This is a genomic window from Paenibacillus vini, from assembly GCF_018403325.1.
In the GTDB taxonomy this organism is placed as follows: Bacteria; Bacillota; Bacilli; order Paenibacillales; family Paenibacillaceae; genus Fontibacillus; species Fontibacillus vini.
Genome location: NZ_BOSL01000007.1, coordinates 173,015 through 230,685, shown reverse-complemented (window position 1 = coordinate 230,685; position 57,671 = coordinate 173,015). Strand labels below are relative to the sequence as shown.

Sequence of the window (57,671 nt, the reverse complement as noted above, 5' to 3'; positions counted from 1 at the left end):
ATTTCTCATAAACCTTTAATGCCCTAGTGTTCCAGGCTTGAGGATCCATGACTACAATCTGTGCCTTTTTGACATTTATAAGATATTTGACGGTTTCTTTAATTAGTTGTGTTCCGATTCCCTGGTTCCAAAAAGAAGGCTCCCCAATAAACTGATCCATCCCATAAATCTTTCCGCTGAAATCAGTGTACCCGTACTTCTTAATCTCTTCCTCATCTATCACATAAAACTGAAGGTACCCTATGTCAATGGATCGATATTGGATGATACATTGGGTAATTCCATCCCTATCTTCGTAAAAATGCTTTTGAACTAACTCCTCATCATGAGCGCGATCGCGGCCTTCATAATATTGGAGTACTGTGGGATTAGAGAGCCACTTTACAAGTAAATCAGCATCTTCGAATTCAAGACTTCTTAGACATAATTCCTGATTTTGAAAAATGATCATGATTACCTCTCCTATTTGTTAATCCCGATTACTTGCTTCAGCTTCTAATAGTCTATACTGAACATCGAATTGCTCACCCTTGTTCAACTAATCGATTAATTTGATAAGACCGGAGCTTCCTACAATTGTGTACCAGCGTGAAATTTCGTAACATGCCAAATTATAATTAGTCCAAGCCTCGGCGTTTCCATAATGAAATGCTTGATGTGAGTCAAGCAGGCTATAATCAACAGGTATCTCGCCATTATTCGAATACTGCATCCATACCTTTTCGTAGTTGGAATATCTGCCGTCAACCATGGTTGCTAGACCTTCATCAAACCACACGGGGACTTTATTCTTATTATGTAATCTTTCTCTTAACTCTGCATGAGTAAATTCATGTGATATTACGCTTACATTTAACCCCTTTGGTCCAACAACGATATAATTCTTCCATGGATAGTAATAAGTTTGCCCCGTCGGATTTTCCGCATATTTCTTCAATGCTTGTTGACTAAGAGTGACTATTAAATAGGGAGAAGAAACTCTTTCACCAAAAACATCTGCCACTTTATCTTGTGAGGACATTACATATTCCAACAATCCGTTCTTTCATCGCTCTTCAAAACAGGTTCCACATAAACATCTTTATCGATTTGCTCCATATTTGAATAATCAACGAACATAGCGTTAACTGGCTTTGCATAAACCGTTAGAGAGACAACAACAATTGAAAAAATGAACAGTCCTAAAATCAATCCGATAATTTTGCTTTTACTCTTTAAAAGCTTCACGCATTTTTCCCCTTTATGAGATTTTATTGTAATGCATACTTATTTTCTCCAGTCATCAAAATGCTTCTCAAGAAATATGATTTCCTTCTCATAGTGAGCTAAATGGCCATCCTCCACCAGCTTAATAAATGCAGAATCTCCAGCCTCAGCGCGATCTGATAGAGTCGTACACATGAACTTAATACGAGTAATAACCCAATCTTTAAGATCAGCAGGAACTTCCATCCCGTACGAACTGAAAAATAATCCTATACGTCTCTTTCGCTCTGATGCATGACTTTCCCTATCATAGCTGACAATTGCTCTATTATGATGATCCGGTGAAAACTCAGCAAGCGGAACAGATGTATACAATGTATAGGCAATATCCCACAAACGCGGACCTGGGCCAGCCATGTCAAAATCAATAATTCCTGCAGGCATCTTATTATTAAATACAATATTATACAATGCAGCATCGTTATGGCAAATGACTTCATGTAGGCTTTCATCAGGATAGTTGTTTATGAAAGAATCTCCCTTCCTTGATCATCTTGCCCCAAATATCTTGGTGAATAGGTGAATTGCATCTTTTCAAGATGTTCAAGCAACTCATGTACGAAAGGATTAGGTTTCGCTTCTCGTCGTACGGTTTCTCCTACCCTTACAACCTTATTTATATTTCCACCATTCATTGCTTCCTCATGTTCTGACAAATGGATCTCCTCCCCGAGCACTGATTACTATAACGTTCTTGTATTCAAGAAACGACCCCAGCCATTAGATAGCTTTTATCTCAGGCTGGGGTGTTCAAAGCTCTTCATATAGTCGGTTACATCCTTTGGCTTTCTAAAAATAACAATATTCTTGCTCTGCTTGTACTTATCCAATATATTAATGATTTGCATTCTTTGTCTTTTCCTGAAATTCCATACGGACTTGATAAACTCATAATCGATTCTTTCCCGGCAATCTTTCCCCATGTATTCTCCGGTTTTACCATGATTCAAAATTCTCCTTTTGATTACCCGATAAAGACATAGGAATCGTGAAAAATCAAAAAGGTAAACCGTATCCGCGAAAGATATCCTATAATCTATAGTCCTTGAATAGTTCCCATCCATAATATAAGTTTCTTGATGTAATAAATTCCTAAGAATTTCATCAAACTCTTGAGTACTACAACTGATCCATCCTGGCTTCCAGTAAAATAAGTCTAAATGAATTACGGGAATGTCAGATTTTTTGCCCAGTGTTGAAGAAAAAGTTGACTTGCCAGATCCGGGACATCCAATGACCAACGCTTTTTTCATTTTATCCTCCAAAATAGCTTACATCATCTTTTCTAATTATTCTTTGAATGTTAATCCTATCTCCTGCAAAGCAGTTCTTAGTTTAGGTAAAGACGCTGGCCCCATACCGTGGAATTTCAAAATCTCCTTTTCGCTATATGTGGAGAGAATTTGCAATGAGTTTATTCCATGATGTTCCAACGCCCGTCTTGCCGGTCCGGAGAGCATTGAAAGGAATCCGTCAGCCGGTTTGCTGTCTTGCTCACAGATCGGGCAAGTGGGACAATCGCTGCTTTTATAATATTTATGACCTTGGCTGCACGTTCTTAAATCTTTATTTGAAGTATCCATTCTAACCATCACCTTCTCCTCAAATCTCACAAATTCATTTTCACTTTTAGTTCTTTAAGAGCGTTAGGTTGATTTGTAATAATAAAATCCTTAATCATATTTGCGCATTCAGTTATCGAGTTATCACTTGTGTTCACTTCGAAATCATATTTGCTATGCTTATGAACCATTTCAAATTGGGCTTTGGCCAACCCTATCGGTCTGTCTCCTCTTTCTCGTTCTCTTCGTTCAAGTTCTTCTAGCGGACAATGGACACCAATATAAAATGTTTGTGTATTATGTAGCAGTTTAATGCATTCCTCTAACCACGATCGATCGATTAACACATGATCAACTATTACATTCTTTCCGATCCTGGAAAAAGCCATAATATAATGATGAAAGAGGGATATCACTGGATTTTCTATCATTTCTTCATGTTCGATAGTTCTAATTTCATCCCTAGTTATCTGTTTACCAAACATGTTCATCAACATATCATTTACGCCGGCAATGGCATTATCGACAGAGAGGTATATAAAATCTTCATTCAGTATTTGCATTAACTCATTAGAAATACTGGTTTTGCCTGCACTCGAAGTGCCATTCAGGAAAATCACTGTCCCCGTATTCATCATAGTAATCTCCCTTTTGGTTTCCCATTTAACCATCACTTAGTATTTCTTTTATTAACTTTATTTGTTCAGCCGGCAATCCCACTGGCCAATGATCTACTTCACAATAACAAATTTCGGATATTTCCGAACTCGGTTTAAAGGTTCCCTCGAGGATCTTCCCTTTAAATAATAGATCGACTCGATTCGGTCTTGTCCCATATATCGCTTTTGCTAGTCCAGTAATTTGTACTTTAAGTCCTGTTTCCTCACTGATTTCTCTCTCCAAACCATCTTCAGGACTTTCTAATTCCATCCAGCCACCAGGGATTCCCCATGGTTGTTCTCTATATTCATGTTTAAGCAGTAGAATTTGTCCTTTTTCATTTGTAATTATCGCCAATACTGCAACTAAAAACTTATGCTGCGCACGATAAACAATCCAATTCTTTAAACCGGTAAACGGCATGTGTTTATACATAGTAACAAGCCAATCTCTTGGGATCAGGTTAATCAATTTTGAAAACATAGTATACCTCTTTCGAATTTTTGGCGCCTAGTACTTATAACGATTCGATTAATCTGATGGTTGCTGCCCCTGCTTATCATTAAAAAACTCCCAGCAGACTATAGTTGCGCTGTCTCTCGCACCCTGATTTTTCAATTGATCCAGGATTGTTCTTAAACCCTTTTGCAGATGATCCGCTTGGACAATAGTGTCGTATAAATTATGAGGATCAGTAAACAATTCATCCGTGGTATCCATTACTCCATCTGTCAGAAGTAAAATATAGTTTGTTCCCTTTCTCAATTGCCTTCTCCCAACCGTATAACAAGGAACGGATAGATCAAAAGTATTCACTTGTCCGATCCACTCAAAAAACTGCCTCTGATTTAGTCCGTACTGTTTGAATTTTACTAAATCAGGATGAAACAAAAATGCCATACAATCCCCGATAGAAAACCACCATAAAAACTCTCCGCGCTGAAAACAAAACAAGCACGATGTCTCCCCGGTTACGTTTTTACACTTTTTTTTAAAATCAGAATCTGTAAATAATTTAAGAAAAAAGGGTTCTAACTCTAGGAAGGCACTATCGGAACTACATACGTTGATTAAATCATTTTTGTTCGTTTTAAGTAGCTCGATAATTAGTTCAGCACTTTGTGAACTGTTGTGAGCATCTAACAAAGCCGAAAAAGTCCACGATTCACCTTCATCTTGTAATACAAATAGCGCATCTTCATTATTATTTGCACCACTGCTAGTACTGCCGCCAAATGCACCTATATGTATGTTACCGATCGTTTCTATATTGGCTTCATCAAGATATGGCTGGTGACTCCCTAACCATTCATACTGCATTGGAAATTCCTCCAATTATAGATCAATGCGACTTCACTTCTCTTCGATCCATAAAGTCCATCTATCTCTTTCATTTATATGTTGCAAGTGACCTATTTTAGTTTCTATGAATTTAACCAGATCCATTAATTCATCATCTGTCAATTCATGCAATATGGACCGTCCGGTTCTGTTTAATAAATCATCTCTTAGTTGGTCAAAATCATTGTAAGTTTTTCTTGTTTCCCAGTATTGTAATTCTATTATCCTATGGAACCCTGTTTGTTCTAATACTGTTTTAACTTTATGACTGGAGTAGCGCCTAATGCTCTCTTTTTCAATTAATTTAGGATGCTTTTCAAAAAAGTAACCTCTGATATGCGTCTCACTTCCTGGAAGGGCACAATCTTCCGGTGTGCGATCTTGAATAATAAATCTTCCATTTGGTTTAAGCACTCTGTTGGCTTCTTGGAAACATGCCGTAAGATCAGCAATGTGATGAATTAATGCTCGTTCTAACAAAATGTCAAATTGCTGCTCCTTTAAATTTGTATCTAGGGCACTCCCTTGTATAAAACTGATATTATTTACATCTTTACAATTTTCTTTCGCACCTTTTAACATTTCCACGGAAAAATCCATTGCTGTAACATGCGCTGCGCCTGACAAAGCAAATGCTTTGGAGTAAATACCTCCGCCACAACCAACGTCAAGTACATGTTTTCCTTTGAAATCAACATATTCTTCAATGGTCCGCAGCCATTGTTCTTCGGCTACACGAGTTGTATACGTTGATTGATTTCTACTGTCATGAAAATCGATCGGCATCTATTAACCACCCTTCATGCAACAAAACACACCTACCCTTGATAGCTATTATCTTAGGCAGGTGCGCTTGTTGTCTGAGCCTCTTCCATGATTATACAACTGATAATCACGGTGTTACAGCCTTGAAGCATGAATTAAATTTTTATTAAACCATTAAAGCTCCTTAGACAGTATCACTTCCTAGGGATCATTCTTTTGTAACAAACAGCCTATATCTTTGTACCCCAGTTTCCTATAAAAATGTTGAGAACCCTCGTATGCTGAGTAACGTGCCTATCTCTATTAATGATAAATTCATAATCAGAATCCAATGCCACATCTATCCTCATTCATTATTCTTCCAATAAAAAAATCAAACTATCACCCTGCTCTATTTGTCTACACCGATTCTTAGAAACTGCAATATGCTATATCAACCTTTGAAAAGGAGTGATATATTTGGCAAACAGTGATGTGCGTCTTGCTTTATGGTCAGGTACCAATTTTACGGGTCGTCGGATTCTCTTTAGACGCGGTGGGGTCGCAGTTCGTGATCTTGGAGCGTTCCGGTTTAACAACGCGCTGTCAAGCTTCAGGCTCAGAAACAATGTGCAAAGTTCCCAAGTAACACTGGTACTGTTTTCGGGTACTAACTTTCAAGGGTCCTTCCGCGTGTTCCGGGGCAGTCAAAATGTAGCTAACTTAGGCAATTTCAACTTCAATAACGTCACATCTTCGTTCATATTAGTTGGCCGCAATCTTACTAACTCGGAGATCGCTGAAATCCAAAGCACAGGTAGACCACCTAGAGACATTCTTGTTATAAGACAATAATTTCAAACGATTGGTACCCCAGCCTTGATAGCTCCTATCATAGGCTGGGGTATTTGTTTATCGCTTATATTCAGGCTGTTCCATAGCAATAGGATTCGGATTGCTGAGTACCCAACTTACCGCCAGTTTGCACAGTCTCGCAGGTTCATCATTACCATTTCCGTTATGTAGCTCTTTAGCTAATGTTGCTGCCTCCTGAAGTAAAGCAGGTTTTAATGGTGTACCCAAACTAAAGTAATGTATCAAACTATTGAGCATTTTACGAAATTGGTTATCCCAATTAATACCGCCATTATCCAAAATTTCATATGACACTTTACCGGTGATCCGGATAACTTCACCCTGGACGGTTTTTGCATGTCCTTTTGAAGGAATAAGTAAATTCCAGAGTTCATTATGTTGTGCCTGCCATCCCGTTGTTGACACTGTTATTGGGGAGGCCCCGTCGTGAGTCTTCCGCTTTTCGACTGGTGGAACATCAAATAGCTCATATAGCCGTAAAAGTGCCTCATCGGTTTGTTTTAAATATTCCTTATTAAAGCCTTCTCTGTGAAACTCAAAGTCGTTTCCGATTCGTTTTACAGAGTCTTTCATTTCCTGTGTAATGGTTGTTCCAGCTTTAAGCAAAATATCGGCAACTTCCGCCACATTGACAATATCAGCGTTCCTGCACATTGCCAAAGCTTTTTCTAATGGAGTTTTGCCCATCTTATTTTTTGCGCCAATATTTGCTCCTTTAGTAACCAAGGTGAGAACCGCTTTTGGTTTAAAAGAACCTGCTGCGGCAAATAGGGGGGTCTCGTTTTGATAATCAACGGCTTCTATATCCGCACCCAAATCAAGCAGCAGCTCCGTATTACCACACCAACTCATTGCATGTTTGTGCAAAGGCGTTGCTCCGTAATTATCTCTCGCATTTATATCTGCACCCTGTTCCACGAGCCAGCTAACCAATTCATTCGGTACTTGGTAAAAGCTCAAGGCTGTTGATTTACTATAACCGCCACGGGCATCCAGTTCGCATTTGGTAAATACCTCTTTTAATGCTGATATATCGCCTGCATCAATAAGCTCATCAAAATTTTTCGGTAAGGTTTTTTTCTTTTTGCCCATATGTGCTCTCTCTCCTCTAGTTGAGTGTTGTTTCCCTGCTTTCTTAAACGCAGTAGCGCCTTTCTAAGAAATCGCCCTCAATCGATCCTTTATTAAGGTTAATAATCCGTCTTGTTCATCTTTAGGGATCCACTCTACTAATCTTGCTGCAGCTATAGGTAAAACCCATTTATCAATTTCAGAGAAATCTTTTCCCGTAATATTGAGGTATTTCTTTATGTATTCAGACTTCATCCTATTCCTTAGAAAATTAACGATAGTTTTAATTATACCGGGAGTACCATCTGGCATCGAACCAAGGCTGAAAAGAAGAACAGTCCTAGCTACATCACCAGCGGGATTACCTGACATTCCAGTCATCCAATCAACAATCCAATGATCACCGTCAAATAGCACATTATCCGGATGAAAATCACCATGACAAAGCTTATTATCGTCAGGTAGACTTTCTAAATAATTGATTATTTTCTCTTTCTCTTCTTCTGCAAGGAGTGGAGTAGCTTTTATGTTTCCACTAAGTACTAACTTCTGTTTTCTAAGTGCTCCAGCCGCATCATGAGTATGCAATTCAGAATGTAATGTCGCTAATGTCCTGGAAAGTTTATTGATGGACCAAGGCCTAATAGTCATCATTTTTAGTAAAGTTAAACCAGATATACGTTGAAAAATAATACCCTGCCTACCGTTGATGTCCTTTAATTCGAACGGTTGGGGAGTATGAATACCAAGAGAATAAGCGAAGTTACTGATAAGAAATTCTTGATTTATGGCATCCTCTGGAAAATCCTTCTTATAAAGCTTTATGATTTTATCATCTTTATATTCGAAAATATCAGCCGTCCTACCCTGTCCAATATGGTTCAAGTTGATCCTCCTCGAGCAATCTGTTATTTACTATCATCACTTCTTCTCATATAAATTAATTTTCCACCCGTTACTCCAATTTAAGAGTTTTATATGTTTATATCCGAGATCAAGATAATATTGGTTCAATCTAGCATTCTCAGCCATACAATCAAGTCTAATGCCCTTACCTGAACCCCTAATATAATCTTCAGCCCAAGTAATTAATTGTCTTCCTATTCCCCTCGAGATATGGTTTCTATTTACCGCAAATCTATGTATATATCCTGATTCGTTATTATCAAGTTCTCCCCATAAAACAGGATTCGACCAACAAATATATATTGTTCCTACGACTTCTTCATTCAATCGAGCTAAATAAAACTCATACCCTTTGCTGAAGCATTCATGAACTTGATTAATATTAAAATCATCCGGATTCCATTGATTAATTCCTTTTAATTGTAACCATTCAGCAGATCCTCTCCAAAGATCAAGGATGACCTGACTATCCTCTTCTGTTGCCCGGTGAACTTCGATCTGAATATTTGAATTTTTAATTTCCATCGAATCCCCCTAAAATTAAGCATCGTATCTTCTATCCATCTCTGATTACGACGTCCGGCTGACTTAAGGATGCTTCAGCACGTGTCGTGTGACTTACTCTCAAAAGTATTATATCTTCCTAAGATTCGCACTTCATGATCTAAAGTTTCTAAAATTTTGATTGCTTTGTTAATACTTGTTTCATTACAAAAATTATTCGCTTCTAAAAAAAATCTATAAGCCCCAAGTTTTCTTGCCGTTGGTCGCGATTCAATCCATGACAAATTTATAGATAGTGCTGTAAATATATTCAATATTGAAGATAAAACACCCGGTTGATCTTGTCCTGGCGTTATTACAAACATTGTCTTTTTCAAATTGGATTCGTTATTCATATTATTACTAATAATAATAAATCTTGTTTGATTGTCAGAATTGTCTTGGATATTCCAATCTATTATTTTGAGATTCAAAATATCTGCTAATGACCTTGAACCGATCACTGCCACATCCATTCTTCCGCTATTCTTTAATGTTAAAGCAGCTGATGCCGAACTATCATACTGTAAACTCTTAACATTACGCTTTTTAATGTATTTCCTACATTGAGTTAATATTGGGGAGATTGACCAAACTTCTTTTATTTCAGAGAGATTCGTTTCCATATTGGATAGCAACTGTAAGGAGACGGGTAATGTGAATTCTCCTTCGATATACAAATTATTAAATGATAATAAGGAGTCAATTGTCATATTTATTGTTCCTTCTATTGTATTCTCGAGAGGAACGATTGCTTTATCTACCCCATGTTCTCCAACCGCATCTATTACATCTGGTATTGTATCGTACATATAGAATTTCACATCTTCTTCGAAATACTGTTTGGCCGCTTCTTCAGAAAATGTTCCCTTCGGCCCAAGATAAGCAACTTTCATATAGTTCAATCTCCTTGGCATTTTATTTTTTCATACGATTTCTGATAACTTTGGCGTATGTACGAACCCAAAAAAGCTTAAGGAAAATCGGAACCGGATCCGGCGGTTTACCTCGCACGTTGTTTGCTGCTTCAACGTCCATGCATTTTCTTTTTTACGCATTCTTTTACTTTTTCTTATTCCGGATTTCCGATAACGGTTGCTTATGCACGACATCCGACGAAGTCGGATGTGCCTAACTGCATTTCCAGTGTTCTGAAAAAGCCCACAGAATTTTATGATTTCTATGTCTATTCCTGACTCTTCTTTTGTTTCTCTGATTGCTGCCTGTGTAAGGGATTCCCCAATTTCAACTTGTCCTTCAGGCATTTCCCAACCTCTTCTTGGTCCTTTAATAAGCAGCAATTCATTCTTATCATTAATTACAACGGCAGCTGCAGAAACGATATGTTTTGGAGGATTCATCATTTACTCCTTTAAAAGTTTTTTATTTTTAATTTTTATATGCTATCCTCAGGTTTCATCTTACGCCTTTGTATGCACGAAAAGACCCAGCCGTTAGATAGCTCTTATCGTAGGCTGGGTCATTTGTTGTCTGAGCTGCTTCCATGATTATATAACGTAAATACGCTTAATACTCACCATTGTATTCAACAAAACTTGTTTTTTTAAATCTTTCTATATGATAGGGCATATATTTATTCTTTGAATCAGGAGATAAATTGTCAATGAAACTGATTGCAGCATCAACTATTTCATCGGTACTAAATACATCCTCATCTAAAAAGCCACTTAACAGAGCTGAGTGTTCGCCCTTATTTTTAATAAGCAGATATCCATAACCAGGATCTACAAAAACCAAATTAATAATATCACTCTCTTCTTGCTCCCTGGTTCTATCATAAAATCTAATTAGAATATCTTGATTATGATAAAAAGTATCTACATCACACGCAAAACCTTCGTGGATAAACTTCATTTTTCAAATCTCTTCTTTTTGTTTTTCTCTTATTCTTGCTAATGCTCTTTTGGCTGCTAATTTCCCATTATGCATCCCATTTTTGGAAACCTCTAATAACTTTTCTCTGGCTGGAATGTATCTATGATAACCAATCATCTCACATGCTCTCTCTTGAACATACATATCTTCATCATCTAAATATTTTATTAATGATTCAAGATGTTTTATTGGTGTCAAAGCCATGATTGAAAATATATACTGACAACGAATATCATCATTTTCGAGTTGGTTAGAACTTATCAAATTGTTTAACTCATCAATACAACTGAGGTCTTCATCCATCTCAGTACTACTAATTTCAATTTCTGAAGGATAGTCTTTCTCCAATTCATCCCAATCAAAATTAGGATGCAGTTCTAGTTTAGTTATAAATGAACTTATACTTCTAAAACCTGGCGATAAATCCGTTTCTTCATGATTGATATAACATATCCTGTATTTGCATGCACCCTGAATATATAAGCCTATATAGTTCGAATTATCATCTGTCCATAAAGGAATTATTTCTTGATAAACCTCAATTTCAGACATAAACTCTGCTACTTCAATTATTTCGTCATTTTCCATTAATCTTAAAAAGAAAATTTGATCCTTCTGTTTCTTCTTCTGAGTTTCTAACTCCTCAACTAATGCAACAGGTAAAGTGATGTTGAGTTTTTTAAAAAGATCTATAAACATATCTCCACTCCTTAAAAAAATGCCTTTTCCACATTTCACATTTTCGCCGGCCGATTACCTATTATAGATACAACCTATCGGTTTTATCGGTTACATATATTGGTTATTGATTTAGTTTTACTATACCATGAAGTTAAAATAAGTAAGGGGCTGATTATATGAAGAATGACAAGTTCGATATAAAACAGCAATTTAATAATATATCCTCAAAGTACGACGAACAAAGAAAAAAACTGATCCCTTGCTTTGAAGATCTTTATGCGACTGCTACTGCATTAGCTGTTACAAAGAATGATTCTCCAACCGTCCTGGATTTAGGTGCAGGAACTGGACTCCTATCCAGTTTTATTCTTCAAAAATACCCCAAGTCAAAACTGACACTGATTGATCTATCTGAGGGTATGCTTGAAATTGCTAAAACAAGATTCAGTGTTCACTCGAACATTAAGTATTTCGCAAGTGACTACATGCAATTCGAATACAGTGAAAAATTTGATTTGGTAATATCGTCACTCTCTATACACCACTTGACCGATAATGAAAAACAAGAATTATTTCAGAAGTTGTATTCCATTATGAACCCAGGCAGCATATTCATAAATGTTGATCAAGTGCTCGGAACCACCGAGTACTTAGATAACCTATACAAAGCGGATTGGCTAAATTACATTCATAATTCTGGACTTGACCAAACCGAGATCTCATCTGCCATTGAGAGAACAAAACTTGATAGAATGTCTACACTTGATCAACAGTTACAATGGCTAACTGACGCTGGGTTCTCAGATGCGGATTGTATTTACAAATACAATAATTTTGTGGTAATGTTCGCTAGAAAAATGGATTAAGTAAAAAGGTAGCTATATATCGTTTTCCGAAAATGACCCAGCCTTAGATAATTCCGATCTTAGGCAGGGTCATTTGTTGCCTGAGCTTCTTCATGATTTATACATCTACAAACTATGTTTCTCTTCCTTGAGGTATCCTTCTCATAAAACGTTCTGAATCTCTCTCAAAACCATATTGCTCATATAATCCATGGGCATCTAGGGTCCCCAGTATTCCTGTCATCCATTCATATTCTTCTGACTTAGTAATAATTTCAATCAGTTTCTTTCCGATGCCTTGCCCCTGATACTCTTTTATTACAAATACATCACATAAGTAATAAACTGTTGCCTCGTCTGTGACCACCCGTGCAAATCCTATCTGCTTTTCATTATGGTACACTCCATAGCAATGTGAGTTGTCAATAGATTTTAATATACGCTCTGGTGTTCTTCTGTTAGCCCAGTAACTTTGGGCCAAGTAGTCCAGAACTACTTGCCTATTTATTTTCTCTTTGTCATCCGTTATTTGATATTCTTTGAAAAAGACCTCCACGAGAATCCCCCTAAACAATTGTATTAAAATTCTTACACAGAATCCGTGAATCGTTGTTAATCTTCGAAATCCAGTTTAATTATTGAATACAAATAGGAGTCGTACCATCTATTTCTGGTATAGAAATGATCTCTGATATGTCCTTCCTTCTTCATTCCGATTTTCTCCATAACCCTTGCAGATCTCAAATTTTCTGGTCTGCATGTAGCATAAATACGTTGTATCCCTAATTCTTTAAATCCATAAGATAAAAGCGCTTTGGAAACCTCTGTCGCATACCCACAACCCCAATAATTTTTAGAAATACAATATCCAATCTCTGCATTAGATCCGTCCACGTTAATACAGCAGTTTCCAATTAGTTCGTTATTAGATTTATCTATTACTGCCAATTCATAATTCGTTCTCGGGACAATACGTTGGCTTCCAATATTCTTATTTATAAATTCCCTTGTTTGATCTTCAGAATTGGGTCCCCAATAAGTATATTTAGTGACTTCTTCATCAGAACAATAATGATGAACTTTTATCCAATCCTCTTTATAGAAATCCCTTAAAATAAGTCTCTTGGTTTCAAGGATCAATGGGACACCTAGTTTCCATCATTTTTTTAATCATTGTAATAGAATGTCTCAGTCTTTGAACTTATCCTTAATACTATTTGTTTACATGGGCATCAGGAGCTTTATCCATGACTAGGTTAAGTATGATTTTATGCTCTAAGTAAGCTTTTAGTCCACACAGTACTATCGTATATCCTCCCATTGAGTCAATACATTGGTTTAAGACCTCCTCAGTATTTCCTGCGAATCCGTAGTTTTCAATAGAAACAAAAGTCTCATGATTATTTCTCGAGGTAAAAAGCCATTCGATCTTAGTTCCATCCGACGATTCAACAAGAATCCGTTTGTTTTTCTCGATATCGATCACGTAGATTTCATCCGAGACGCCATATATCTCCCATTCCCAAAGAATACGCTTTCCAATTTCTAACCGATCACTACTTTTAGTGAACCAAAATTTCGTTGTAATCTCTGGGTTTATAAAGGCTTCAAATACTACTTCGACTGGTTTTCTAATAAGCATTTCAGATTTTACAACCGCTTCTTGGTTAAAGGATTCCATGTAATCTTCCTTTCGCGATGTTTGTTTAGGTTTTTCACTTGGTGTTGCTGAGGTGAATACGGTGTTATGCAATGCCCCTATTTACGTTTGTAAATATGTTTACTATATTTCCATCCAAATCTTGAATCCAAAACGATCTCCTTCCCCAAGGATAAGTACTGGGGAGTTTAATAAATTTGATGTTTTGATTCTTAAGTCTTTCATATTCTTCATCAACATTATCAACTTCAAATTCAAGAGTACATCCACCATGACCAATTTCACTTGTACTGCCTGGTGCCAAATTCTCCATCCCTTGTCTGGAACAAATATCAATATGATAGCTCCCCTCGACACCTAAGCGTGCTGTAACTTCATCCCCTACAGCCTCAACTTGTAATATATTCTTATAAAAATCCATTAGGCTGATTACATCATCCGTAATTAAACACACTCCAGTAAATTTCAAAATTTCCAACGTCCTTTCTTTTATGATTTTTCCGGGGTTTCATAAATCGTCATTGTATTCACAAAACGCCCAAGCCTTAGATAGCTCTCTTATCTTAGGCTGGGGCGTTTGTTGTCTGAGCTTCTTCCATGATTATACATCCGGCAACCAAGGGGCGGTAGCCATGACAGCGTGAATATTGTTGTTAGGTGATGTTATTGCCTTCTTCGTCTTACTTTAAAATCTTATATGTTTTATCTTTGTTATTAATTGATCCATGTTCTTTTTTATGAAGCTTCTATTATCGGGATGCAAATCAATGTTAGATTCCTTTGCAATCTGATTTATTATTTCGTCAACTTTTAGATTATCCGTATAAATATGTTTTTTAAATACATCCTGAGATAAGTTAGAGATGCATCTGTCAATTTGTTTTGCAGGCCATGAATTCTTCTTATCTCCACGATTTCTCAATCGCTTCAATAATGTTTCGCGGCTTGCAAGTAATGTATAATGGTAAACTTCAATTCCATTCGTTCTTAACTTAACAATAATCTCATCAAAATATTGAGGATTTACTATAGTCATTGGAACAATAATTATTCCAGGAAATTCATTACTTATAGTTTTAAGAAGTGAGTAGTTAATCTCCCTCCATATAACATGATCCTGAAAGTCTTCTTTCAGGATTTGTTTTGGTGCATTTTTTCTTATAAAATAACCCGCGTTTTCGGGATCATAAACAAACGAATTCGGTATTCTTCTATGCAATTCGAAAGAAATTGTAGTCTTACCCGATCCAAATGCGCCGTTAATCCATAAGATCAATTGCTTCACCTCTCGTTTGATGTACGCGGTGCCTCTATATAGGGCGTATCTCTATCTTCTACACAACCCTATTCCGATACACCTACCTATTACACCAACTAATTTATTGGTTCCTTTTCCTGATTGTACCACACGCCAATTCGACTAGGCACATTATTACTTTCTTATTGCTTCTTCGCTTGCTCATTTTACTTAGCCCATATCGTCTAAATAATTTCCTGAATGTTCTAATAAAGCATTCAACTAAAAGGACACTGACTTCAGTTCAGTGTCCTTTCTCGTCCTCTATAACTCAATTTATAAATTATTTAACCCTTAGTTCTATCAATACGCCAAATAACGTTCCTTTATAATATTCAAATGGTGCAGTTCATGCCCCGCAATTATAAATGCTATCGAACGAGCTGTAACCAGCTTATCATTAGTGACTCCAACTCTCTCCGACGCTTCCTCAGCTAATCCGTTTATTAACGACAGGGTCGCTCTTCTCACCGACACGAATTCATCGAGCAGATTAGCCAGATTGCGCTGATCATAATAGGCGTTCTCTACATAGGCATTCACTTCGAATCCGGCAAGTGGTGTTTTGTCGCCTCTGGCGATTCGGAGAAGCTTGTAGCTCATAATCCGTTCCGTGTCGATGATATGCCCAAATACTTCCTTCAAGCTCCATTTTCCTGGAGCATAACGGAAATCCACCTTGGAATCCGGTATCGTTGGAATGAAATCTTCTACAGCCTTCTGTTGTTCTGCGAGAATATTTTGAATATTCCCTTCAGGCACCAATTTTATATAAGCATCATAAAAATCCGGATACTCTCCCTGTACAGGTCTTTTCATCAACAATTACCTCCTCCTAGTCGATATTCTCTGATCTCTCACTTTCATAGTATATTGCTTTATTTTCATGAAATAAATAGTAGTCTCTAATCTGCCTATGCATCTCCGAATCCTCATCTAATTCCTGCCGGATTGAGGGCCAATGTCTAAATCGTGAATATGGTGTTAGCTGAAGTCATGTTCTTCACTGAACAACTCACTCGCTTATCATTATCTTTAGTTTCTTTCCACCTGTAATTGAAAATCCATTCTTCTTGTAGAACCTTAATGTTCTTTCAAACTCTGGTATAGGTGGCGTGCATACCTCAAGTCGTTTCCATTCTTTCTCCTGGCCATAATCTACTGCAAACTTTAATAATTCTCCACCGACATTCATTGAACGATAATCTTCAAGTACGTATAGTTCTTGTATAATTCCAAATCTACCGTCAGTGTATAGAGAAAAACTTTCGCACATTGAAATAAAACCTACTGTTTGACCACCAGTTATCGCCATAAACACCGAGTAAATTCCTTGTTCCAAGCCTTGATTAAATGCCTCTCTTGTATCAGACAAACTAAACAGACTCGGATCTCCTGTTGTCTTAATAATAATTTCATTAATCAGTCTCTTAAATAAATTTTCAACGATATCATAATCATCAAGAGTGCATTTCTTTATTTGAATCATCCCTGTCCACCACTTTCTAAAGTAAATCTATCGATTTAACATGATTTCAGCTAACGTTCTAGTATTCACGAAACGACCCAGCCTTAGATAGCTCCTATCTTATGCTGGGTCGTTTGTTGTCTGAGCTTCTTCCATGATGATGCATCTGACAACCAAGGGGCGATAGTCCCACAGGGAGAATTCGGTGTTATATGACGTGGGCTCTACAAAGCGCTACTTACAATGTATTACGTATCTATTCATCTTTAATAAGTCTTTGTTGTATTTATACAAGAAGTTCTTTCAATTCATAAATATATGTTTTTCCATCATTCCTTAACCACATTAATTTATTGCATACTGGGCATTCATAGACTCTTTCTGTAATATTCATAATTTTTGCATCTGCACCTATTAGTTTCTCCCATTCTTTGGTTCCTTCTTCTGGGTTTTCGGCACTTAAATTTGTTCTTAGATTCTCCGTTTCTATTAAATCTTCATATTCTCTATCATGAACAATAATAAAACCATCATCAGGAATGGCACTTAAATTATGTATATAATTTCCACAAGCACAAACTAATTTGGGCATGTATTTTATCCCTTTCATGTTTAGATTTTTCAATTATTTCTGTTTCTATTTTTATCGTGTTTAGCCCATGTCATATAACGTTGTTGCATTCACGACGTCTCACCGACTTAAGGCAGCTTGCTGCCGACCGCAATGCGGTTAGTCGGTGCGGATGTGTCCCGGCCATCGCTTCCTTGCTCCTCACTTCTGGGACCAAGGGGCGTTAGCCCCGATGCGTGAATGTGGTGTTAGCCGATGCTTCCTCTTCTTTCGAGTTACCCAACGAATATGTCTTGATCTCCTTATCCCTTATCCGATCTTGACCTTAGAAGCTTCTGGCTTTGAATTTTTACCCATATGTTCTGAACTTAGGAATTTCGGCTAACGTTTTGCGTCATGGCCCTTTAGAGCCGCTGCTTATAGTTGTAGTGCTTGCCGAAGCTTTAATGCAGTGACGTCCCGACAGGCTTGGGGGACTGGATAGGGTCACTCGCTTCTCAGAGTGTCCCCGAGAGTCAACGTGGTGTTAGCCGAAGGAAGTTCTGGAAGCAGCCATTGTATTTAAGGCGTTCTCAAAATAGCTATATACTTCATCTGCAATTCCCAGAAACTCTTCAACAAGTACATTACTATCCAAGTAACAAGCATACAGATAATCAACTAAAGCGGGGTTAATCTCGCAATAGTTTAATATGGCATTCTTCATCTTAAAAATGTCATCTTGCCATACACCTGTATCTTCTAAAACCAAAGAGTATAATGCACGAATTAATCTCTTAGAATAACCTTTAATATATCTAGTTTTCATTGTGTTATCACTAGCATTAGAAAGTAAACTATGTATACGATCTACTTCCTCCTTGGTCTCTGTATTTAAGTCTAAAATGAACTCTGGAGAAATAATTATCGGTGGTACTTTTTCACCAACGTCATGACCATATATGCAAACACAAATTATCTTAACCCAAAAACCCCACTCATTCGGTTTACTTAATACGTCGTCAATCGAGCAAATTATCGTATCAATCTTAGTTACTACTGGATATTCTTCCAAAAGCCTGTCTTTAATATTTGACAATCTTTCGTAATCAATATCTTTGGGATTTACACATACAATAGTAAAGTCTGCATCTGACTTAAAAGGCTTAGCAGTTCCCTTTGGAATCGAGCCACACATATAAATGCTATGAATCTTACCTTTAAATTCGGTAAGTATACTATCTATATACTTATCAACAAAATCCTTATATTCACTTTGTATTACAATTCTATTTATAACTTTTTCTAATATCATATAGACTCCTCCTAAACTAAGAACTTCTTTCGGCTAACGTTTTTGATTCTCTACGTCCGACGTAGTAGGATGATCCCGCTGAATCTACAACCTGGCTTATCAACTTCGTACCTTCATATGCCCTTATCTGATCTCGACCTTAGATGCTTCTGGCTTTGAGGGTTTATCTATATGTTCTTGACCTAGGAAGTTTCGGCTAACGTTGTTGTATTCACGAAACGACCCAGCCCTAGATAGCTCTTATCTTGGGCTGGGTCGTTTGTTGTCTGAGCTTCTTCCATGATTATACATCTGACAATCAAGGGGCGTAAGCCCCGCTGCGTGAATATGGTGTTATATGAAGTCTGTGACCCCATTGAGTTACATTCAGGAATCTATTCTATATATCATTTGTTCGTATAATTAATTATTTCTTCAATATCATTTGTACTTAATATTACTTCTCTCGATTTCATCTTCATCAAAATATAGGTTTGATTTGTTTTAAATTCGTTCTGTTCTTCATCCCATATTCCATTACTAATTCCATCAACCTTTATTTTCTTAATCTCTTCTGTTGAGAGACTCATTGGCCCATTAACAAATAACAACACTTTTTGCTCTTGAAAGATATTTTCGATTGAAGTAACTGTTATGAAAAATACAATGAATATAAAGAATGTAATTAAAAAAAGGGATCTAATCTTCTTGTATATATTCATCTTTCACCCCTCACAGATTTCATATAACGTCCCTTCCCCGAATTCACCAATTCCCCTCACATGCCTTAATCTACGATTTCATAATAATCTACAAATATGTATATTAGACGAACAGCTGCTAAATCCTCCGAATTGAGAAGGCCCGTTATATAGGACCTGGTTGCTTTAAATTTCACAGTACAGGTTTCAATTCCCACAGGATCACTCTGCTTCCCCTTCATGCTTGCTACTTAAGTCCATCAACCTTATTTAGTCCCAACAGATCATTCGTCTGACTGCATTTTTGTGATAATGTGGTCTTTGTGTATAGGAGTAACATATTTTTATAAAAGAAATGGAGTAGAACAACTGATGAGAAACAAGGCACCCATCCTTTTTTTAGCGTTCTGTCTTATGGTAATGAACCTGTTCCCTTCGCTGGCTAGAGCGGACAATGGCCATTCTAAAGCTTTATGGGCCTGGGACTTTTATGAAGCGGCATCCGATTCGGATAAGATCAGCCAATTGCTCAATTTTTTGAATGAACATGAGATTAACTTGTTGTTTATTGGGACGAGAAAAACGCTGCCGGATCAACCGGCAACGTATGATGAACTAATCCAAAGGGCGCATGCAGAAGGAATTAGGGTGTTTGCTGTAGTAGGAAGAGCGAATTGGGCGCTGGAAGGCAAACATCGCGAAGCATTGGAAGAAGTTCGTCAAGTTCTTTCCTTCAATGCATCTCATCCTAATAACACATTTGACGGAATCCAATATGATGTTGAGCCGCACACCCTGCCTGAATTCAAGACCAAGAGAGGCTCGGTAAGCTATCAATATCTGCAGCTATTGAAACGGATCGCGAAGGAAATTGCCGAAAGCAAGGATCCACTGGAGTTTAATGCAGCCATTCCGAGCTGGTATGCAAATGGGGAAAACCCGGTTATTGTGGAGACCGGCGGACAACGAAAGCCGCTGAGTTATTTCGTATTAGACATCGTAGATACCGCAACTGTCATGGCATATCGTGACACGGGCGAAAGACAGATTCGTGCTGCCCAGGCGGAAGCCGATTACGCCGCAAGCATAGGCAAGAGCATCTATATCGGTGCAGAGACCAGCCCACCCAACGGCGGCAGTATCCCTAATGAAATTACGTACTATGATAAAGGTATACATTATATGAACCAGCAATTAAATACGATCATCGATTATTATCTGGAACACAGCGGCTTCAACGGAATTGCAATTCACAATTATCCAATTTTCAAAAAAATGACGGAAAACCAATAGCAAGATAAACAATATCAGTCGTCATGTAATGATATGGCATAAAAAAACCCTTGAAGCCCAAAGGGGGTCAGTCCCACTTTAGTCCAGGTAACTATTTTCACTTTCAAAATTTAATTATATATTTCATCCAGAAATAAAAGATTAGCAAACATCCTGCCGAAGCAACAAAGCCGGCCGATTTTTTGCTAAGAGAAAGTTGTTTAGCTACACCAGCACATAACAATGCCCAGATTAATAAAACACCAAACAAACCAAGAATTTTGTCTCCTTGCAATGTATTCCACAAATCTACTTGCGTAAGTCTCATATATTCATCCTCCCGACATCACTATTCGACATCAAGTGGTATTTCCCTGCAAAATATCCGCCTATTAGCGACCAAGTATAGATTTCGAATAATTCCACACTTCAATTACACAGTAAACAATGACAACATCAACAGGAATAAACCAGAGTTTATGATACCAAGGCATTTGATTAAGCAACTCGTGTTCCAACCCCATAAGCACCAGCTCCTATCGAGACAGTTTTAGTGACTCAATGTAACATTTTCTGTACGACACTGCCGACCATACTAAACACGCGCCAGTTACCACCAATATAGCCGCTGGAAGATAGTAATTACATAGCGCCAGGATTAGCGCTGATGCCGAATGAATGCAGCCAAATACGAAGAATCCTTTGTAAATCCTCCTCAAATCCATCCAATCAACTCCTTATTTTATGTACACCCATTTACTAAGGCAGCGGCAGCCTTCCCGATCCACACCTTGAGCCGCTGGGATCACGGTTGCCCAGGGGGAGGGTATGAGCGGTACGCTTGAATGTCAACTTCGCGTACAACTAGATGTGGAGTATTCGGTTAAATGAAAGTAATATATGTTATGACTTTCGGCTATACATCATTAAAAATGCCTTCCCATAAGGGACGGCTATGGAGGAAGGTTGTGAATTACCTCTTTTAATTTGATATGGGCAAGGGAATATTGCACATTTTTCGGCCTTCTCGGCTCCCTTGGCCTTAGTGACCGCCACCACATCATTTTCAAAAGTTACATAATACCTATGGTTGGCTTGATTAAATTGTAAAATATTTATACAACGGTTAAACTACGGATTTAAGCCCACGAAACTATAGGTTCCGTGGGCTTTTTTAATTTATACTTTTCTCCTTAGCCAGCAGCGATTATCTCTAATCACGTTTATTTATAATGAAACAGATACCATATGATATTATCGATACTCCTAACAATAAAAATAAGCATTTTATAATAAAATACGTTATATAAAAAGCGCCTTCATAAGGAGAATCATACATGGTTTCGGCGACATAATTAGGAATGAACAGAACAAAAAAACCTGTTAAAATTCCTACGATACATGTTAGTAATTTATTTTTCACGACTACCATCCTATAGTTGATTATTTCATTTTATCTATTTCTTAAATTACCAGTTTTATATACATATCCAAAATGGTTGTTTTGACTTTCAATAGAGAAACTCAACGTGGCATAATCACTTGCTGAAACTCCTCCACTAAATGATTGTTTTGTAGTGCCATTATTATAAAAATCACCATTTATGACCCAATAAATACTTTTGACATCTTCGACCTTTGCCTGCAACTTTCCGGTAAATTGTTTGGATATATAATTATATGATCTAATGAGATTAAGATCTTCAACTTTGATGAAGTCCCTATATATTCCTTCACATTTAATATAAAAGTCTATTTGCGGGAACCAACCAGTATCACCAACCTCAAACTGTTGATAGAAGTGTGTATAATAGTAATTTGGCTCAGAAGATCTTTCGCTTAATAAGCTCCTAACATATTTTTCAGATACGTTTCTATTTTTAGCTATTTGTTGAGCCATTTCCTCATATGTTAATTCTTCAGCCCATAACCCATCCCCTAAATATACAGGTCCATCACTTTCAAATATCTTATCAAAGTCGCTTCTTTCTAGTTCAATTATTCCAGAATAAGTGATGTTATTCTCATTATTACCAATTACTTTTGCTGAGGTATCAATACTTTCAGCTGACGCCCCCATTACTGTGCTCATCATAAAAATAAGCGCCAAACTTAGTGAAATAAATAACTTGTGCTTCCTCATAAAAACATCCCCTCCATATTTTAGTATAATTTCTATTAAAAAATAACACTACAACCATATTATTGTAAAGATAAAAGCTGTGAAAGTCTTGTGAATAATTAATAGGAAAAGAGCGGTAGACTTGGATGGTCCCAAAGCGGAGAGAAACGTAAAGTTCTAACTTTACGTTTCTGACTTTTTCTCTTACATATTAGGATTGCAGATGCGTTGTGGTATCCCAAAAGAACTACACCATCTTTACTAACTTTTACTTGCGCTTTCACCGCCGCAAGGCGTTTTCACATACCCAAGTAACAGAACGTATGTTCTTACTAAGGAGGGAATTATGGCTAATTACAAAAAACACTCTACCGGATGGAAATACCGTCTTAAGTACAAAGACCATTTTACAAAAAAGCCTAGAGAGAAGTCTGAACGTGGTTTTCGGACAAAGCCAGAGGCGGAGATGGCTGCTGCGGAATTTTTGCGAAAGCTTAGCAAGGTATGGTCTAAGCGAAGATCAGCGCCTGGCTGACTATCTGGACGTTTGGCTGAATGAGTATAAGCGCGGCACCGTTCAAAAAACACAATTATACTGCACGAAAACAACGTCAACAACCACATTAAGTCATATTTTAAGAATCTAATGCTCAGCGAGTTAAACCCGGAGATGTACCAGAAGTTTCTGAACCACCTATCAGGCGCGTTGAGTAAGCGAACCGTTGAGATCATCCATACCACGATGACGAACGCCATGAAAAAAGCTGTCACACTTCTGAAGATACAGAATAATCCTTGTATTGGTGTAGAAATCAAAGGCGAGGATAGCCGGAACGAAATCAAATTTATTGCGTATAGTGCCATTCCTGCTTTCTTGCAAGCTTCACACAAGTATGGCTATATCTATTGGATGTTTTTTATAGTTATGATCGAAACGGGAATTAGAAAAGGCGAAGCAGCAGCGCTAAAATGGACCGACATTGACTTAAAAAAGCGGACGATCCGAATTGGCGAGACTCTCGACTTCACAGCCAAAGACAATTCCGAGCTATTCGGAAATACGAAGACATACCGGTCTACCCGTACAATTCGAATTAGCCAGTCGCTGATAAATGATTTGAAGTTTCATGCAAATTGGCAGAACCAGAACAAGCTCAACCTTCCCGATCTTTATCGGCACGACCTGAACTTGGTCCTTTGCCGCGAAGACGGAAACTTCATGCCAAAGTCCAGCCTGTTTAATGCCTTTGAACGTATTTGTAAACGAGCAAGTCTGCCAAAGCTTCCTATCCACTCTCTCCGCCATACCTGCGCTGTCCTGTTACTCGAAGCTGGAGCTGACATGAGATATGTTCAGGAGCAGCTAGGTCATGGTAGCATCCAAATCACCTCGGACGTTTACTCTCACATCTCTATAAAAATTGAGGAACGGAACATCGAGAGATTTGAGGAGTATACAAAAAACATTTTAAGTCCTTCTTCTGAAATAGAGGGGCATTATGGGGGCAATCACTAGTCATCACCCCATCCTTTTAAAACGCCCCCAAACAAAGAAACCCCCCACGCCTTACGGCGCAAGGGATTCCTCTATTAATAAAGCGTCATATATTGGTCGCGTTCCCATTGGTGAACTTGCGTGCGGAACATGTCCCACTCGATTTCTTTCAATTCGAAGAAGTGAGTCAAAGCATGGTCACCTAGAGCTTCGCAAATGACTTCATTGCGGATCAGCTCATCGAGGGCTTCCTTCAGGTTGGCAGGCAAACTTGGGATGCCTTCTTCCACGCGTTCCTCATCAGACATCACGTAGATATTGCGGTCAATCGGTTTTGCGAGCGGCAATTCGTTCTTAATGCCGTCGAGGCCTGCTTTAAGCATAACAGCCAAGGCAAGATAAGGATTGGCTGCAGGGTCCGGATTCCGGGCTTCGATACGTGTGCTAAGACCGCGGGAAGCTGGAATACGGATCATCGGACTGCGGTTACTGGAAGACCAAGCGACGTAACAAGGAGCTTCGTAACCTGGAACCAGACGTTTGTAAGAATTTACGGTCGGGTTTGTTACCGCAGTAAAGGCTCTTGCGTGCTTCAGAATCCCTGCCATGTAATGGCGAGCTTCTTTGCTCAAACCAAGCGGATCACTCTCATCCACGAAGGCGTTAGTCTTGTCTCTGAACAAGGATTGGTTACAGTGCATTCCCGATCCGCTGACACCATACAACGGTTTAGGCATGAATGTCGCATGCAAACCATGCTGACGGGCAATCGTTTTAACGACAAGTTTAAAAGTTTGAATTTGGTCGGCTGCTTTGATTGCATTTGCATACTTAAAATCAATTTCATGCTGACCAGGCGCTACTTCATGGTGGGAGGCTTCAATGGAAAATCCCATCTCTTCCAGCGTCAAAACGATTTCGCGGCGGCAGTTTTCTCCAAGATCCGTAGGCGAAAGGTCGAAATAACCACCCTGGTCATTCAACTCCATGGTCGGATTGCCTTTTTCATCGGTTTTGAAAAGGAAGAATTCCGGTTCGGGACCTACATTCATGGATGTGAATCCAAGCTCTTCCGCTTCTTTCAAAGCTCTCTTCAAAATATAACGCGGATCGCCTTCGAACGGTGTGCCGTCAGGCATATAAATATCGCAAATCAAGCGGGCAACGCGGTCTTCCGTAACCCAAGGGAAGATTACCCAGGTATCCAGGTCAGGGAAAAGATACATGTCGGATTCTTCGATACGAACGTATCCTTCGATCGAGGAACCGTCGAACATCATTTTGTTATCAAGCGCTTTTTCCAATTGACTGACGGGAATTTCCACGTTCTTGATCGTCCCGAGCAAGTCTGTAAACTGCAATCGGATAAAGCGAACATTTTCTTCTTTGGCAATGCGTAAAATGTCTTCTTTTGAATAACTCAATATAACCTCTCCCAACGTTTATATTTTGAAAAAGCGGGACAATTCTCCCTGAATCAGAGAAACATGACCCGGCTTTTGCCCGGTAACCAGCTGCTGCTTAAGCATGCGGTAAAGCTGTGAATCCGTCATTTCTTTGCGTTTCTCTTCGGTGTCTTTCGTCATGACCGTGGCTTCCTGCGAATCCTTTGCCATCGGGTCCATGACCTGCTTGATCCCGGCAATATTAACGCCCTTGTCGATCAAACCCTTGATCTCAAGCAAGCGCTCGACATCATTAAAGGAAAATAACCGCTGGTTGCCCGAAGTGCGAGCCGGCACGATCAGTTGATGCTGTTCATAATAACGAATTTGCCTAGCCGTTAAATCCGTAAGCTTCATTACGATACCAATCGGAAACAAGGCCATATTTCTGCGAATATCGTCACTCATCGCTCTCAACCTTCCAGTTAAATAATCATGTTTCTATTCTATGTCAACTAACCTGACATGTCAACAAGAATGTCAGGATAACTTACAAGGAAGAGAAGATAAAGCCGTTAAATTAAAGAAGATTACGATCTTTCATCGTCTGCAAGGCTGTCAGAACGCCAAATTTAACGTGGGAGTAGGTTAAACCGCCCTGCATGTAAGCGATAAATGGCTCCCGGACCGGTGCATCCGCCGACAGCTCCAGACTTCCGCCTTGGATGAAAGTGCCCGCTGCCATAATAACGGGGTGCTCGTACCCAGGCATGTCCCAAGCTTCAGGCACCACATGGCCGTCCACGGCGGCCGCTCGCTGAATGCCTTGCACGAAGGCGATGAGCTGTTCAGGCCCGCTGAACGCAATCGCTTGGATCAAATCCGTCCGCTTGGCATCCCAGCGCGGGCGGCTCTCAAACCCGGCGCGCTCAAACACAGCCGCCGCCAGGACGCTTCCTTTGACCGCTTGTCCCACCGTCGTTGGAGCCAGGAACAGCCCTTGATAAATCCCGCGTGTCGTACCCAGCATCGCGCCGACCTCTCCCCCGATTCCCGGAGCCGTCAAACGATACGACGCCAGTTCGACCAGTTCCGCCCGGCCGCAAATATATCCTCCCGTTTCGGCCAGTCCGCCGCCGGGATTTTTGATAAGTGAACCTGCAAGGAGGTCAACTCCTACTTGAGTAGGTTCTTGTTCTTCGGTGAACTCTCCGTAGCAGTTGTCGACGAACACGATACAATCCGGATTCAACGCCTTCACCCTGGCGACCATGTCACCGATTTGTTCTACCGTAAAGGAATCTCTCCAGTCATAACCGCGAGAACGCTGGATTCCGATCACCTTGGTCTTTTCCGTTATTTTGGAAGCTACGGTATCCCAATCTACCGAGCCGCCTTCCAACAAAGCCGCTTCGTCATAGTGTATGCCGAAATCCTGCAGTGAACCGGTACCGTCTCCCGGCTTGCCGATCACTTTATGTAACGTATCGTAAGGCCGTCCTGTAATATACAGCAATCCGTCACCCGGGCGCAGCACTCCGAATAGCGCCGTTGCAATCGTATGCGTACCCGACGCAAAATGCGGACGCACCAGCGCCGCCTCGGCGCCGAATACTTCGGCGTACACAAGGTCGAGCACTTCGCGTCCGCGATCATTGTATGCATAACCCGTAGAACCCGCAAAATGAAAGTCGCTTACCTGATACTTCTGAAACGCTTCGATCACTTTCCATTGGTTACGATCGACAATCCGGTCAATTGCACGAAACTGATCTCCAACCTGCTGCTCCGCTTGCTCCATCCACTCAACAATTTCTTCTGAAAAAACCGCCATTTTGTCCTTACCTCTCCCCTGCAGCAACTCAATTCTGCGTTTATCTAGTGACTCTTATAGTTCAACTTTTAGAGTGTCTATCCAGCTTATAAATCGCTTCGTCCCTTATGGATTCAACGGGTTCTCGTGACCCGGAATCGAAAAAGGAGCCAGCATGTATCCATACTTCTCAAAATCCCCCTGATTCACGTCCACCGAATAAATAATATTGTCCTCATCGTACTGCTGCCCTACAACGTCGCCGATCCGGTATAGGAAAGGCGTCAAATCGCCGCGATCGGCCGGAATCCGGAACGTTCGCATCCCGCCCGACAACTCCTGTTGAACCGCCTGCCGGATGCGCTCCAAATCGTCTTCATCGAACGCGCTGATCTTCATCGAGCCTTTTACGGAAGGCAGCATCTCGAGCTGTTCGGGATCACATAAGTCGATTTTGTTGTACAACACGAGCTGTGGCTTCCCTCCGGCTCCCAGGTCATCCAGGATCCGTTCCACAACCTCCATCTGCTCCTTGCGCATGGGTGAAGAAGCATCCACCACATGAAGAATCAGGTCAGCTTCATTCGCCTCTTCAAGCGTTGCACGGAAGGAGGCGACCAGATCATGGGGCAGGTTTTGGATAAAACCGACCGTATCGGTCAATACAACCTCTTTGCCGCCAGGGAGCTCCATGATTCGGGTAGTCGGGTCCAGCGTGGCAAACAGCCGGTTCTCCACCAGCACGTCGGCCTCGGTGAGCGCCTTCAGCAGCGTGGATTTCCCGGCGTTCGTATAGCCCACGAGCGCGAGCTGAACCACGCCGGTTTCCTGGCGGCGCGAGCGGTGCAGCTTGCGGTGCCGGGTTACCTCTTCAAGCTGGCGCTTCAATTCGCCGATCCGCCGGCGGATATGGCGGCGGTCGGTTTCCAACTTGCTCTCGCCCGGCCCCCGCGTCCCGATACCGCCTCCGAGCCGGGACAGGTTTTTGCCATGCCCGGCCAAGCGCGGCAGCAAGTAGGTGAGCTGTGCCAGCTCCACCTGAATAATCCCTTCCCGCGTTTTGGCCCGCTGGGCAAAAATATCGAGGATGAGCTGGGTGCGGTCAATGATTTTCGCATCCAGCATCTCTTCGAGATTTCGAACCTGCGCCCCTGACAATTCCTGATCAAAAATAGCCGTATTGGCTCCATGCCGCTCCATGAGTTCCTTTAGCTCAAACACTTTTCCTTTACCGATCAAATAACGCGGATCCCGGTTTTCCCGATTCTGCGTCATCCGGTCCGCTACCTCCACGCCAGCGGTTTCCGCAAGCTGCACCAATTCGTCCAGCGAGTATTCAGGATGAAGCCCGCTTTGCTTGGCTTCCGTAGTAATCAGACTAACCAGCACTGCCTTGTCGGGTAATATCGTCTTGGTTTCGTACGGCGATTTTGACAATGGTTCACGACTCCTTATTTCTTATCCAGCTTCAAATCCTCGGTTCGGATGGTCATCAGTTCCAGCTTTCCCGGCGATCCCCCGCTATATTGATTCAACAGACGGACCGCCTGCTGGCGGACGGAACGCTCAATAATATTGCGTACATGCCTCGCGTTGCTGAACAGATGCTCGCTTTCGCATTTTTCCCGCAGCAAATGCTGCTTTAATTTGAGTATCGCCTGTGGCATCAGAATATAATCGCGTTCCTTCACCATTCCTTCAGCAATCTGAATGAGCTGGTCGATGCTATAGTCCGGAAAATCCATCTGAATCGGAAACCGTGAAGGCAATCCCGGATTGGTAGCAAGAAAATATTCCATCTCATCGGAATAGCCCGCTAAAATTAGAATGAACTGATTCTTCTGATCTTCCATCGCCTTTACCAGCGTATCGATCGCTTCCTTGCCGAAGTCCTTTTCTCCGCCCCGCGCCAGACTGTATGCCTCATCTATGAAAAGAATGCCGCCGAGCGCCTTCTTAACCAGGTCACGTGTCTTCTGCGCGGTATGACCGATGTACTCTCCGACCAAGTCGGCCCGTTCCACTTCAATCAAATGTCCTTTGCTTAATACGCCCATTCTCTGAAACATCTTGGCGACAATTCGGGCAACGGTCGTCTTGCCGGTTCCCGGATTTCCTTTGAACACCATATGATAGACTTGGGTTCCGGACAACAGTCCAGCCTCGGAACGCATCGCCGCTATTTGCAGCAGAGCAAAAATCTCAAACATCAGCTCTTTGATATGATCGAGTCCGACCAGACCGTCCATTTCCTTTTGCAAATCCGCGAACAAGCCTTGCTGAGGGATGCTCTTGGCTCCTGCCGTAGATTCGACATCCGGAACGCTTTGCGAAACGACCGGGGGCTCGGTGTTGCGGAGAATGACATTGATCTGTCTGGAAGGTCTCTCCTCGGAAGATCCGCTTCTAGCCATGACAGGCCCTGACATCTATGAATCACCTCTTTATGGAGTTGTTCAAAAGTGCTGTGAAGTTTCAAAGAAACGACTTTTGAACCTGTATGTTGCCGGGAGGGCTTAAACTTCTTTTAAAATGTATTCTCTCTCCCGCTCCGTTATTAGAAGTTTTCTCATTTCCAGCCAAAAGCGATGGCGATATGGTCGAGTTTCCACTTGGTATAGGCCAGAACTTCGCGAACCGTGGCCTGCATCGGCTTTATGACCCGGGTCTTCGTCACTGACAGTCCCGGGTTGTCGTAGCCTAAAGCTTTGGCGATTTCATATGCCCGATTGCCATGATAAGTATGGGTAATGATAATGACCGATTTCAGTCCCTTTTCTTTCATGATCTCCTGACTGAATTTTAAATTCTCATAGGTACTTGTAGCGTTGTTCTCCAGCAGCATGGCCGAACGCGGCACACCCTTGGATTCCAGATAATTGGCCATGCCCTCTGCTTCGGTAAACCGGTAATCGGCCCGGTCCAATCCACCTGACAAAATAAAGAGGCGGAACTTCCCCTCCTTATAATCCTGTAGAGCAAGCTCCAGTCTTTCCTGGAGCCCGGGGCTGGGCTGGTCTCCCCACATTGAAGCGCCAAGTACGATCCCGACATCTGCCGGCTGTGCATATTCCCTAGACGCAGCCGGATTGCTATCGATGCTGCCAATTTGGGCCAGCACATAAAGCAACCAACTGATCCCCGCAGCCAGAATACAGGCCAATATCCAAATCCACAGGCGACGGGGCTTTCGCTGCCGTGTTCCAACCGCATATGATCCGTTTCTTCTACTCCGTACCATGCTCCCCTCCCTGACGCTGAGCATCCTTAAGCACAAACCCGTTACGGTAATGGTCTAGAGACATCGTAAAATAAGGAAAATGCTGCTCACGGATACTTCGCATAACTTCCCTCGCCGTTTCCGTGGCCATGTCATAATCCCGGACGGTGATATGACCGCGTGAGAGCGCGTCATCCAACTCGTCCTCGTCCAACAGGAATACTTCGCCGTTCTTCAGCACGACAATGTCCAGGTACAAATCATCAAACCAAGGGACACCTTGGTCCGTCACTCCCTGGGTTTTGCACACATCGATATACCACTCGACAATGTCTCCCTTGTCGTCAAACATGGCGGTTACCACATAGTGCTCTCCTTTTGGATAGTACTGCAACCAGGTAAATCCTTTGTCGGCAATACGGAATGTATTCCCTCCATAAGTTTTCCAGAGCGGATCTCGTAAAGCTTGAATACTATACGATGTCACATAACCTCTGAATATGTCGCTATCCACGTACTTGGATTTGAACTGACGCTGCGTCACGCGGCGCCAATTCGCACGGTCTCCGAATTTTCGTTTCATAAGACTGATCCCTTTCAACACAATGTACTTTCAGCTTATCACATTTAAAAGTCAGTCTCAAAAACGAAATTTTAATATTATATAAACTTGTCATCAAATGTCATCGAAATGGAACGTTGATTCTCCAAGCCGGATCCGTCAAAAAAATAAAAAAAGTGCCCCCAAGCAATCAATTGCTTGAGGGCACCCCTTGTATAACCGAAATTGTTTAGCCTCCGGAATTCAAGCCGCCGGTTCCCGTCGGGTCGGCAATCGTGCCGTCGGTCGGTGTTCCGCTTCCGTCATCCACCGGTAACCCGGTCTCTGAATCGCCTCCGGATTCGCCTCCGGAAGGCGGGGTTCCCCCCGTATCTCCTCCGGTGCCCGGATCGGTTCCGGTGCCTCCGCTGTTACCGGAGCCATTACCAGCTCCATTGCCATTGCCTTGGCCATTACCGTTGCCTTGACCGTGGCCGTTTCCTTGGCCGTTGCCATTCCCTTGCCCGTTTCCGTTATTGCCCGGCGGATTTGTGCCCTGGCCGCCTTCCTGACCGGAATTACCGCTGCCGTTACCAGGATCGCCGATCCAGTCGCCATTGCCGTTCTCATCCGGATCAACCTCATCCATCGGAGGATCATCCGCCACAAGCATCACCTGAGCAACGTTCGAAGGTTCGCTCTCAACATCATTCACCGCATCGTATGCCGTAACATAGTACTCATAACCAGTTCCGACTGCAACGCTGATATCCTCAGCCGTTGTTGCAGGCGAATCCATATAGTGGGAGAAGTCCGCTTCAGAGGCTTCCTTCCGGTAAACCTTGTAAATTGCCCCTTCTGTAGTTACACCCGTCCAGTTCAGAGTAACGACTCCCGAGTCCTGATTATAAGAAGCAGAGAGCCCGGTTGGAGTTTCCGCCACTTCTTGTTCCGGAGGTTCCGGAGCCTGTAAATTACCCGGAACCGGGAAGTCCTTCACCGGTACGCCTTGAAGCGCTTCGGTCATGACGGCTGAGAACAAGGCCGCGGCCTGACCGCTGCTGCCGTTCAGCAGATGGTTCTTATCCGGTTTATCGTAGCCCATCCAGATGGATGCGGTCCATTCCGGGGTGTAACCTACGAACCAAACATCCCGGTTCTTGCTGCTGTTCAACCCTTTAATACCATGCTGCGTAGTTCCTGTCTTGCCCGCAACCGGACGATTCAGCTTCGCGCGTTTCCCCGTCCCGTCATTGACGACATTTTGCATCATTTGGGTCATGTAGTACGCGGTTTGCTCGCTGAGCACCCGTTTTGGCTTCGGCGCATTGTACTTGTATTTCTCTACGCCGTCATGATCCTTAATCATTTTAATAGTGTATGGCTGGTTGTATTCACCGCCATTGGCGAAGACGCTAAACGCGCCAGCCATTTCCAAAGTATTCGTGCCGTGGGTCAAGCCCCCCAGCGCGATGGCCAGGTTCCGGTCGTCTTTGTCCATCTTAATGCCCATGTTCTGCGCATATTTCACACCGGTTCCAACGCCAACCTCATTTAGCAACCAAACGGCAGGAATATTCTCCGATTTTGTTAGCGCCGTGGTCATGTCAATGGTTTTAGAGTAGCCGTGCAAGTTACGCGGACAGTAATCCCCGAAGCACTGCTTCTCATTGCTTAACGGTGAATTAATATCAAACTTGTCGGTATCTAGTGCCGGTGCATAGGATACGATCGGCTTGAAAGCCGAACCCGGCTGCCGGCGGCTGTTCAGTCGGCTGAAGCCTTTGCGTTCGTAATCACGCCCGCCAAGCAAAGCTACCAGACTGCCATTTTCATGGTTCTGGATGACGATCGAAGCCTGAACCTGCTGGTCATCCTTGCTCTTCTCGAAAAAGTCGTCGTTGGCGAACGCCTTTTCTACAGCTTTTTGTGCCTGAGCATCCATCGTCGTATAAATTTTGTAGCCGCCACGGTTCAGTTGGTCTTCCGAAAGCCCGAACTTTTCCTCGGCTTCTTTGATTACATAATCCTTAAACGCCTGATAGCTGTCATTCTTGGTCGGTGGCACATAATCGTAATCCACCGCCTTCGCTTCATCCCGTTCCTCAGCGGTAATGTACCCCTCTTGGAACATCAGATCTAACACGACGGAACGCCGCTGCTTCGACAGATCCGGATTCGCAACCGGATTGTACTTGGACGGTCCTTTCGGAATTGCCGCCAAGGTTGCGACTTCCCACAGATCCAACTCGTTCAGATCGCTTTTTCCAAAATAACGCTGGGATGCCGCTTTAATGCCATACGCCTTCTGACCGAAGAAGATCCGGTTCAGGTATAGCGTAATAATCTCATCCTTCGTGTTGTGGCGCTCCAACGCCATTGCGATCGACATTTCGGTCGCTTTACGGAAGAACGTCTTGTCAAAATCGAGGAACATATTCTTGGCCAGCTGCTGGGTGATCGTACTGCCGCCCTCCACCAGGGAACGCGCCATGATGTCCTTCACCGCCGCCCGGCCGATCGACCACAGATCGACCCCGTTATGCTCGTTGAATCTCCGGTCCTCGGTTGCGATAAAAGCTTCCTTGACCAGTTTCGGAATCTGGTCCTCTTCCACCGGTTCGCTCCGGTCCACGGACAATTCGCCCATCAGCTTGCCGGTCCGGTCATAGACCTTGGACGTTTCATAAATGAACAGCTTGTCCCTGTTCTCGTTCAATATTTTTTCGCCGCTTACGGTGATGTACATGTATCCCGCAATCCCGCAAAATATAGCAAATGCAATTGTGAAAAATGAAGTCCACAGCACCCGTTTTGCCGTCAGCCTTTTCTTTTTAGGTCCTTTCGGCGCATTCGGTTTGCGAGTCGGCTTACTGTTCCTTTCCAGTCTGGATGGTCTTTTGGTAGGCATAGATTCTTCTGACTCCCTTCATACCAGTTTCATCATGTTTGTGTGTGGATTCTACTGGTCCAATACCCAATTTAGCCCGGAAAGAAAAGAACAACCTCTTATCAGGTTGCTCCGCTCCTTTTCCTATACCATTAAACGTACTGATTTTAAAAAAGTTTCAATATTCGGATTAACCTTCGTTCTGGGACTCCTGCATCAGCGAAACATTGCGCTGCGGCTGGAATGTGGAGATGGCGTGCTTGTACACCATTTGCTGGCGTCCGTCGCTGTCGATTACGATAATGTAGTTGTCAAAAGCCTTAATCGTTCCTCTGATCTGAAAACCGTTCGTCAAAAATACGGTGACAGGGATGCTCTCTTTGCGCATTTGATTCAGGAATGTATCTTGGATGTTAATGGACTTGTTCATTTGCCGTACCCCCAATAGGAATCAATTAGTGTTTAGAATTATATTCAAGATCAGTTGGAAACTTTCCTGCTATTATAGCACGTACGGCTTCGAAATTCGCGGAGAAATTTCTGCCGTCGCCCACATCGACCCAGGAGATGTCATTCATGTGGCGGAACCAGGAAAGCTGCCGCTTGGCGAATCTTCGGGTATCTCGCTTCAGCTTCTCCACCGCGAGCTCCAGCGGTAAGCCATCTACCAGATGCTCCGCGATCTCTTTGTACCCGAGTCCCTGCATGGACACGAGATCCCTGGAGAAGCCGCGGTCCAGCAGTCGCTGAACCTCGCCGATCAGACCGGCGGCAATCATCCCGTCGATACGCTGTTCAATACGGTTATAAAGCATTTGACGGTCCATTGTCAAACCGATGAAGCAAAGATCGTACGGCGACTGCTTGTTTTGCCGCTCCAGACTGGAAGATAATGTTTCTCCGGTCAAGTGAAATACCTCCAACGCCCGGATCACTCTGCGGACATCGTTGGGATGCAGCCGATTCGCTGACTTAGGATCAATTTCGGCCAGTTTGGCATGCAGCACCTCCGCTCCCTCTTGATCGGCAATCCGCTGCTGCTCGGCCCGAAATTCTTCATCCGCGCCCGCTTCGGTAAATTGGAATTCATAACACACGGATTCAATATAAAGCCCCGTTCCGCCCACAATAAAAGGCAGTTTGCCTTTCCCGTGAATTTCGGGGATAAGCTCACGGCACCATTCCTGAAAACGGGCCACAGAAAACGGCTCATCCGGCTCCAAAACATCTATCAAATGATGCGGAACCCCGTCCATCTCCTCCGGCGTGATTTTGGCGGTTCCGATATCCATCCCCCGGTATACCTGCATGGAATCTCCGGAAATGATTTCGCAGGAAAACTTCTTGGCGATCTCGATGCTCAGACTGGTTTTGCCGACGGCGGTTGGGCCGAGGAGCACCAGCAGTTTCGGTTTTGCATTATTGGTCAAGCGAAATCACTCCGTACACTATTTTGGTATGGGAACGGGACTGCGTCGTAAATCCGAGCCGTTCGAATTCTCCGCTCCCTTTTTTTTCTTTCAGCACCACCGTCTTTCGCGCTACCCGGCAAGCTTCCGCAATCGCTTCGGGGTCAAGCTGATTGTTGTTCGCATAAGAACGAAGCGGAGAGATGGCGGACGACTCCTGAATCGGATCGCGGAACATCGGGTCGAAGTATACGACATCCGCGCTCTTGTCGGGCAGTCCGCGCAGCAACTCCAGATGCTCCGCACGCTTCACGGTGATCCGGCGCAAAGCCTCGTCAAACTCTTTTACCCCAGATACATAGTAAGCAAAACCTTCCCGCATCAAACTCCATAGTGAAAGCGAATCTTCCAGGGCCAGAACGCGGCCTTCCGGGCCTGCGCCCAAGGCGAAGACCGCCGCATCCGAGCCGAGACCCGCCGTGCAGTCGATGATGGAATCGCCCGGCTGAACCCGGGCGGCTTCAAGCATCGGATCGCTCTCACCTTTTTTAATCAGCCGCTTGGCCCGGACAAACGCCATGCTGGGATGAAACAGCATCGCTTCTCCATCCGGTCGGTAGAGCCTTGCTCCGCCTTCCAGAATGACCAGAATGTCCGTACCTCCATGTTGCGCCGACAGCTTGGGAAGCGATGTGCGGTTTCTTGGGACGTATTTTACCCCCGCCTCTTTGGAGAGGGCCGACGCTCTACGTACGGCTTCCTGAACGGCGTGGTCCCCCGTTGTAATAATCACTTAGCAATTTCCTCCGTTCACATAACCCGTTTAAACAGTTTCTCCAAATCGTAATTGGAAAAAGAAATGACGATCGGCCGGCCGTGCGGACAGGTATATGGCTGCTTGCATGCGCCTAGTCGCTGAAGCAGGGTGTCTGCTTCTTCCTTGGTCAGCTTCTGGTTTGCCTTAATCGAAGCTTTACAGGAGACGAGGATCGACGATTTCTCGCGCAGCTTGGCCAAATCGATCGCCCGCTCGCTAAGCACCCATTCGGCCATCTCCTGGATCACGGCCGCTTCGTCTCCTTGCGGAAACCAATAAGGGCAGGACACGACTCGGAAGGTTCCGCCTCCGAAATGCTCCAGAATGACCCCCGCCCGTTCAAACCAGGACAACCGCTCTTTGAGCTTCTCGCTCTCGCCCGGCGTAAATTCCAGAGTGATCGGCAGCAGCAGTTCCTGGGAAGCATCCGCCGGATTGCCGAATTTCTCGTAATAATATTCATAATTCACCCGCTCATGAGCGGCGTGTTGATCGATCAGATACAACCCGTTCTCATTTTGGGCGATCAGGTAAGTGCCGTGATGCTGTCCGATCAGGGACAGCTCAGGAAAGGCCGGCAGCTCCGGCGCCTTGCCGGGCGCGCCATAGAGCGCCTCCTGCGCAGCCGGAGGCACGGGCTGCGGCGCAGCGGCGTAGCCGCCTTGCTGCGCACGGCCGGGCTGGCCCGGCGCCTGCGATTGGCGCGGCGGCTGAGCCGAAGGCGCATAGGCGCCCGCGGCCGGGCCGGCGCCGTAGGCTGCGCCTGGCGCGGCCTGCTCGCGCAGCGCGAAGCCGCTGCCGTCGGTGCGCGCCGCCGGTGCGCCGCCGTAGGCGCTGGCGCTGCCGTGGGCTGCGCCGGAGGGCGCGCTAGCAGCGCTGCCTGGGGCAGCCGCCGAAGCGGCTCCCGGGCGCCCGCCGCTTCCGCTGGCCGGCGCAGCCGGGCCGGACGCGCTCATGCTAGGCGCCGCGCTCGTAGGCGCAGCCTCAAGCCGGGCAGCCGGGAAGTGAAACTGTTCCTGGATCAAGGATCCGGAACCCGACTTCCCGAGCTGCTGCTTGACGACCTGCGGAATGAGCACCTGCTCGGACAGTACCGACCTTAAACTAGTCTCAACGAAGGCGTTCAACTCGGTTTCCTTGCTGAACCGCACCTCCAGCTTCGCCGGATGCACATTGACGTCGACCAAAGAAGGATGCATGTCCAGCGACAACACGACCAAAGGATATCGATTGATCGGCAAAAGCGTATGATAGGCCCGAAGAATCGCCTGCTGCAGCCCCTGGTTGCGGATAAATCTGCCGTTTACCATCGTGGACATACCTCCGCGATTGGAACGCGTCATCTCAGGCAGCCCGATGTAACCGGAAATTTTGTAGTCCAGGTTTTCGGCCGAGATTGGAATCATCCCTTTGGAGGTATTGATCCCGTAGATCGAAGCGATAACCTGCAGCAGATTGCCGCCCCCCTGGCTTTGCAGCAGCGAATTGCCATTATGCTTAAGGCTGAAGGCGATCTCCGGATGCGCCAGCGCCTGGCGATACATCACATCGGAAATATGTCCGAGCTCGGTCTGGATCGTTTTCATATACTTCAGCCTTGCCGGCGTATTGTAAAATAATTCTTTTACCGTAATGTCCGTCCCCTGAGGTGCGGCTGTTTCCTCATTCTCTTTCAGAGTGCCGCCTTCAATCGCAACTACCCGGCCAAGTCCGGTATCATCGCTGGACGACACCAGCCGGACCTTGGCGACGGCCGAAATACTCGGCAAGGCCTCGCCGCGGAATCCGAGGCTGCGGATCTGAAACAGATCGCGTCCGGATACGATTTTACTCGTAGCATGGCGGTAAAAAGCAGTTTCGCAGTCTTCGGGCTCGATCCCCGAACCGTTGTCGGTTACCCGGATCAATTCCAGTCCGCCTTCCTCCACCAGCACCTCGATTTTCGTCGCCCCGGCATCAACCGCGTTTTCCACAAGCTCCTTAACCACGGAAGCGGGCCGCTCCACCACTTCACCCGCCGCAATCTGGTTGGCAATATGCTCGTCCAGTACTGTTATTTTTGCCACGATGATTCCCTCCCTGCTCACCTGCTCGGTGATTTGAAAGCAATTGTCATAAATTGCAAACGATAATCCGAGATGATTAACGACTCGTACCGAAATCAATTAGTTGAGTTACTAACCCGGTATAATAATGGACTATTTGGGCCTTATTTCTCCAAATTCAGATCCGAGTTCAAAATTAAGATCCTTTTGGGGCCTTATTTGTCTTCATAACGCTTTAAAATCGACTATTGAGCGCCCGATCAGAAAAATAAGCCCCTTAAAATCCTTTATTTTTACTATTTCGTTGAAAATCACGCAAATAGCGCCCATAAACTCCCTTATATCTCGTTCAGCGAATCGGCAACAACACCATACGAATTATAAGCTCTTTGCCTTTTGCTTCAGGTCATTAATTAGCTGCATAGCCTCCAGCGGCGTCATATTCATCAAGTCCGCTTCTTTCACCATATTGACGATTAGCCGGAGTCCCGGATCTTCCTGAGAAGATTTCGCCTTCTTAACCGGAGTCTCGTCCGCAAAGATCGAAAGTTGAACTACTTCCTGTTTCTCCCCTTCAGCCAATTTCTGGTCTTGCTCAAACAACGACTCCGATTCATTCTCTTTAACTGTAAAGCCCGAGGTATCTCCTCCGGCTGTTGCTTTATTCATTTCGCCTGCTTTTGCTCCAAACTTACCGGCAACCTGCTTGTCCGACAGTTCGAGGTCATTGGCACTTGCGGTCGGTGCTGCTTCCGCTTCTCCATGAACCCCGGCGGTTACCGCGGCAGCCGCCTGCTCAAAACCTTGCAGCAATCCGTAGGCTCGTTCGATAATTCCTCCGGGAAGTCCGGCAAGCCGCGCGCAATAAATGCCATAACTCGTATCGGCTGCGCCAGGGACCAGCTTACGGAGAAAATGTACCTTATCCCCGCTTTCCTGGACAGCCATCCGGTAGTTTCTCAACCCGGACAAACTGCTCTCCAAATGGGCCAGTTCATGAAAATGCGTCGAAACGAGCGCCTTGCAGCCGATATGATCATGCACATATTCAATCACCGCCTGAGCGATCGCCATGCCTTCGCTGGTCGATGTGCCCCGGCCCAGCTCGTCGATGATGATCAGGCTCCGGGCGGTTGCCTTTTCCGTCATGACCTGAATATCGGCCATCTCCACCATAAAGGTGCTCTGGCCTCCGATCAGGTCATCCGCTGCCCCAATCCGGGTAAAGATGCGGTCAACCAGCGGGATCTCCGCCTTGGCGGCCGGAACGAAGCTGCCGATCTGCGCCAGAATGGAGATCAGAGCCACCTGCCGCATATAAGTGCTTTTTCCCGCCATATTGGGACCGGTGATGAGCAGGATACCCGCCTCATTCTTTTGCAACTTGGTGCCGTTGGAAATAAAGGCGGTATCCTTCATCACGGATTCAACCACCGGATGGCGGCCCTGTTCGACGACCAGATCATATCCGTCCGTCAGGACCGGCTTCACAAACCCGCCCTCGGAAGCAACGGCCGCCAAAGACCGGAGCACGTCGATTTCCGCGATCCGCTCGGCAAGGCGCTGCAACCGCTCAATATCACTTGCAATACGTTCACGGAGCTCGTTAAACAGCCTGTATTCGAGATCGGCCATTTGCTCCTCCGCTTCCAGGATGAGCGTCTCCTTCTCTTTTAGCTCAGGAGTCACGAAACGCTCGGCATTCGCCAATGTCTGCTTCCGCTCGTAACGGCCTTCCGGCAGTGCGGATAAATTGGATTTCGTAACTTCGATGTAATAGCCGAACACTTTGTTGTAACCGATCTTCAGTGACTTAATGCCTGTCGCCTGGCGCTCCGAAGCCTCCAGCTCCGCGATCCAGCGTTTGCCGTTGCTTCCGGCTTCACGCAGCTCATCGAGCCGGGAATGGAACCCGGACTTGATCACATTGCCATCCCGGACCGAGACCGGAGGCTCGTCCGCAATCGCCGATTCGATCATATCGGCTATATCGGTACAAGCATCCATGCCTTCCGCAATTCCCCGTAACGTACTCGATGAGGAAGCGGCGCACAGCTCCTTAATCGCAGGCACCTGGCGTAATGATGACTTCAAGGCGATCAAATCCCGGCCGTTCGCGCTGCCGTAGGCAATTCTTCCCGTAAGCCGCTCCAAGTCATAAATTTCGAGCAGCGCCTGACGGAGGTCCTCCCGTAAAATAAACCCGCCATGCAGGGCCTCCACCGCTTCCAACCGCTCCTCGATCCGGCTTCGCTGCAGGAGAGGCTTATCGATCCAGCGCCGCAGCAAGCGCGCGCCCATCGACGTTTCGGTGCGATCCAGGAGCCACAATAACGTGCCCTTCTTGGACCGTTCCCTAACGGTCTCAACTAGCTCCAGATTCCGCCGGGTAAACGGATCGAGAATCATGTACTGCTCGGGCTCGTAGGACGAAATTTTAGTGAGCTGTCCAAGCGAACGTTTTTGAGTTTCTCCGAGGTATCCGACGAGTAGAGCGATGCAGTCCCTGCGTTCACTCTCCAGCCTGATCCACTGCGCCTCTCCAAATTGCGCCCGGCTGTCTTCTTCCCTCGTCTTGACCCAAGGGGTATATACGACCGTCTTGCCGAGCGGGGCGGCTTGTTCCGCGATCCAATCCAGCAGAGCCTCATCCCCGATCACTTCCGATGGATCGTACAAACCGACTTCGTCGCGCAGCCATTCTTTACTGGCCGGAGCCGAAGTGACGTACAGTTCACCGGTCGACAAATCGCAGGTCGCCAGCGCCATCAAGCCGTTCCGCTCCGTCACGCACAATATGTAATTATTCGCACGCTCACCAAGGGTTTTGCCTTCCATCACCGTACCGGGCGTTACCACGCGCACGATTTCGCGACGGACGACGCCTTTGGCCGAGGCCGGGTCTTCTACCTGCTCGCAAATGGCGACTTTGTAGCCTTTCTCGATCAACCGGTGAATATAGTTGTCCGCCGAATGATAGGGCACGCCGCACATCGGAATTTTATCCGCAGCGCCGCCTTCCCGGCCGGTCAGCGTGATTTCCAATTCTTTTGACGCCAACAAGGCGTCATCAAAAAACATCTCATAAAAGTCGCCCAGCCGGAAAAAGAGAAACGCATCCTGAGCCTGGGCCTTTACACTCAAATATTGCTGGATCATCGGCGTATAAGTAGCCATGTGCAACCTCCAAATAACCATTCATAGATCTCTATTATAACAGAAAGGCAAGGAGGCTTACGAGTAAATATCCCTTATGACAACGTCGATATGGAATCGGAATGCAACTTCCACGACCGCCGGATGTCGGCGGATTCGTCCCAACTTCGGCCGGACCGCACGGCCGCCAGGAATGGAGCGATATATTCTTCGTATCTGGAAAAGGATGGCGCCCCGGTAATATCCGCGGCCAGCCGCCCCCATTTCTGTTTCAATATCTCTTTGTTACCGGCGTAAAAGGCGTGGAACACCCGATTTTCCTGCAGCGGCCGCGCCTTGAAGGCCGCCATGTCCTCGGTTATTAACCGGGCCAAAGCAACGACTCCCTTGGTCACCATCGGGGAAACCAGAAAACTGGGAAGGGTTCGGTATTCGAACCCGCTCAGGTTCTCGTCGTAGCTCTGGAGCCGAAAGTCACCCAGGAAGCCATACAACGGACGACGCCGGGTGCTTCCGCTATCCTCCATCAGGGCTACCGGCAGCGCGAGATAGTTATCTAGCGTACGCAGCAACTCAGCGGTGAGCGGTACGCCGCTGAAATGAAGATGCCCGCCGAGCGGAAAACCTCGCTGCGGCATGCTCCCGGCTTGCCAAAGCAGCTCGCTGTCGGGAATCGCCGCCTGTGCAGAGCGAAACGCCCGCATCAAATGGCTCAGGCATTCCCGCGGCTCGCTTCCCGGCTCGGGGCGCAGCTCGGCCAACGGAAACAAGCGGCGGCCCCGGTAACGCAGCACATCGCAGCCGGCAATCCCCTGACGGCCCAAATACCGCGAAGCCGGGATGACCTTCCGGGTTCTGCTGTCAAAGAGCAGGAATTCAGGGTCCATGCCGATCAACCGCTCCCGGCCGTAGCCGGCGTCTTGCCCATTTCCTAGTCCTTGTTCATGTCGTTGCGGCCCCAGTCGTTGAACCTGTGGCCCCGGTCGTTGCCCCCCTCCTCGCCCTTTACCTTGCTCAATCCCTTGTCCTTGGAGCGAGGACTTTTCAAACTCCCCGAGCATCCGTGTCATAGCCTCCGCTACCAGCAAGGCTGTGCGGTTCCCTCCATAAATCACGGAAGGATGAATTTCTTCCACCGTAAACCTTCCCTCTTCTCCCGCATGGATGACGACTTCACCCAGGTCAAGGCCGAACGCGTATAACGCTCTAACGGCCGTTCTCGCCAATCTTTTCCATAGCGTGGATTCCCGGTCCAGGTCAGACCCCGCCCCGTTTCCGTGGAGCGGCATTACGGTTCCTCCGGGCTGAATAGGCGTCGCGTTTAAGGCTTGCAAATGGAAGACACTGACGGCAAACCGTCTTTGAAATCCTCCCCCGACAGTCTCTTTACGGCCGGACAATGAGGCGGGGATTCCTGCCGCACCAAGTCGTTTTTGCCTTTTCGGAACTTGTAAAGCCAGAAAATCCGCCAAATTGCCGTTGATGATCCATTCTCTTACTCCTTGCCCAAAGTAGGCTTCCGGTGTCCCAAAGCAAATTTCATCTCCTCGGGAGCCGGATTTAACGCCGTTTGAAGAAACAGGATCACGAAGTATTCCATAAGGTCCGCCCTGGCCCTCGATCGCCCGAAGCAGCCTGTTCCGGAATACGCCTCGCTCCAGATAGACCTTCAACACATGATTCACTGTCATGAACAATAAGCCTCCCCCGGTTGGCCGATCTGACCCATTGCCGCTCCAACAATTTTGTATAACGAAAAATAAACAAAAAGAGGGCAGCCGCCCTCGACGACGACGCCCCTGCCGCATATAGTAGACCATAACTACGTATTCAATATTGCCGGGAAGGTAAAAACAGCCACAGTCCCTTAGAGTTCGTCGTCGAGGAGGTCCGGATCCAGATCTTCGTAATCGCCGAGCTCGGATCCAAAATCAAAATCTTTATCCCCGTCCTCGCCGCCAGGTACGACAAGAACATTCAACTTGGTTTCGGCCACCAGTTCAACAGCGAATTCCCGCTCCACGCGAATCGCCACACGGCCGTCTCCTGATACGCTCGCTTCAACGGTACTTGGTTCCTGCGTTGCATCCGCAGTAACCTCGACCGTTGAGGCACGATGTCTGGAATCCAGATAACTCAGCGGCACATTCTCAACATAGGATACCGTCTCTTTGGCTACTTCTGTCTGCGAGTTTTTGTCGTAGGAATACCAGATGTTGATATCGTAAGTACCAATAACTTCAATTCCGTCTCCGGCTGCAACCGCTTCGTACTGGTGGTTGATAATCCACGCTCCCAGTATGCTCGACGGTCTGTGTGGCGGAGTCACGGTATGTGTTACGGTAGAGAACTTACGACCTTTTCCGCAGATCGCTTTCGTGATGATCTCTCTACTTTGATATTTCGATGACATGATTTAAACCTCCTCCATACATCATTCATTACATATGTATGCAAGAACTGGGCGAATGTTGAATAGCCCATGATAAATAAATATGTACGAGTGGAAAAAACGTAAAGAAATAACGTTTCCTGCTCAAAAAAAGAATAAGCCCGGAGCGTTCTCCGGGCTTATTTCTACGCTATCTAATTCAACTTCACTTCCACATTCTTCTGAGAATCATAATAGTTATAAAATCCGGGATTCCATAAAATATTTTCGAATCCGGAGCCGCCTTTATAACGCTCCACCTTTTTGCCGGTATAATTTGGGCCATTGGATACCATCTCCGGATAAACTTCATTTCCATTGACGCTCAACATGCTTTGGCTGATGCCGCCGAATCCCGGACTATCCGACCAGGATTCCACCACCAAATCCTTGCCGTCCAAATAATAGGTGAAATGAATCAAGAATTTATCAACCGTCACTTCCAGAGACTGCTTTAATTCGGTCGGTTGTTTTAACGGGGTCCAGTTTTGGGTCGTATCCCGTTTTGTCACCCTTGCACCCCCTAGAATCAGTTTCATTGGAACGGTTGACCAATCCTCATACCAGACCGAAGATTCAAACTGATAAGCATGTTGGTAACGCTTCGGATCACTGCCGATCAGATCGAAACCTCCTTGGATTTCTTTGTCTCCGACGGCGAGTGTAACCGAGTTGTACCAGACCACCCCATGCTTATACTGCTCCATGCTATTATCTTCCTCGATGTTCAACGTTATTTTTTGCGGCGAAACGATAAGCTTCTCAAGCCGGATGCCGGCCATTTCCTGCAATTGTTCCCCGGAGTTCAGATTTTTCGTATATACTGCTTTGCTTGCTTTTTTGCCATCGCCTTTAAAAGTAAACGACCACTTGCCGTTCTTGGTTTCGGTCTGATCCAGATAACTCAGACGGAAGCTTTCCGTTTCGTTTTGATTTACTTCCGCAGTTTGGAAAATTTGCTGAATTAGCAAACCCTCTCCATCATAAGGAAGTACGGTCAATTCACCGCGGCTGCCATTACCGCTCCCATAAATCAAATGGGGATCCAGACGCACGGGATCGGGAGAGGTTGCGGATACAATATACCTGACAATTAGCCGGTCATCTTCCTTTGTCAATGATTCGATGTGCATTTTCGGGTAGTCCGGGGACCCCGTTGTAATGTTAGCACCCGTCTGAAGGGCCGTTTTTAGCGGAATTTCTTTATAGTTATACAATATAAGCTGCTGTGCGGTGATCGTCAGTTTTTTTTCGGATTTCTGCAGTATATCATTCGATTCAATCATGCCGAGCAGCTTGCCGCTTTTTTGATCGAAATATAGATTACTGCTGGCTGGCACCGTGTTTCCCGACTCGTCGGCTATACCGATGCTTCCGATTTGATAGGCGTCATACTGGTCCATGCCATCGTTCGGATCAAAAGAGACCAATGCTTTCAATTTCTCCCCGTCCGTAACGACCCCGTTCAAATTCATAGCGATTCCGGCGCTGGTCGCGCTCTGTTGTAATCGTTGTCCATATCCGTTGTTCAAAGCATTGTCTATGCCTACGAAACCCATGATATAGTTCCAATTCATGGCCACACCCGCAAAGGCTGGCACCGCCATAAACATAAAGCATGCTAACACTAGTGCTGGGACCAGCTTTCTTTTGCTGTTGGCGGGTTTCAGCGTCCCTTGAGGAACCGATTTCCGATAGGAAACTTCACGTTCAATGGCGAGCCACATGGCATCGAAATCCGTGTTAGCGGAGGGAGCCTGAAGGCCTTCTCTTACTTTACTTTCAAAAACCCTTTCCATTTCCACTCATCTCCTTTGTTTGACATCCTGTTTTTTAATTCATGCTCATTCCGATCCCTCAGTAGCCGCATCCCTTTGTTCAACCTGGACTTCACGGTTCCTTCCGGCACCTCGATTACACCGGCTATTTCCGGCACCGTCATTTCATGAACGAAACGCAATGTGACCACAATCCTTATTTTTTCGGGCAACCGGCTAATCATTTCATTGAACTCATTCGCTATTTCCTTCCGGTCATAATCTTCCTCTACCGGATTGACGACCTGCGGACGGTTCATCAAATAGGCGAACATCTCCTTGGTCCATCCACTATTTCTTCTCTTTAAAACCTTACTGCACTCGTTCGAAGCTATTTTTAGCAGCCACGGTTTCAGGTCCCTGATTTGCGTTCTGTCTGCAAGTATGGCTTTCACGAACACTTCCTGACAAATATCTTCCGCATCGGATCGGTTTTGCATCATGTAATAACATAATTGGAACACTTGCTCCTTGTAGGTTTCGAACATTTCCCGGTCGTTCACTCCGTTCACCTCCTCTTTGTGGGCTTTCACCTATAAGACCAACAAGAACGGAAAATCGTTCATTTTAAAAAAAGCATCCCGAAGGATGCTTAAATTGTTTCAGTGTTTTGACGCCTCACCTTTACCGGAGGATTTGAGCGATGCCGGTGCCTTATCCTTTTTCGCAATATTCAGGTAATTGGCCAGCTCGCGGCAGAGCTGAAGAATCGCGGAACGCATTTCAAACTCCTCCCGGGTTGAAGGAAGCTCCATCTGTTTAAACTCCTGCTCCAGTTCGTTCAGCATGACTTCTGTCTGCCCTGTGTACTCTTCGCTGCTTACGTCCCGGCTGAGCCGGTCGAACAGGTTGGCCGTAATTTCACCCTGAGGCATTCGTTGGTACACCCGGGATATCAGCTCCAGCATGCTTTCAATTCGGCCGAGCTGCTCTTTTCGCATGTAAAAATAAACGGACCATGTATCGCTCGGGGAGATAAGCTGGTTCTCCAGAGCACGTTTGGCCGAGGTTAGACCGTTATCCACGAGTTTTCCCGCTTCTATCAGTTCTTTGCCGTCCCAGAGATGGTACGGGTCCCGGAGTGTCTCGGCGATATGGCTGAAAATGATCGAAAACAGCCCGTCCACCTTCCTGCGGATCTCCAGCAACTTGTCCTCCGCTTTAGGCATATACGCCAGATTCACCACCATGGCGGCCCCCAGGCCGATCACCAGCAACTCGATTTGTGTCAGCATGACGGCAAAGCTGAGCTCTTCCCCGCCAAACACGCGGAATACGACGACGGAGCTGGTCACAATCCCCTCTTTGAAATGCGCTCTTGTGATCAGGGGGAAGGCGATCAGAATATATACGACGAGCACCCAGAGATGGAAACCAAATAGATAGAAAAGTACAAAAGCAAGAATCAAACCCAGCACCGAAGCGAAAAACCGTGAAGATACCGTGGCAATACTCCGTTTTCGGGTTACGTCCACGCCAAGGATCGCCAGCAATCCCGCGGACAGCGCGCCCTGAATGCCAACCGCATCCGCTATAATAATCGCCAGTAAAGTAGCGATCGCTGTTTTGATGACCCTGAACCCCATAAAACCACCCTGTCCTTTACGTCCTAAGTTAAAAAGTCTTAATGTTAATCGTACTTGATTTCACGTTCCCGTACAATGAGGTGTCTTTGATTTGAGGCCACAGCCGGAGTAATCGACATGTTGGGTCTATGGGGACGTCAATTCGTTCGAAAGTATGGGTTGGTGAGTTGTGTATTGTTTAAAATGCGGAATTTAATTCACTATTTAGTGGTGGATGATAGATCTGTTGATTCGGCGCATTAGCTGAGTGTTCTAATTTACGTGGGAGACTTTATTTCCTTTGACGCTCATTGGAAATTTCCAATGAAAATGTCGGTAAATTGCTCTAACTAGGCGTTTCATTGGATATTTCCAATGAACATGACACAGTGGTGCCGAAAATCAAGAAGTGGCATATATTCGATTGGATATTTCCAATCAACTGCCTGGAAAATACCAAAATAACAGATTCCCATTGGATATATCCAATGGAGCCAGCAGGATAGACTAGGATAGACTTCTTAGCTACTCAACACACTCCACTTCACTTCACTTCACTTCACTTCACTTCACTCACCATCCATCCCACCACATTTCACCTCACTAACCTTACCTAATCCATCTTCCCTCATTTCACCGAAACCCACTCATCCAATCACCACACCTCATCCGACCTCATCCAGTTCACTTCAATCTATCCCCCTCTATCCCCGAACAACACCAAACCGCCGAGACTCGAAGCCCCGGCGGTTTTTATTGAAAAAGGAACGTTTATCGTTCCTTGAGTAACTTGCGTTCCACATACACGACCAATTGATACATCCCGGTAGCGACAATGGCGATAATGACCAGGCTGGATAGGACGAGTGTGAAGTTAAATACCTGAAATCCGTAAACGATCAAGTAGCCGAGGCCGATCTTGGCGACGAGGAATTCCCCGACGATTACGCCGACCCAGGCCATTCCGACATTGACTTTCAGGGTGGACACAATGGCAGGAAAAGAGGCCGGAAGTATCGCTTTGACAAAAATATCACGGCGGTTTCCTCCAAACGTGCGGATTACTTTAATCAGATTGTTATCAACCTCATTAAAGCTGTTGAAGACAACTAGCGTCGTGACGATGACGGTGATCGATAGCGTCGTCACGACGATGGCGGTAAAGCCCGCACCGAACAGAACGATAAAGATCGGGCCGAGCGCGACCTTCGGCATGCTGTTGAAGACTACCATATATGGATCAAGCACTCTCGATAAAAACGGGGACCACCAGATCACTACCGCCAGCAGAGTGCCGATCAAGGTCCCGAGCAGGAAACCGACCGCGGTTTCCCCGACAGTCATGGCCAGATGGGGCCATAACTCCCCGTTAAATGCGTCCTTCACAATCTGCCTTCCGACCTTGGAGGGATAACTGAAGATCAGCGTATCCACCCATTTTAAACGACCTGCCAGCTCCCATAAGCCAATAAACGCTACGAGCAGCAGAAGCTGCGTCATCAAAACAAGGCGACTCATCCGCCGCTTTCGCCTCCGGTGCTGCTGCCACTTAGCGTGCGTCCATGTCTCCCGGCTATTGCCTTTCTCGCGGTTTGCTGATGGATGATCCAACCCTACTCCCCCTTTCCTTCCAGCGTTTCGAGATCCCGCCAGATTTCATGGAATAGGTCGTTAAATCCGGCTTCCTCCCGGGCGTAAAACGGCTGCGCCTTGGCGATGTTGTCCGGGATTACGTAGGTTTTGCGTATTCTTCCCGGCCTTGCAGCCAGCACAATCACCCGGTCGCTGACCGCGATCGCTTCCGACAGATCATGTGTCACCAGTATTCCCGTTTTACCCCGCTGCCGAAGCGTATCCACAACCAGATCCTCCAGTTGAAGCTTGGTCTGATAATCCAAAGCGGAGAAAGGCTCATCCAGCAGCAGCAAATCCGGGTTGGTCGCCAGCGTGCGGACTAAGGCCACCCGCTGCCGCATACCGCCGGACAGCTGATGGGGATACTGATTCGCCGTATTTCCCAGACCCATTCCATCCAGCAGCTCCAACACCGAGGATCGACTCTCTTCGTTCAACCGACCTGTCAGTTCCAAACCAAGCAGGGCATTTTCCAAAATACTCCGCCACGGAAACAAATAATCCTGCTGCAGCATATACCCTACCTCCGGCGAAGGACCCTGGACCGGCTTCCCGTGGACCAGAATCTCCCCCCTCGACGGGGGGAGCAGTCCGGCGATAACGGATAGAAGCGTGGTTTTTCCGCAACCGCTGGGGCCGACCAGGCTGATGAATTCGCCGGAACTTACCGTCAAATTCATCGCTTCCAGCGCTAGTACGGCTTCCCGGTCCGTTACATACGCCAGATCCAGGTCTTTCAGTTCAACGACAGGAACTTGGGTCAAATGGTTCACGCTCCTTTCTTCCGGTTTAACTAAGGGTTGGCTTTCACCGCCGCCTTTGCGAAACTGTTATCGACGACCTTGGCGGGTTCAACCCGTTCTTTCAATTCACCTGCGCTTTCCATGATATCGAGCAGATTGTTCCAGGCCTCTTCCTCCAGAACAGGGGACTCTGCATAGCTGCCCTGCTCCAGGTAGCGCTTGACGGAACTGATCAGGATATCCTCATCCGTATCCTTGAAGTAAGGCGCAATCGTTCGGGCCGTTTCCTCCGGGGTGTGCTCTTGCACCCAGCGCTGGGCTTTATGAATTGCGTTCGTAAATTTCTGCACGTTCTCTTTATTTTTGTTGATATAGCTTCCTTTCGTCATAAACACGGTATAAGGAAGCCGGCCGCTTTCCGTACCGAAGGAGGCAACTACATGCCCTTTTCCTTCCCGTTCGAAGATGGAAGCCTGCGGCTCGAAGAGCTGTACATATTGGCCCGTACCGGATGCAAACGCCGCCGCGATATTGGCAAATTCAATATTCTGAATCAGCTCAAGATCGGCATGCGGATCGATGCCATGTTTCTTCAGCGTGAATTCACCGGCCATTTGCGGCATCCCGCCTTTTCTTTGACCGAGGAAGACGCTGTTTTTCAGACCTTCCCATTCAAAGTCACCGCTTATCTCTTCCCTGGAAACCAGAAACGTACCGTCCCTTTGGGTCAACTGAGCGAAGTTCATGACCGGATCCTCGGCTCCCTGCTGGTATACGTAAATGGACGTTTCGGCTCCTACCAGGGCCACATCAATCGCTCCCGACAGCAAGGCAGTCATCGTTTTATCTCCGCCCGCCGTGGTCTGCAGTTCCACATCCAGCCCCTCATCTTTGAAGAAGCCTTTCTCCAAAGCCACATATTGCGGAGCGTAAAATACGGAACGGGTCACCTCCCCGATCCTTACCTTCGTGGTCTCTTTGCTTCCGCCGCATCCGCTGAGCGCTCCCGCAATCAATAAAATCAGCGCCAAAACCAGCACTGAGTATCGCTTAATGAACATGCCTCCACCTCTTTCTTGCTAAAGAATAGACTCTGGTTCAGTGTATGCGGCTGCCCATCAAATGGTTAAGCGGGCTATTGGACTGCAGCACAAAGAACCTCTCTTCACGAATGAAGAGAGGTTCTCCCGGATTCCGGCGTGACCGGATTATATGCCGTAAATGCCTTTGTATTTCTGCTCCAGATAATCAGCCAGATAATCGGGGTTCAGCTCTTCGCCGGTCACCTTCATGATGATTTCGGCCGGTTTCAGGCTCTTACCGTATTTATAGATTTTGTCGGTCAGCCATTCTTTGATCGGCGCAAAATTACCTTCGGCGATGAAGCCTTCAAACTGCGGCAGTTCTTTCTTGAGCGTTTGGGTGATTTGCGCCGCATACATGTTGCCTAGTGCATAGGATGGGAAATAACCGAAGCTTCCACCGGACCAGTGCACATCCTGGAGCACCCCGAGCCCGTCGTTCGGCGGGGTCAATCCGAGGTAAGCCTTGTATTTCTCATTCCACACTTTAGGCAGCTCACTGACCGGCAGCCCTTCGTTAAAGATCATTTTTTCGATTTCATAGCGGATGATAATGTGCAAATTATACGTCAATTCGTCCGCCTCGATCCGGATCAGCGAGTTCTCCACCCGGTTGACAGCACGGTAGAATTCTTCTGCCGTAACATCTTTGAGCTGTTCCGGGAAGTGCTGCTGAAGATCACCATAATAGCGATCCCAGAATTCCTTGCTGCGTCCCACGAAGTTTTCCCAGAAACGGGACTGGGATTCATGAATACCCATGGAAGTCCCTTCGCTCAGCGGCGTTCCTGCAAGCTCTTTGGCGACATTCTGTTCGTACAAGGCATGCCCGCCTTCATGCAGGGAACTGAAGATCGAGCTGGTCACGTCGTCTTGCAAATAGTGCGTCGTAATGCGGACGTCGCCTTGGTTCAGCGTAATCTCGAACGGATGCACGGTCTCGTCGACGCGTCCCGCTTCGAAATCATAACCGATCTGCTCCAGCAGATACAGCCCGATTTTCTCCTGCTGATCCTTGTCGTACAATTGATTCAAAAACGGAGCCTGCGGCTTGTGCGGCGAGGCGGTTATGGCATCCACAACCGGAACCAGCCGGTCGCGGAGCTGACCGAACACCTCGTCCAGCTTTTTGACGGTCAAGTCAGGTTCATACATGTCGAGCAGCGTATCGTAGCGGGTTTCCTTCGGACCCCAGTAGTCGATAAACTCCTGCGTAAGCGCAACGATTCGGGTCAAATAAGGCTCAAAGCCCGCGAAATCGCCGCTTTCCTTATAATCCGCCCACAGCGTTTCCGCATGGGCCGTCAATTCTACATATTCCTGATACTTCGCCGGCGGAATCTTAACGCTGCGGTCGTATTCCTCCTGTACCAGCTGCACCATGCGGCGGCCGGTTTCATCCAGTTCACCGAGAACTGTCTGATGGTTGAGATAGCTCAAATATTCTCCCATTTCCGCGGAAGTCTGCAGTTTAAAAGCTTCCGTCGAGAGCAAGCCGATCGTTTCGGAACGGGCTTCCGCTCCTTTTTTCGGCGCACCTGTGCGAAGGTCCCAATGCATCAGCGCGACCGCTTCCTGATAGCTCTTGATTTTACGGAGAAGCTCTAGAAATGATTCCCAATTATCTGCCGTTTCCTGCTTCATGACAAGTCCCACCTCTACAGATGAATTTATCCATTCCTCTTGATGATACTTTTTACAAAACGTATAATCAAATTTTAAGACGACCTTTTTCACAAATTTGTTGAAATGCCGTCAATTTCTTTAAAGGAGCTGTCGAGGTTGAAAATAGAACTGGATCCCCGCGCCGAAGAGATGATTCGCACAGCTATGGGTCAGGAGCCCGGCTTGATGCGTTTGGTCTATGATACGGAAGATTGCGGTTGCGGCATGAGCGGCGTTCCCGGACTACAAATTGCCGGAGAACCCGGTGCTTACGACATTCCGATGGAAAATGAGGCCTTTCCTTTTTGGATCGACCGGATGCAAGCCGTTTTTTTTGAAGAGCAACTGATTCTTTCCGGTGAGGAAAGCGGCGGAACGTTCCGCCTGGATGGCGTGTCACAGTTTTATAAGTCGAATATCCGACTAATCGATCAGCGCTAAGCGAAAATAATTTATTAAGGAGGAAGATCAGTATGAGCCGTCTTCAAACAATTTTAGAACACAACCGTAATTTTGTTGCCAACAAGGAATATGAAGAATTTATTACCGACAAATTTCCGCAGAAAAAGATGGTTATCGTTACCTGTATGGATACGAGATTGGTCGAACTTCTTCCTAGAGCCTTAAATTTGCGTAATGGAGATGCTAAAATCATCAAAAATGCCGGTGCCGTTATCTCCCAACCGTTCGGGAGCGTTATGCGGAGTTTGCTGGTTGCCATTTACGAGCTGCAAGCTGAGGAAGTGTTCATTGTAGGACACACCGGCTGCGGTATGGCTTCGCTTAATGCGGATCATATGATCGGCACGATTAAAGACAGCGGAATCTCCGACGACGTGCTTAATACACTTGAGAATTCCGGCATAAAGCTAAGAAAATGGCTTCGCGGGTTTGACAGTGAAAAAGACGGGGTAATTCAAACTGTGGAGATTGTAAAAAATCATCCATTGCTTCCCCCCCATGTACCCGTTCACGGCATGCTCATCGACTCCACTACCGGAGAGCTGGAGCTCGTCGTAGACGGATACAATTTGTAACAGACATCTCTTTCTGTTTGACGCGGACCTTATGCGGTTCGCGTCCTTTTTTAAGGGCATCCTGCAGAAGATGAACCATTCAACGACTTGCCGAAAGGAAGACAAGAAGACGATGACATATGAATTCAATGAACGCACCATGCGCCGGGGGACGCTCTCCTACAAATGGGATCAGGGACAAACCCTGTTCGGAGATGACGAGGTGCTCCCGCTCTGGGTGGCTGATATGGATTTCAAATGCTCCCCTGCCATCATTCAGGCTGTAACCGAACGCGCAGCCCAGGGAATCTATGGCTATACCATCCGCAGCAAAGATTATTTGAACGCCATTACCGGCTGGTTCCAAAGACGCCATGGCTGGAACGTGGACGAGAGCTGGCTGACCGATTCGCCCGGCGTTGTCCCTTCGCTGAGTCTTGCGGTACAATCCCTGACAGAGCCGGGGGATGAGATCATTTTACAATCACCGGTATACAACCCGTTCTATGACGTGATTCAACGAAATGGCCGAAAACTGGCCGAAAGTCCGCTCCTTTTGAAGAACGGACGTTACGAGATGGATTATGAGAAGCTGGAAACGCTGATGAGCGGCGGTGCCAAGCTGCTCCTGCTCTGCAGCCCACAAAATCCGGGAGGCCGGGTGTGGACCAAAGAAGAGCTTGTACGTCTCGGTGACCTTTGCGTCAAATACGACGTCAAAGTCATCGCCGACGAGATTCATTGCGATCTCGTTTTTCCCGGACATCAGCATTTCCCTTTCGCTTCGTTATCCGAGCAATTCGCGGAACGGACGATTACTTGTCTTGCTCCTTCCAAAACCTTTAATATGCCGGGGCTTTCTACTTCGTTCACCGTGATTTCGAATCCCCGGCTCAAACGGCGGTTCGATGAGCGGATCCATGCGTTGTCCATCGGCTCCGTCAACTTCTTCGGTCCTCCGGCAACCATTGCGGCTTACAATGAAAGCGAGCCTTGGCTGGATGCGCTACTGACCTACGTTGCCGCCAATCAGGAGTTTGCGATCTCCTATTTATCCAATCATCTTCCGGCGCTTGTTCCCGTTCGCTCCGAAGGAACCTACCTGCTATGGCTGGATTGCCGCGCATTGGGACTGGACTCGAAACAATTGAAGCAGCTTATGTATAAAGAAGCAAAAATCGCGTTTAACGAGGGGTCTATCTACGGCCGTGAAGGCGAGGGCTTTCTGCGCATCAATCTGGCCTGTCCGCGGGACCTGCTTGTCGAAGCGCTGGACCGGTTTACGGCCGCAGTGAACGCTAGAAACAAATAACCGCACATGCTTATAAAGATCAATCCGTTTAAAGGGTTGATCTTTTTTTTCGCCGCATGTACATCTGTCCCATGACAATCACCCCCTGGACACATAGAATATCCAGAATCATTGACAGAAAGGGACTGGGTCTCGACCATGATGAAAAAAAATCAGCGGATCACCAAAAGAGCGGCTCCGCCGGTCGGGTGGTACCGTATCTCTGAAGAGCAGCTTGCGAGAATGATGTCCGACTTGCTGGAACAGGCCAAATCTAAGGAAATTCCGGTATCTCCGATAATAAGCGCCGAGAAGCGCCCCTTACCTGTGGATTATAAAAAAATAAGAGTGCTTCTGTGTTCCGGAATGCCGGATGAAGATTGGCGGTCCGAACAAATCGCAGCCGATGAACTAAGACGTCTCGTTAAAGAAGTAATAACGATCAAGGCAAGACCGAGCTTTGGAATGTCCTTATCGCTGCTTAATCCCGACCTCATCGTTTATATGGGCAGACCGGACGCGATAAGCCAAGAAGATTTAGGGGTAATGCAAGGCTCATCCGCCGTCAAAGCCGTCTGGCTGGCGGATAATGACGGCACATCGGAAGCGTTAGGCCGGGCGGCGGCCTGTTTCGAACACGTATTTACGCAGCATACCGTCCATATCCCATTCTATCAAAGCGTTGGCTGCAGACGGGTGAGTCATCTCCCCTTTTCCTCTGATCCCGAACTCTATTATCCTAAACCGTTTGATGAGGACTATCGGTCAGACCTGCTCATTATCGGAGACAGCTCCAGGCACTTGTTTTGTTTTAAGAGCATTTCAAAGATCGCAGAAGGCTTGAAAATCAAAGTGATCAGTACGGATGCACCGAGCCTCGAACTTGCGGCACTGGAGACGTTTGAATGGATCCGGGAGCCATCCCCGGTTCAAACCGCAAACTATTATAATGGAGCCGGAGCGATCATTCATCTGGAGCCACAGGTACGCCAAGTGATTGAGGCAGCCGCTTGCGGAGCCTTTCAGATCGCTTCCGTTCATCCTGATTTGTATGAATATATGTGCCCCGGCGAAGATGTAGTGATCTATCATTCTTTGGATGAACTTGAAGCAAAGCTCATCTATTATCTGGACCATCCGGATCAAAGACGTGTTTATTCAAGCCGGGCACTTGGGAAAAGCCGGTACGATTACTCCTACCTTCAAATGGTCTCCAGACTACTCTACGCCGTTTTCCTCCCCTAAGAAAAAATACAACATCAGGAGGTGGCAGCCGTTTGAAGCTTATCGCTTTTCATTTACCCCAATTTCATCAAATTGCCGAAAATGACGTCTGGTGGGGAGAGGGCTTTACCGAGTGGACTAATACAAAAAAAGCTGTTCCATTATACCCGGGACATCTGCAGCCAAGAATTCCACTGGAAAATTACTACTATAATCTTATGGACTCCTCAGCCCGGCAATGGCAGGCTATGGCGGCCAAATCCTACGGTATCTACGGATTCTGTTATTATCATTATTGGTTTCACGGCAAACAGCTGCTGGAGCAGCCTGTGAAGCAAATACTCAGGAGTGGAGAGCCCGACTTCCCTTTTTGCCTGTCCTGGGCCAACGAGACCTGGACCCGGAAATGGGACGGCGGTGACCGGCACATTTTGATAGAGCAAACCTATGGAGAGGAGGAGGAATGGAGCCAGCATTTTTACGAACTGCTGGATGCCTTCCGCGATCCAAGGTATATCAAACTCAATGGGAGACCCCTATTCCTGATATACAGGCCGAGCAACATCCCCCGATGTCAAGATATGCTGTCATTTTGGAACAAGCTTGCATGTGAGAACGGACTTGAAGGAATGTATTTCGTCCAAACGCTTGGCGGTTTCCCCATCTCCAATCTGGACGGATTTGACGCGAGTGTCGAATTCGAGCCGCACTATACGTTTGCCCATGGCGGATCTGACGCGTTCTGGCGCCGAATAAAAACCGGAGACAAGGAACACCTGGTCATCGACTACGATAATACATGGGAGTTGATTATCAACCGATCCCACCGGAGGGATAGAGGGCAGCCCATTTTCCCCGGAGCCTTTGTATCCTGGGACAACACCCCGCGCCTGGGAGACCGGGGTCAAAGCACGATCGGGGCCTCCCCGCAAAAGTTTGAATGGTACCTGTCCCGACAAATCAAACGAGCCAAAACCTTATACAACAGTGAATACCTATTCATCAACGCCTGGAACGAATGGGTGGAAGGCGCCTTTTTGGAGCCGGATCAACACTACGGTTTTCAATACTTAGAGGCCGTAAAAAATGCGTTGAACGAATAATAAGGGCCTGCCTGAGAAGGAGGCCCTTTTCACTTGATCATCTTTAAGTAAAACGTTAAGCTCTCTGAATCCCTAGACTAGGAACTCCCCCGATTACGACGACGAACAGCACATAATCGAGCCCATCCGTTCCTTTGAGCTGCACTCCCGGCTGGTTTGCAGCCCCGGTGGGATAGAAAAGAACGGACTGCGTGCTGCTCCCCCCTCCCGGAACAGTCGGCTGGTTACTGGAAGATATTCTTTGCGCGGCACCCGCTGTCCCGCCGACGAATACATTCCCACCTACACTTGCAGTTCCGCTCACTTGCAAATGACCCAATATCGTTTCACTGCCAGTCACATTTAAATCCTGGACCGTCGCATCCAGGTTGACTTGTAAATTCTGTTGAATCGTCTGATTCCCGGTAACGAGCACATTATCAAAAGTAGGCAACTCTATCATCCCTTTCAACTTGGATGATCTATTGTATGTCCCCGGGACAGGTTTGGTCTGGGATGTCGGCAAATTTGGGTGAAACAAGCCGTTCTATGTTTTGTGAAAATCCATGTAATATTCTCAGTTGCTTTCTATCA

General features: G+C 45.7%; 61 protein-coding genes and 2 pseudogenes (1 of these 63 cut by a window edge). 9 read left to right on the top strand and 54 right to left on the bottom strand.

From position 1 onward, the window contains the following. From KJS57_RS13115 to KJS57_RS26470, 12 genes and pseudogenes are all read right to left on the bottom strand, one after another. Positions 1 to 451: the 5' portion of a GNAT family N-acetyltransferase gene (locus KJS57_RS13115; protein WP_213655131.1), read on the bottom strand. 95 nt of this gene lie to the left of the window's left edge; only the first 451 of its 546 coding nucleotides appear in the window; the start codon lies at positions 449 to 451; its stop codon lies beyond the left edge, outside the window. An 87-nt stretch (positions 452 to 538) separates the two neighbouring features. After that, positions 539 to 1,021 (bottom strand): hypothetical protein, encoded by a 483-nt coding sequence (locus tag KJS57_RS13110; RefSeq protein ID WP_213655130.1) that lies wholly within the window; start codon positions 1,019 to 1,021, stop codon positions 539 to 541. Beyond that, positions 1,021 to 1,227, bottom strand: a complete 207-nt coding sequence (locus KJS57_RS13105) for a hypothetical protein (RefSeq protein WP_213655129.1) — start codon at positions 1,225 to 1,227, stop codon at positions 1,021 to 1,023. Before KJS57_RS13105 ends, KJS57_RS13110 begins: the two co-directional genes overlap by 1 nt. A 39-nt stretch (positions 1,228 to 1,266) precedes the next feature. Continuing rightward, positions 1,267 to 1,677, bottom strand: coding sequence for a phosphotransferase (locus tag KJS57_RS26700; protein WP_306434224.1), 411 nt, complete (start codon positions 1,675 to 1,677; stop codon positions 1,267 to 1,269). Between the two features lie 53 nt (positions 1,678 to 1,730). After that, a complete protein-coding gene (locus tag KJS57_RS26695) occupies positions 1,731 to 1,922 on the bottom strand; it encodes a hypothetical protein (RefSeq protein ID WP_306434223.1) in 192 nt (63 codons plus the stop codon). Between the two features lie 75 nt (positions 1,923 to 1,997). Beyond that, entirely contained in the window at positions 1,998 to 2,519 is a 522-nt protein-coding gene (locus KJS57_RS13095) for a P-loop NTPase family protein (RefSeq protein WP_213655128.1), read from the bottom strand. 36 nt (positions 2,520 to 2,555) lie between these two features. Further along, complete coding sequence (locus tag KJS57_RS13090) at positions 2,556 to 2,849, bottom strand: RNA polymerase alpha subunit C-terminal domain-containing protein (protein ID WP_213655127.1); 294 nt, start codon at positions 2,847 to 2,849, stop codon at positions 2,556 to 2,558. 26 nt (positions 2,850 to 2,875) lie between these two features. Next, positions 2,876 to 3,463: a chloramphenicol phosphotransferase CPT family protein gene (locus tag KJS57_RS13085; protein ID WP_213655126.1), complete on the bottom strand. Its 588-nt coding sequence runs from the start codon at positions 3,461 to 3,463 to the stop codon at positions 2,876 to 2,878. A gap of 28 nt (positions 3,464 to 3,491) precedes the next feature. Then, positions 3,492 to 3,971 carry an NUDIX hydrolase gene (locus tag KJS57_RS13080; RefSeq protein ID WP_213655125.1) on the bottom strand — a complete coding sequence of 160 codons (480 nt, stop codon included), beginning with the start codon at positions 3,969 to 3,971 and terminating at the stop codon, positions 3,492 to 3,494. A 48-nt stretch (positions 3,972 to 4,019) separates the two neighbouring features. Next, positions 4,020 to 4,808 carry a PP2C family serine/threonine-protein phosphatase gene (locus tag KJS57_RS13075; RefSeq protein ID WP_213655124.1) on the bottom strand — a complete coding sequence of 263 codons (789 nt, stop codon included), beginning with the start codon at positions 4,806 to 4,808 and terminating at the stop codon, positions 4,020 to 4,022. Between the two features lie 33 nt (positions 4,809 to 4,841). Next, positions 4,842 to 5,615 (bottom strand): class I SAM-dependent methyltransferase, encoded by a 774-nt coding sequence (locus KJS57_RS13070; RefSeq protein WP_213655123.1) that lies wholly within the window; start codon positions 5,613 to 5,615, stop codon positions 4,842 to 4,844. Positions 5,616 to 5,795: 180 nt separating this feature from the next. Continuing rightward, a pseudogene (locus tag KJS57_RS26470) lies at positions 5,796 to 5,870 on the bottom strand (GNAT family N-acetyltransferase); the annotation flags it as partial. A 183-nt stretch (positions 5,871 to 6,053) separates the two neighbouring features. Here KJS57_RS26470 and KJS57_RS26690 point away from each other — a divergent pair. Further along, the gene (locus KJS57_RS26690; protein WP_306434221.1) at positions 6,054 to 6,428 is read left to right on the top strand and encodes a hypothetical protein; all 375 of its coding nucleotides are present in this window, start codon (positions 6,054 to 6,056) and stop codon (positions 6,426 to 6,428) included. Between the two features lie 57 nt (positions 6,429 to 6,485). On the opposite strand, the gene KJS57_RS13065 is transcribed toward KJS57_RS26690, so the two are convergent. The 7 genes from KJS57_RS13065 to KJS57_RS13035 all read right to left on the bottom strand — a co-directional run bounded on the left by KJS57_RS13065 (position 6,486) and on the right by KJS57_RS13035 (position 11,564). Continuing rightward, positions 6,486 to 7,541 carry an ankyrin repeat domain-containing protein gene (locus KJS57_RS13065; protein ID WP_213655122.1) on the bottom strand — a complete coding sequence of 352 codons (1,056 nt, stop codon included), beginning with the start codon at positions 7,539 to 7,541 and terminating at the stop codon, positions 6,486 to 6,488. A 63-nt stretch (positions 7,542 to 7,604) separates the two neighbouring features. Further along, complete coding sequence (locus tag KJS57_RS13060; RefSeq protein ID WP_213655121.1) at positions 7,605 to 8,405, bottom strand: aminoglycoside phosphotransferase family protein; 801 nt, start codon at positions 8,403 to 8,405, stop codon at positions 7,605 to 7,607. Positions 8,406 to 8,441: 36 nt separating this feature from the next. After that, positions 8,442 to 8,951, bottom strand: a complete 510-nt coding sequence (locus KJS57_RS13055) for a GNAT family N-acetyltransferase (protein ID WP_213655120.1) — start codon at positions 8,949 to 8,951, stop codon at positions 8,442 to 8,444. A 74-nt stretch (positions 8,952 to 9,025) separates the two neighbouring features. Next, positions 9,026 to 9,865: a prephenate dehydratase gene (gene pheA / locus KJS57_RS13050; protein ID WP_213655119.1), complete on the bottom strand. Its 840-nt coding sequence runs from the start codon at positions 9,863 to 9,865 to the stop codon at positions 9,026 to 9,028. A 30-nt stretch (positions 9,866 to 9,895) separates the two neighbouring features. Then, positions 9,896 to 10,330: an NUDIX hydrolase gene (locus KJS57_RS26465; RefSeq protein WP_244861522.1), complete on the bottom strand. Its 435-nt coding sequence runs from the start codon at positions 10,328 to 10,330 to the stop codon at positions 9,896 to 9,898. A gap of 166 nt (positions 10,331 to 10,496) precedes the next feature. Beyond that, positions 10,497 to 10,844 (bottom strand): hypothetical protein, encoded by a 348-nt coding sequence (locus tag KJS57_RS13040; protein ID WP_213655118.1) that lies wholly within the window; start codon positions 10,842 to 10,844, stop codon positions 10,497 to 10,499. A gap of 3 nt (positions 10,845 to 10,847) precedes the next feature. Continuing rightward, the gene (locus KJS57_RS13035; RefSeq protein ID WP_213655117.1) at positions 10,848 to 11,564 is read right to left on the bottom strand and encodes a HEAT repeat domain-containing protein; all 717 of its coding nucleotides are present in this window, start codon (positions 11,562 to 11,564) and stop codon (positions 10,848 to 10,850) included. A gap of 158 nt (positions 11,565 to 11,722) precedes the next feature. Here KJS57_RS13035 and KJS57_RS13030 point away from each other — a divergent pair, with 158 nt between their 5' ends. Continuing rightward, positions 11,723 to 12,412: a class I SAM-dependent methyltransferase gene (locus tag KJS57_RS13030; protein WP_213655116.1), complete on the top strand. Its 690-nt coding sequence runs from the start codon at positions 11,723 to 11,725 to the stop codon at positions 12,410 to 12,412. Positions 12,413 to 12,524: 112 nt separating this feature from the next. On the opposite strand, the gene KJS57_RS13025 is transcribed toward KJS57_RS13030, so the two are convergent. The 10 genes from KJS57_RS13025 to KJS57_RS12980 form a co-directional block, all read right to left on the bottom strand. Then, on the bottom strand, positions 12,525 to 12,947 hold the full coding sequence (locus tag KJS57_RS13025; RefSeq protein WP_211020682.1) for a GNAT family N-acetyltransferase: 423 nt from the start codon (positions 12,945 to 12,947) through the stop codon (positions 12,525 to 12,527). A gap of 56 nt (positions 12,948 to 13,003) precedes the next feature. Next, positions 13,004 to 13,531 (bottom strand): GNAT family N-acetyltransferase, encoded by a 528-nt coding sequence (locus tag KJS57_RS13020; protein WP_244861521.1) that lies wholly within the window; start codon positions 13,529 to 13,531, stop codon positions 13,004 to 13,006. Between the two features lie 73 nt (positions 13,532 to 13,604). Next, positions 13,605 to 14,072 (bottom strand): SRPBCC family protein, encoded by a 468-nt coding sequence (locus tag KJS57_RS13015; protein WP_213655115.1) that lies wholly within the window; start codon positions 14,070 to 14,072, stop codon positions 13,605 to 13,607. A 64-nt stretch (positions 14,073 to 14,136) separates the two neighbouring features. Continuing rightward, positions 14,137 to 14,520: a VOC family protein gene (locus KJS57_RS13010; RefSeq protein WP_213655114.1), complete on the bottom strand. Its 384-nt coding sequence runs from the start codon at positions 14,518 to 14,520 to the stop codon at positions 14,137 to 14,139. A 216-nt stretch (positions 14,521 to 14,736) separates the two neighbouring features. Then, positions 14,737 to 15,327 (bottom strand): AAA family ATPase, encoded by a 591-nt coding sequence (locus KJS57_RS13005; protein WP_213655113.1) that lies wholly within the window; start codon positions 15,325 to 15,327, stop codon positions 14,737 to 14,739. Positions 15,328 to 15,651: 324 nt separating this feature from the next. Beyond that, positions 15,652 to 16,167, bottom strand: a complete 516-nt coding sequence (locus KJS57_RS13000) for a DinB family protein (protein WP_244861520.1) — start codon at positions 16,165 to 16,167, stop codon at positions 15,652 to 15,654. A gap of 196 nt (positions 16,168 to 16,363) precedes the next feature. Further along, positions 16,364 to 16,837 (bottom strand): GNAT family N-acetyltransferase, encoded by a 474-nt coding sequence (locus tag KJS57_RS12995; protein WP_213655111.1) that lies wholly within the window; start codon positions 16,835 to 16,837, stop codon positions 16,364 to 16,366. A 265-nt stretch (positions 16,838 to 17,102) separates the two neighbouring features. Then, entirely contained in the window at positions 17,103 to 17,408 is a 306-nt protein-coding gene (locus tag KJS57_RS12990; RefSeq protein ID WP_213655110.1) for a DUF8617 domain-containing protein, read from the bottom strand. Between the two features lie 505 nt (positions 17,409 to 17,913). Next, complete coding sequence (locus tag KJS57_RS12985; protein WP_211020688.1) at positions 17,914 to 18,681, bottom strand: nucleotidyltransferase domain-containing protein; 768 nt, start codon at positions 18,679 to 18,681, stop codon at positions 17,914 to 17,916. Between the two features lie 386 nt (positions 18,682 to 19,067). Continuing rightward, positions 19,068 to 19,382 (bottom strand): hypothetical protein, encoded by a 315-nt coding sequence (locus KJS57_RS12980; RefSeq protein WP_213655109.1) that lies wholly within the window; start codon positions 19,380 to 19,382, stop codon positions 19,068 to 19,070. Positions 19,383 to 19,733: 351 nt separating this feature from the next. On the opposite strand from KJS57_RS12980, the gene KJS57_RS12975 reads away from it, so the two are divergent. Beyond that, entirely contained in the window at positions 19,734 to 20,654 is a 921-nt protein-coding gene (locus tag KJS57_RS12975; protein ID WP_213655108.1) for a hypothetical protein, read from the top strand. Between the two features lie 103 nt (positions 20,655 to 20,757). Here KJS57_RS12975 and KJS57_RS12970 read toward each other — a convergent pair whose 3' ends face one another. Then, complete coding sequence (locus tag KJS57_RS12970; RefSeq protein ID WP_211020690.1) at positions 20,758 to 20,961, bottom strand: hypothetical protein; 204 nt, start codon at positions 20,959 to 20,961, stop codon at positions 20,758 to 20,760. Between the two features lie 1,125 nt (positions 20,962 to 22,086). Further along, complete coding sequence (locus KJS57_RS12965) at positions 22,087 to 22,776, bottom strand: hypothetical protein (protein ID WP_211020691.1); 690 nt, start codon at positions 22,774 to 22,776, stop codon at positions 22,087 to 22,089. Positions 22,777 to 23,101: 325 nt separating this feature from the next. Between KJS57_RS12965 and KJS57_RS12960 the strand changes: the two are divergent. After that, positions 23,102 to 24,271, top strand: a pseudogene (locus KJS57_RS12960) (site-specific integrase). A 74-nt stretch (positions 24,272 to 24,345) separates the two neighbouring features. On the opposite strand, the gene glnA reads toward KJS57_RS12960, so the two are convergent. The 22 genes from glnA to KJS57_RS12850 form a co-directional block, all read right to left on the bottom strand. Further along, on the bottom strand, positions 24,346 to 25,674 hold the full coding sequence (gene glnA / locus KJS57_RS12955) for a type I glutamate--ammonia ligase (RefSeq protein ID WP_213655107.1): 1,329 nt from the start codon (positions 25,672 to 25,674) through the stop codon (positions 24,346 to 24,348). Positions 25,675 to 25,692: 18 nt separating this feature from the next. Continuing rightward, positions 25,693 to 26,103, bottom strand: a complete 411-nt coding sequence (locus KJS57_RS12950; RefSeq protein ID WP_211020693.1) for a MerR family transcriptional regulator — start codon at positions 26,101 to 26,103, stop codon at positions 25,693 to 25,695. Between the two features lie 112 nt (positions 26,104 to 26,215). Next, positions 26,216 to 27,469, bottom strand: coding sequence for a methionine gamma-lyase family protein (locus tag KJS57_RS12945; RefSeq protein ID WP_213655106.1), 1,254 nt, complete (start codon positions 27,467 to 27,469; stop codon positions 26,216 to 26,218). A gap of 105 nt (positions 27,470 to 27,574) precedes the next feature. Beyond that, positions 27,575 to 28,885, bottom strand: coding sequence for a GTPase HflX (gene hflX / locus KJS57_RS12940; RefSeq protein WP_213655105.1), 1,311 nt, complete (start codon positions 28,883 to 28,885; stop codon positions 27,575 to 27,577). A 14-nt stretch (positions 28,886 to 28,899) separates the two neighbouring features. Then, positions 28,900 to 29,877 (bottom strand): AAA family ATPase, encoded by a 978-nt coding sequence (locus tag KJS57_RS12935; protein ID WP_211020696.1) that lies wholly within the window; start codon positions 29,875 to 29,877, stop codon positions 28,900 to 28,902. 140 nt (positions 29,878 to 30,017) lie between these two features. Then, positions 30,018 to 30,689 (bottom strand): YdcF family protein, encoded by a 672-nt coding sequence (locus KJS57_RS12930; protein ID WP_213655104.1) that lies wholly within the window; start codon positions 30,687 to 30,689, stop codon positions 30,018 to 30,020. Next, positions 30,676 to 31,251, bottom strand: a complete 576-nt coding sequence (locus tag KJS57_RS12925; RefSeq protein WP_213655103.1) for a ribonuclease FAU-1 family protein — start codon at positions 31,249 to 31,251, stop codon at positions 30,676 to 30,678. Before KJS57_RS12925 ends, KJS57_RS12930 begins: the two co-directional genes overlap by 14 nt. 208 nt (positions 31,252 to 31,459) lie before the next feature. After that, entirely contained in the window at positions 31,460 to 34,120 is a 2,661-nt protein-coding gene (locus tag KJS57_RS12920) for a PBP1A family penicillin-binding protein (protein ID WP_213655102.1), read from the bottom strand. Between the two features lie 169 nt (positions 34,121 to 34,289). Continuing rightward, positions 34,290 to 34,529: an RNA chaperone Hfq gene (gene hfq, locus KJS57_RS12915; RefSeq protein ID WP_211020700.1), complete on the bottom strand. Its 240-nt coding sequence runs from the start codon at positions 34,527 to 34,529 to the stop codon at positions 34,290 to 34,292. A 25-nt stretch (positions 34,530 to 34,554) separates the two neighbouring features. After that, positions 34,555 to 35,529, bottom strand: coding sequence for a tRNA (adenosine(37)-N6)-dimethylallyltransferase MiaA (gene miaA / locus KJS57_RS12910; protein WP_211020701.1), 975 nt, complete (start codon positions 35,527 to 35,529; stop codon positions 34,555 to 34,557). Further along, positions 35,519 to 36,301: a class I SAM-dependent methyltransferase gene (locus KJS57_RS12905; protein WP_213655101.1), complete on the bottom strand. Its 783-nt coding sequence runs from the start codon at positions 36,299 to 36,301 to the stop codon at positions 35,519 to 35,521. Before KJS57_RS12905 ends, miaA begins: the two co-directional genes overlap by 11 nt. Before the next feature lie 17 nt (positions 36,302 to 36,318). Then, a complete protein-coding gene (mutL, locus tag KJS57_RS12900; protein ID WP_213655100.1) occupies positions 36,319 to 38,391 on the bottom strand; it encodes a DNA mismatch repair endonuclease MutL in 2,073 nt (690 codons plus the stop codon). 357 nt (positions 38,392 to 38,748) lie between these two features. Then, a complete protein-coding gene (mutS, locus tag KJS57_RS12895) occupies positions 38,749 to 41,547 on the bottom strand; it encodes a DNA mismatch repair protein MutS (protein WP_213655099.1) in 2,799 nt (932 codons plus the stop codon). A 74-nt stretch (positions 41,548 to 41,621) separates the two neighbouring features. Further along, positions 41,622 to 43,217, bottom strand: coding sequence for a putative amidoligase domain-containing protein (locus KJS57_RS26460; protein ID WP_244861519.1), 1,596 nt, complete (start codon positions 43,215 to 43,217; stop codon positions 41,622 to 41,624). A gap of 176 nt (positions 43,218 to 43,393) precedes the next feature. After that, positions 43,394 to 43,939, bottom strand: a complete 546-nt coding sequence (cotE, locus tag KJS57_RS12885; protein ID WP_211020705.1) for an outer spore coat protein CotE — start codon at positions 43,937 to 43,939, stop codon at positions 43,394 to 43,396. A gap of 173 nt (positions 43,940 to 44,112) precedes the next feature. Continuing rightward, positions 44,113 to 45,756, bottom strand: a complete 1,644-nt coding sequence (locus KJS57_RS12880; protein WP_213655098.1) for a DUF4179 domain-containing protein — start codon at positions 45,754 to 45,756, stop codon at positions 44,113 to 44,115. Next, positions 45,729 to 46,277, bottom strand: coding sequence for an RNA polymerase sigma factor (locus KJS57_RS12875; RefSeq protein ID WP_213655097.1), 549 nt, complete (start codon positions 46,275 to 46,277; stop codon positions 45,729 to 45,731). Before KJS57_RS12875 ends, KJS57_RS12880 begins: the two co-directional genes overlap by 28 nt. Positions 46,278 to 46,376: 99 nt before the next feature. After that, positions 46,377 to 47,360: an aromatic acid exporter family protein gene (locus KJS57_RS12870; RefSeq protein WP_213655096.1), complete on the bottom strand. Its 984-nt coding sequence runs from the start codon at positions 47,358 to 47,360 to the stop codon at positions 46,377 to 46,379. A gap of 750 nt (positions 47,361 to 48,110) precedes the next feature. Then, on the bottom strand, positions 48,111 to 48,857 hold the full coding sequence (locus KJS57_RS12865; RefSeq protein WP_213655171.1) for an ABC transporter permease: 747 nt from the start codon (positions 48,855 to 48,857) through the stop codon (positions 48,111 to 48,113). Between the two features lie 95 nt (positions 48,858 to 48,952). Then, the gene (locus KJS57_RS12860; protein WP_213655170.1) at positions 48,953 to 49,738 is read right to left on the bottom strand and encodes an ABC transporter ATP-binding protein; all 786 of its coding nucleotides are present in this window, start codon (positions 49,736 to 49,738) and stop codon (positions 48,953 to 48,955) included. A gap of 29 nt (positions 49,739 to 49,767) precedes the next feature. Then, positions 49,768 to 50,778 (bottom strand): ABC transporter substrate-binding protein, encoded by a 1,011-nt coding sequence (locus KJS57_RS12855; protein ID WP_213655095.1) that lies wholly within the window; start codon positions 50,776 to 50,778, stop codon positions 49,768 to 49,770. 147 nt (positions 50,779 to 50,925) lie between these two features. Next, positions 50,926 to 52,443: a carboxypeptidase M32 gene (locus KJS57_RS12850; RefSeq protein WP_213655094.1), complete on the bottom strand. Its 1,518-nt coding sequence runs from the start codon at positions 52,441 to 52,443 to the stop codon at positions 50,926 to 50,928. A 138-nt stretch (positions 52,444 to 52,581) separates the two neighbouring features. Between KJS57_RS12850 and KJS57_RS12845 the strand changes: the two genes are divergently transcribed. The 5 genes from KJS57_RS12845 (at position 52,582) to KJS57_RS12825 (ending at position 57,098) form a co-directional block, all read left to right on the top strand. Then, the gene (locus KJS57_RS12845) at positions 52,582 to 52,905 is read left to right on the top strand and encodes an iron-sulfur cluster biosynthesis family protein (protein WP_213655093.1); all 324 of its coding nucleotides are present in this window, start codon (positions 52,582 to 52,584) and stop codon (positions 52,903 to 52,905) included. Between the two features lie 32 nt (positions 52,906 to 52,937). Beyond that, complete coding sequence (locus KJS57_RS12840; protein ID WP_213655092.1) at positions 52,938 to 53,501, top strand: beta-class carbonic anhydrase; 564 nt, start codon at positions 52,938 to 52,940, stop codon at positions 53,499 to 53,501. A gap of 112 nt (positions 53,502 to 53,613) precedes the next feature. Continuing rightward, entirely contained in the window at positions 53,614 to 54,792 is a 1,179-nt protein-coding gene (locus KJS57_RS12835) for a MalY/PatB family protein (RefSeq protein WP_213655091.1), read from the top strand. A gap of 138 nt (positions 54,793 to 54,930) precedes the next feature. Further along, a complete protein-coding gene (locus KJS57_RS12830; protein ID WP_213655090.1) occupies positions 54,931 to 56,016 on the top strand; it encodes a glycosyltransferase family protein in 1,086 nt (361 codons plus the stop codon). 32 nt (positions 56,017 to 56,048) lie between these two features. Further along, positions 56,049 to 57,098, top strand: a complete 1,050-nt coding sequence (locus KJS57_RS12825; protein ID WP_213655089.1) for a glycosyltransferase WbsX family protein — start codon at positions 56,049 to 56,051, stop codon at positions 57,096 to 57,098. Between the two features lie 55 nt (positions 57,099 to 57,153). Here KJS57_RS12825 and KJS57_RS12820 read toward each other — a convergent pair whose 3' ends face one another. After that, positions 57,154 to 57,540, bottom strand: coding sequence for a hypothetical protein (locus KJS57_RS12820; protein WP_244861518.1), 387 nt, complete (start codon positions 57,538 to 57,540; stop codon positions 57,154 to 57,156). Positions 57,541 to 57,671 lie beyond the last annotated feature (131 nt).

What these genes read in the sequence shown, in the direction of transcription:
- KJS57_RS12830 (WP_213655090.1), top strand. Translation starts at nt 54,931, where the DNA reads ATGATGAAAAAAAATCAGCGGATCACCAAAAGAGCGGCTCCGCCGGTC.
- KJS57_RS12980 (WP_213655109.1), bottom strand. Translation starts at nt 19,382, where the DNA reads ATGAATATATACAAGAAGATTAGATCCCTTTTTTTAATTACATTCTTT.
- KJS57_RS12950 (WP_211020693.1), bottom strand. Translation starts at nt 26,103, where the DNA reads ATGAGTGACGATATTCGCAGAAATATGGCCTTGTTTCCGATTGGTATC.
- KJS57_RS13030 (WP_213655116.1), top strand. Translation starts at nt 11,723, where the DNA reads ATGAAGAATGACAAGTTCGATATAAAACAGCAATTTAATAATATATCC.
- KJS57_RS13080 (WP_213655125.1), bottom strand. Translation starts at nt 3,971, where the DNA reads ATGTTTTCAAAATTGATTAACCTGATCCCAAGAGATTGGCTTGTTACT.
- KJS57_RS12985 (WP_211020688.1), bottom strand. Translation starts at nt 18,681, where the DNA reads ATGATATTAGAAAAAGTTATAAATAGAATTGTAATACAAAGTGAATAT.
- KJS57_RS13085 (WP_213655126.1), bottom strand. Translation starts at nt 3,463, where the DNA reads ATGAATACGGGGACAGTGATTTTCCTGAATGGCACTTCGAGTGCAGGC.
- KJS57_RS13090 (WP_213655127.1), bottom strand. Translation starts at nt 2,849, where the DNA reads ATGGATACTTCAAATAAAGATTTAAGAACGTGCAGCCAAGGTCATAAA.
- mutS (WP_213655099.1), bottom strand. Translation starts at nt 41,547, where the DNA reads ATGGCTACTTATACGCCGATGATCCAGCAATATTTGAGTGTAAAGGCC.
- KJS57_RS12945 (WP_213655106.1), bottom strand. Translation starts at nt 27,469, where the DNA reads ATGGCGGTTTTTTCAGAAGAAATTGTTGAGTGGATGGAGCAAGCGGAG.
- KJS57_RS13035 (WP_213655117.1), bottom strand. Translation starts at nt 11,564, where the DNA reads ATGTTTATAGATCTTTTTAAAAAACTCAACATCACTTTACCTGTTGCA.
- KJS57_RS13110 (WP_213655130.1), bottom strand. Translation starts at nt 1,021, where the DNA reads ATGTCCTCACAAGATAAAGTGGCAGATGTTTTTGGTGAAAGAGTTTCT.
- KJS57_RS13075 (WP_213655124.1), bottom strand. Translation starts at nt 4,808, where the DNA reads ATGCAGTATGAATGGTTAGGGAGTCACCAGCCATATCTTGATGAAGCC.
- KJS57_RS13015 (WP_213655115.1), bottom strand. Translation starts at nt 14,072, where the DNA reads ATGGAATCCTTTAACCAAGAAGCGGTTGTAAAATCTGAAATGCTTATT.
- KJS57_RS12920 (WP_213655102.1), bottom strand. Translation starts at nt 34,120, where the DNA reads ATGCCTACCAAAAGACCATCCAGACTGGAAAGGAACAGTAAGCCGACT.
- KJS57_RS13055 (WP_213655120.1), bottom strand. Translation starts at nt 8,951, where the DNA reads ATGGAAATTAAAAATTCAAATATTCAGATCGAAGTTCACCGGGCAACA.
- KJS57_RS13065 (WP_213655122.1), bottom strand. Translation starts at nt 7,541, where the DNA reads ATGGGCAAAAAGAAAAAAACCTTACCGAAAAATTTTGATGAGCTTATT.
- pheA (WP_213655119.1), bottom strand. Translation starts at nt 9,865, where the DNA reads ATGAAAGTTGCTTATCTTGGGCCGAAGGGAACATTTTCTGAAGAAGCG.
- hfq (WP_211020700.1), bottom strand. Translation starts at nt 34,529, where the DNA reads ATGAACAAGTCCATTAACATCCAAGATACATTCCTGAATCAAATGCGC.
- KJS57_RS12870 (WP_213655096.1), bottom strand. Translation starts at nt 47,360, where the DNA reads ATGGGGTTCAGGGTCATCAAAACAGCGATCGCTACTTTACTGGCGATT.
- KJS57_RS12995 (WP_213655111.1), bottom strand. Translation starts at nt 16,837, where the DNA reads ATGATTCAAATAAAGAAATGCACTCTTGATGATTATGATATCGTTGAA.
- KJS57_RS13070 (WP_213655123.1), bottom strand. Translation starts at nt 5,615, where the DNA reads ATGCCGATCGATTTTCATGACAGTAGAAATCAATCAACGTATACAACT.
- KJS57_RS26460 (WP_244861519.1), bottom strand. Translation starts at nt 43,217, where the DNA reads ATGACAGTGAATCATGTGTTGAAGGTCTATCTGGAGCGAGGCGTATTC.
- KJS57_RS12840 (WP_213655092.1), top strand. Translation starts at nt 52,938, where the DNA reads ATGAGCCGTCTTCAAACAATTTTAGAACACAACCGTAATTTTGTTGCC.
- KJS57_RS12835 (WP_213655091.1), top strand. Translation starts at nt 53,614, where the DNA reads ATGACATATGAATTCAATGAACGCACCATGCGCCGGGGGACGCTCTCC.
- KJS57_RS12965 (WP_211020691.1), bottom strand. Translation starts at nt 22,776, where the DNA reads ATGAGGAAGCACAAGTTATTTATTTCACTAAGTTTGGCGCTTATTTTT.
- KJS57_RS13095 (WP_213655128.1), bottom strand. Translation starts at nt 2,519, where the DNA reads ATGAAAAAAGCGTTGGTCATTGGATGTCCCGGATCTGGCAAGTCAACT.
- KJS57_RS26465 (WP_244861522.1), bottom strand. Translation starts at nt 10,330, where the DNA reads ATGAATCCTCCAAAACATATCGTTTCTGCAGCTGCCGTTGTAATTAAT.
- KJS57_RS12880 (WP_213655098.1), bottom strand. Translation starts at nt 45,756, where the DNA reads ATGGAAAGGGTTTTTGAAAGTAAAGTAAGAGAAGGCCTTCAGGCTCCC.
- KJS57_RS12930 (WP_213655104.1), bottom strand. Translation starts at nt 30,689, where the DNA reads ATGGTACGGAGTAGAAGAAACGGATCATATGCGGTTGGAACACGGCAG.
- KJS57_RS13000 (WP_244861520.1), bottom strand. Translation starts at nt 16,167, where the DNA reads ATGAAAAGACCTGTACAGGGAGAGTATCCGGATTTTTATGATGCTTAT.
- KJS57_RS12990 (WP_213655110.1), bottom strand. Translation starts at nt 17,408, where the DNA reads ATGCCCAAATTAGTTTGTGCTTGTGGAAATTATATACATAATTTAAGT.
- KJS57_RS12820 (WP_244861518.1), bottom strand. Translation starts at nt 57,540, where the DNA reads ATGATAGAGTTGCCTACTTTTGATAATGTGCTCGTTACCGGGAATCAG.
- KJS57_RS12855 (WP_213655095.1), bottom strand. Translation starts at nt 50,778, where the DNA reads ATGTTCATTAAGCGATACTCAGTGCTGGTTTTGGCGCTGATTTTATTG.
- KJS57_RS12935 (WP_211020696.1), bottom strand. Translation starts at nt 29,877, where the DNA reads ATGTCAGGGCCTGTCATGGCTAGAAGCGGATCTTCCGAGGAGAGACCT.
- KJS57_RS12975 (WP_213655108.1), top strand. Translation starts at nt 19,734, where the DNA reads ATGAGAAACAAGGCACCCATCCTTTTTTTAGCGTTCTGTCTTATGGTA.
- KJS57_RS12970 (WP_211020690.1), bottom strand. Translation starts at nt 20,961, where the DNA reads ATGAGACTTACGCAAGTAGATTTGTGGAATACATTGCAAGGAGACAAA.
- cotE (WP_211020705.1), bottom strand. Translation starts at nt 43,939, where the DNA reads ATGTCATCGAAATATCAAAGTAGAGAGATCATCACGAAAGCGATCTGC.
- KJS57_RS12925 (WP_213655103.1), bottom strand. Translation starts at nt 31,251, where the DNA reads ATGAAACGAAAATTCGGAGACCGTGCGAATTGGCGCCGCGTGACGCAG.
- KJS57_RS12865 (WP_213655171.1), bottom strand. Translation starts at nt 48,857, where the DNA reads ATGAGTCGCCTTGTTTTGATGACGCAGCTTCTGCTGCTCGTAGCGTTT.
- KJS57_RS12850 (WP_213655094.1), bottom strand. Translation starts at nt 52,443, where the DNA reads ATGAAGCAGGAAACGGCAGATAATTGGGAATCATTTCTAGAGCTTCTC.
- KJS57_RS13040 (WP_213655118.1), bottom strand. Translation starts at nt 10,844, where the DNA reads ATGAAGTTTATCCACGAAGGTTTTGCGTGTGATGTAGATACTTTTTAT.